Source organism: Campylobacter sp. BCW_4323 (genome assembly GCF_001763115.1).
GTDB lineage: Bacteria > Campylobacterota > Campylobacteria > Campylobacterales > Campylobacteraceae > Campylobacter_D > Campylobacter_D jejuni.
Genome location: NZ_MJYC01000057.1, coordinates 1 through 57,671, shown reverse-complemented (window position 1 = coordinate 57,671; position 57,671 = coordinate 1). Strand labels below are relative to the sequence as shown.

The window sequence follows — 57,671 nt, the reverse complement described above, 5'->3', positions numbered from 1 at the left end:
AGCGCTTTTTTATTTGCTTTTTTTTACGCCTTTAGGGAAAGTGAAATTTTACATTTTTTGATTTTTAAAGAGTTTAGCAGAGGTTTTTTGCTAAATGCTTTTAGTTTTGGAGGATTTGTTTTTTTATTAAAAAGTTTAGTTTTTTTTCTAATGAATTTCCAAAAAAAAGATGAAATTTTAGAAAATTTGGGTGATGCTGATATTATCATTATGTCTTGTATGGGTGGAATTTTAGGTTTTGAGTATGGATTTTTAGTATTATTTATAGCTTCTATTTTAACTTTGCCTTTTTTTATTTTTTTTAAAATTAAAGCAATAAAAGAGCAAGAACTTGCTATGATACCCTTTTTAAATATCGCTTTTGTGGCAGTTTTATTTTATAAAAACTTAGGATTATTCTAATGAAGCTTAGTTTAAGATATGTTTTAAATCAATTTTTAAGTACGAATTTATCTATATTTTTCGTACTTTTTGCTATTGTATCTATGGTATTTTTTATTCAACTTGCAAAACTTACTTCAAGTATAGAGATTAGTTTTTTGGATCTTTTAAAGCTTTATGGATTTATGTTGCCTAGAATTTTAATTTTTACCTTGCCTATATCTTTTTTTATTTCTTTAACTTTGGCTTTGTTTAGGCTTTCCAAGGAAAATGAAAGCATAGTGCTTTTTACTTTGGGATTTTCACCAATGATTTTGGCAAAATTTTTCCTTAAAATTGCAAGCTTGATTAGTGCTTTTATGCTTGTTGTGGCTTTGGTAATGATACCTATAGTATTTGAACTTCAGGATAACTTTGTAAACTATAAAAGCACTCAAGTGAAATTTAACTACAAAACAGGAGAATTTGGACAAAAATTTTTAGACTGGATGATTTTTATAGAAAAACAAGATAGTGATAAGTATGAAAACATAATTATGTATCGCCCTAAACATAAAGCAGATGATAAAGAACAACTTATCATAGCCAAAGAAGCGCATGTGCAAAGAAAAGATGATAGCTTTGCTTTTAGCTTAAATCAAGGCAAAATGTATAATTTTGAGCAAGGCCAAAGTATTTTTAGTGGAGAATTTGACACTTTAGTAGTAAATACTCAGTTTAATACAGACAATCTTCAAACAAAGAAATTTTATGAATACTGGAATGATTTAAACGAAAATCCACAAAGAGCAAGAGAATTTGTGATTTATGCAACTATAGCCTTGTTTCCACTTGCTAGTACGCTTTTTGCGCTTTGTTTTGGTTTGGTTACTTATCGTTATGAAAAAGGCTATGTGTATTTAGGTATGTTTGGAGTGATTGCTATATATTTTGGACTTTTAAGTTCTTTTTCTCAACCTCCAATTTTGGCTTGCCTTGGAATTTTTTCTTTAAGTTTATTTGTTTCGGCTTATTGTTTTAAGAAAATGATTTTGAGTCGTTATTGATGAAAATAAAAATTATATTTTCTTATGATGGCTCTGCTTTTTTAGGTTCTGCTACTCAGCCTCATAAAAAAGGTGTTCAAGATGCTTTAAGTGAGGCTTTATCACATTTGGGTATTTTTTCACCTCTTTTGATGGCTTCTCGTACAGATAAAGGAGTGCATGCAAGCTATGCTGTAGCTAGTGTGGAGTGTGGAGATCATTTTGTAAATTTAGAATATCTTCAAAAACAGCTTAATAAATTTTCCCATCCTTTTATCCATATCAAAAAAATTGAAAAAGTAAAAGATGATTTTGAAGTAAGATTTGATGTAAAAAGTAGAGAATACCGCTATATATTTTCTCACTCTTCTTATAGTCCTTTTATGGCTTCTTATGTACATTTTTATCCTAAATTTGACTTAGATAAGGCTAATGAGCTTTTGGGTTTTTTTGTGGGAAAAAAGGATTTAAAGTTTTTTTGCAAAAGTGGAGGAGATAATAAAACGACTTTAAGAGAAATTTTTATTGCTAGAGCTTATGCTTATAAAGATTTTAGCATTTTTCATTTTAAAGCTAATGGTTTTTTAAGAGGGCAAATTAGATTAAGTGTAGCAAGTGTTTTAAAGGTTTTAGAAGGAAAAATGAGTGAAAAAGAACTCAAAGAACAGATTGATGCTAAAAAGCAATACAATCACTTTTTAGCACCGCCAAATGGGCTTTATTTAAGCCGTATATGTTATTAAAAACTTTCATAGAAATTAAACGCCTTTTGGGTTAAAATTTTTCTTATTTCTTCTTGATGTTCTTTGCCTTTGGTTTCTAGGGTAATTGAAATCATCGCATCGCCATAATCAAGCTTGGTGGAAAATCTATCATAGTCGATTTTTACTATATTTGCATTGGCTATTTTTAAGCTGTCTGTAAGGTGTAATAATGCCCCAGGTTTATCTACTAAAGTAACATGAATTTGCATTTTTCTGTAAGATTTAAATAAACCTTTTTCTATGATGATATTTAGCATTTGTGCATCGATATTGCCTCCGCTTAAAACTACGCCAATTTTTTTATGATTTTGTGTATTTATTTTTTGATGAAGTAGGGTGGCTACACTCGCAGCTCCTGCGCCTTCAACTATGATTTTATGTTTTTCAAGTAAAAACAATACCGCATTAGCGATTTCTTCATCATCAACTTGGATAAAATCATCTACGCATTCTAAAATAATATTAAAATTAATAGGATTTGCATCACGCACAGCAATACCATCGGCTATAGTGCGTACGCTTTTTGCATTTTTGATTTTTTTAGCATGAAAACTTTCATACATTGCAGGAGCTCCTTTGGCTCCAACGCCGATGATTTTAATGTTTGGATTGATTTGTTTAGCTGCACTTGCGATACCACTTATAAGTCCTCCACCTCCAACAGGTGCGATAATCATATCAAGATCACTTATTTCATCAAGCATTTCAAGCATCAAAGTTCCTTGTCCTGCCATTACAAATTCATCTTCAAAAGGATGGATAAAACTAAGATTATTTTCTTTAGCATAAGAGATTGCAAAAGTATAGGATTCATCAAAATTATCCCCTTTGAGTATCACCTCTGCTCCTAAGGCTTTTGTAGCAGAAACTTTTAAGAGCGGAGTGGATTCTGGCATTACAATAACCGCTTTAATGCCAAATTTTTTTGCACTAATGGCCACGCCTTGAGCATGGTTTCCCGCACTTGCGGCAATGACTCCATGTTGTTTTTGTTCAGCGCTAAGATTGGCTATTTTATTATAAGCTCCACGAATTTTATAAGCACCTGTAATTTGTAAATTTTCATTTTTAAGATAAATCTCACTTTGACAAATATCACTTAAAAAAGAAGAGTATATGAAAGGAGTTTTGTTTACAAACCCTGAAATTTGTTGTTTTGCTTTGTAAATTTTATTAAGCTCTAACATTATTTTTCCTTTGTTTTAAAATGCGGATATTCTAACATAATGCAACGATTTTGTATAAAATTTATATCTAATTTTTTACATTCTTTTTTGGCTGTTTCATTACTAATACCAAGTTGAAGCCATAGGTTTTTAATATTTTTTTCAACAAGCTTAGGAAGAATTTCTAGTGCCACTTCGCCTTTTCTAAAAAGTATAAGTGTATCGATTTTTTCTTCTATTTGATCCAAATTTCTATAAACTTTTTCATTTAAAACAAACTCTTCTTTAGGATAAATAGGAAAAATTTTATAATTTTTTCTTTGTAAAAATTCTGCTACCCTATAAGAAGCTTTTGTCTTATCTGGACTTAAAGAAAATATGGCAATATTTTTACTTGTATTTATAATATAAGAGATAGTTTCTTTTTCATTCATTATTAACCTTTGTTTTGGTATTTTATCTTAAATGATTAAAAAATTAATTAAAGTGAATTCAAAAAATGAAAAAAGTGTTATAATATAGCAAATTCCGAAGTTTAATAAGGAGGGAAAAATGGAAGAATTTTATCCATATACTTTAACAATCCATCTTCTTTGTGCTATTTTGTTTATAGGTTATTTGTTTGTTGATGTATTTGTTTTGGGTGTAGTTAAAAAGAAAAATCCTAATTTTGACAAAAGTCTTTTTAGTGCTACCGGGGTTAAAATAATGCCTTTTGTGGTTCTTTTGCTTTTTTTAAGCGGAGGTGCTTTGGCAGGTTTTCATTTTAAACCTTTAAATTTACTTTTTGCTATAAAAATTATTTTGGCTTTTGGAATTTTATCTTTAGTTGTTTTTTCTTTATTTTGTCATTTTATATTAAAGAAGAAAAACCCGCTTGGTGCTTTTATCCACCCTTTTGTATTTGTGCTTTGTATCGCGATAGTAATACTGGCTAAATTAATGAATTATTTTTTTATACCTTGCTAAGAAATACTCCACATTCAAGATGTGGAGTATTGGCAAATTGATCAAAAAGAGCAAACTCTTCCACTCTATGTGTTAGACTTAATTCTTTTAAATTTTCTTTTAAAGTGATAGGATTGCAAGAAATATAAATAATATTTTCATATTTTTTTATTAAGTCAATTACGCTTTTATCAAGTCCTGCACGGGGTGGATCAACTAAAACATGAGAGAAATTAAAATCATCTAATCGAATATCTTTTAAACGAAAAAATTCTCTTTCTTTTTTGATAGCAAGACTTAATTCTTCGCTTGAAAGTCTTGCAAAGCGGATATTTGTTGCACTGTTAAGCTCGCAATTTTTTAAAGCAAAATTAATATTGCTTTTTGAAATTTCAGTGGCTAAAACTTTAAAAAAGAATGGTGCTAAAGCTAAAGTAAAATTTCCATATCCACAGTAAAGCTCAAGTAAATCCATTCTTTTTTGAGTGCTTAAAATTTCACATACCCAAGTAATCATTTTTTCATTTATAGCAGTATTAGGCTGAATAAAACAATCGTTGTTAAATTCATAAAATATTTTTCTATCTTGAATATTTAAAGTTTGTCTTAGATTTTCTGTTTTAAAAATAAGTTTTTTGCCTTTACTTCTTGCTATAAGGTTGATATGAAGAATATTGCTTAAATTTTCTAAATTTGACTTTATATCTTCTATATTTTTATGATAAAGTAAAGTTACGCTAAGTTCTTGCTTTGTGGTTAAAAACTCCACGCCAAAAAGTTTTTCTTTTAATTTATTATCTTGACGCAAGCATTCTAGAAGTTTTGGCATAAAAGCGCAAATTTTTTCATCAGCAAAATCTAAATATTCTATAATATACTTTTTTTTGCTTTTTGGATCAAACATTGCATAAAAAAGCGTATCATTTTCATGATAAAATGAAAGTTCAGCTCTTGTACGATAATGTTTATCTTTTGAGGCAAAAAGTTTAAATTCCTTTGTATAAAATTCTTTAAAATATTTTTTTATGAAAGAGTGTTTTTCATCTAAAGTAAGAAAATTTCCAAAATTTTCAAGACTCATGGAACTTTCTTTCCGATGAGTCTTAGTAAAAGCGCAATAAGTATGAAATTCAAAGGCAAGACAAGCCAAACACTAAGTCCTAAAGATACAGGAATATATCCAGCGATTAAAGAAATACCACAGATAAATAAAGCATAAGGAATTTGTGTTCTTACATGCTCCATATGATCGCATTTTGCGCTCATAGATGAAAGGATTACATTATCTGAAATTGGTGAGCAATGGTTTCCAAAAATCGCACCTGTTAAAACGCAGCTTATATTAATAACCATATAATGATGCATAGCATTTGCATCCATACCATTGATTTTGGCGATTTCATGAGCTAAAGGCACAGCCAAAGGCATTAAAATCCCCATAGTTCCATAGCTTGTTCCTATGGCAAAAGAAATGGCTGAAGCAAAAGCAAAAATAGTAGCAGGCAAAATAAACTCAGGCAATTTATCTGCAAGTAAACTAGTGATAAATAAAGAAGTTCCTAGATCTTTTACTATACTTGAAAGCGACCAAGCAAATAAAAGCAATACTATGGTAAAAATCATGGTTTTCCAGCCATATATCCAAGTTTCTACCGCTTCTTTAAGATTGAAAATTTTACGACGCACCCCGATAAAAATCGCTACAATAGCAGCAAACAAAGCAGCTTGGAATAACACCACAGAAGAATCAGCATTTCCAAAAGCAGCCCTAAAAGTTTCAAAAGACAAAGGATTGGCGCTTGCTTTTGCAAGTTCTTCGCCTTCTAAAGTGCTAAGTCCATTAAAATAAAATCCTAATATAGCTAAAATGATTAAAGTAAAAATAGGAACAATAGCATCAAAAGCACGAATTTTAATACCTTCTTTTGGCGCTAAAAACTGATCTTCTAATTCAGCAGTATCTAGTATGCCTGATTTAGGTAGAGGTGCAATTTGTCCTGTGGTTCTTGCACGCACTTCAGCCTTGTACATAGAACCAAACTCACGTCCCATGATTGCAGTCATGGCTACAAAAAAAAGCATGAAGATATTATAAAAACGATAAGGTATGGTTTCGACAAAAATTCCAAAAGCACTAATATCGCTAATGTCTATGTGTTCATAAGCGGTTTTAATTAAGGAAACTTCTAAGCCTATCCAAGTAGAAATTACAGCTATTCCTGCTACGGGAGCGGCAGTAGAATCGATAATAAAGGCAAATTTTTCACGAGAAATTTTAAATTTATCCGCCAAAGGACGCATAATTGGACCTACGATCAGTAAATTAGCATAATCATCAAAAAATATTAAAAGCCCTAAAAACCAAGTGTTAACTTGAGCTGATACAGCTGATTTGGCTCTTTTGGCAAATTTTAATGCTACAGCTTTTGCACCACCCATTTTTGTGATAAGTGCTACAAGACCACCTATACAAAGAATTTGCAAAATGATTCCTGCATTTACTGGATCTGAAGTTGAGCCTAAGATGTAAGAAATAATCTTTGAAAAAGATTCTACTGCGGTATTGTAATAATTTACAAAAGCTAAATGTTGTGCTTTAAAAATATTTACAGAAAGGCTAAGTAGAAAAGTTCCGCTTAAAACCCCAGCAAAGAGTGATAAAATAACATCTTTTGTGATAAAGGCTAAAGCAATAGCAACTAAAGGTGGTATAAGCGTAAAAGCTCCAAACAAATTAGCATTTGCAGCTGCTTCTGAGGAGTTTGCAAATGCAACTAAAGGTAAAAACAATAAAACTAAAAATTTATTCATTCATCTCTTTCTATATAAAATCCATTCCAAGTTTGTGTTACCGGCATAAGCTCGATTTCATTAACATTAATATGGCTTGGTAGGTTAATGATAGACATTACTACTTTGGCAATATCATTAGCACTGATAAATTGCGTATTTTCATACACTGCATCAGCTTTTTGGATATCTCCTTTAAAACGCACTTCACTAAATTCAGTTTTGCAAAGTCCTGGAGCAATGTTTGTTACTTTGATATTGCTTCCTCTAAGATCATTTCTTAAGGCCAATGAAAATTGTCCTACAAAGGCTTTGGTTCCACAATACACATTGCCTCCAAAATAAGGATTGCGTCCCGCAACTGAACCTAAGTTAAAAATATAAGCATTTTTTTGTTTACGAAGTATAGGAATAACAGCTTTTGCAACATATAAAAACCCTTTGATGTTTGTATCTACCATAGTGTTAATATCTTCAAGGTTTAATTTATCAAATTCATCTACCCCTAAAGCCAAGCCTGCATTATTAAAAAGCACATCAATTTCTTGAAATTCTTTAGGTAAATTTTCAATAGCCCCAAAGATTTCTTTTTGATTTCTTACATCTATGCAAAGGGTGTAAATCTTATCTTTATGAGCATTTTTTAGCTCTTCTAGACGCTCTTTGCGTCTAGCAAGGGCGATTACTTTGTAGCCTTCTTGTATAAAAGCTTCAACACAAGCTCTACCAAAACCTGAACTAGCTCCTGTAATAAATGCGGTTTTCATTCTAAACTATCTCCGTAAAATAGATTTTCATTTGCTTTTAAACCCAAGCTTTTTAGATAATCAGCATTTTCTTTTTTACCTGCTGATAGTGCAAAGTCAAGCGCATTAAAACCAAGATCATCAACAGCATTAAAATTTGCTCCTTTTGAAATAAGAAGTTTTAAAATTTCAACATTGCCATAGGTTGCAGCATGCATTAAAACATTTTTTGAAGTGTGCTCTAGAGCACAAAATGTAATAAAATAAGGCGTATTTGAACCTATGTTCGCACTTAATGCTAATTTTTCATTGTTATTAATATATTTTTGATTAACATTTGCTCCATTATCAAGAAGTAGTTTTATGATATCAAGACGATTAAACTCTATGGCATAAAAAAGCGGGGTTTTACCAAAGGCATTGGCTTGATTAACATTTGCTCCATTTTGGATTAAAAAATTTGTATTTTCATAATTTTCCAATGCGTAAAAAATAGCACTTTCATAACCTTCGTCAATTCTAGCACCAAAACGAATCAAAAGTTCTAAAATTTCTTTTTCTCTTTGATTTAGAAGCGCTGCTTGCAAGGCTATCGTAAGATCATCTTGGCTTGGATTATTTGAAAAAATAAAATCTTGTATATAAGATACCGAATAATTTTTATTTGACATGATTTTTGCTAAAGGACTAATGTCTTTGTAAATTTTTGTTTCACCAACAGCCCAATTTAAAAATTCGTTTAAGGCATTGCTAGTATAGTAAATATTACTACCTTTGTCAAAATTAAAATTACTTTCAAAATACTTTTCTAAAGGTTCTATAGCATTGTTATATTCTTTCCAAAAAGCTTTGTAAAGTCTAAAATTTCCTATACTTTGATATGCCCAATATCTAAAATAAGATTTTAAAATATCATATTTTTTTTCTAAATTTTCGGGTGTATCTAAAGTTTTTTGATAAGCGATGGGATCGATAGCTATTTTTAATAATAAAAAATCAAATTGTTGTAATTTGGGCAAATAAGCCACACCATTACAAGAGCTATTGCTTCCGCGAATTTCATTGGAAATCGCATAGAGTTTTTTTGTAAAATCTTGATTTTTTAAAGATTCTTTACAGCTTGAAGCTATATTTAAATAATCTAAATTTGAACTTTTATTTAGCAATATTTTATTATTTTTAATGTTGTCGCAGTTAATGGCATCGCTAGCCATTAAACTTGCAAAACAACAAAAGGAAGTGAATAATAACTTCAATATTTTTCCTTTGAAAATTTTAATTTTGTTATTTAATCCAAATAAGTATTAAATTTGAATTAATTTTCAAGTTTGAAATTTTCAATCTCATTAAAATTTAAATATCTATAGATATTTGCCTTATGCTCATCACTTAGTTTTTCGCTGACAATTTGTAAGTATTCTTCCTTGCTTGGAATTTTACCCAAAATCGCACAAACTGCCGCAAGTTCTGCGCTGCCTAAATATACTTTAGCACCCATTCCCATACGGTTGTCAAAATTTCTTGTAGAAGTTGAGAAAACTACAGCTCCATCATTTACTCTAGCTTGATTACCCATACACAAAGAACAACCAGGAACTTCTATTCTAGCACCTGCTGCACCAAAGATGCTGTAATAACCTTCATTAGTAAGTTGTGCTTTATCCATTTTTGTTGGAGGCACTACCCAAAGTCTGGTTTTAAGTATGCCTTTATCTTTTAAAATTTCTCCTAAAGCTCTATAATGTCCTATGTTTGTCATACAAGAACCTACAAAAACTTCATCTATATTTTTTGGACGCTTATCATCGGCTAAAATTTCGCTTAAGGTTGCCACATCATCAGGGTCATTTGGACAAGCTAGGATTGGCTCTTTAATGTCATTAAGATTAATATCTATAATATAAGCGTATTTTGCATCTTTATCTGCTCTTAAAAGAGTAGGGTTTTTAAGCCATTCTCTCATTTTTTCAGCCCTTCTAGCAAGAGTAGCTTTATTCTCATATCCTGCTTCTATCATAGCTTCAATTAAAGAAATATTGGATTTGATATATTCGCTTACACTTTCTATGCTTAAATCCACACTGCAAGCAGCTGCAGATCTTTCAGCACTTGCATCACTAAGTTCAAAAGCTTGTTCGACTTTTAAGTTTGGCAAGCCTTCTATTTCTAAAATTTTTCCTGCAAAAATATTTTTCTTATTTTTCTTTTCAACGGTAAGTTGTCCTTGTTTGATTGCATAATAAGGTATAGCATTAACCAAATCTCTTAAGGTAACTCCAGCTTGTAATTCCCCGCTAAAACGCACTAAAACACTTTCAGGGACATTTAAAGGCATAGAACCAGTAACTGCAGCAAAAGCCACAAGTCCACTTCCTGCAGGGAAAGAAATTCCTATAGGAAAGCGTGTGTGAGAATCCCCACCCGTTCCTACGGTATCTGGCAATACAAAACGATTAAGCCAAGAGTGAATAACCCCATCACCTGGTTTTAAACTTACCCCACCACGACTTGTCATGAAATTGGGCAAGGTTTTATGTAAATTTGAATCGCTTACTTTTGGATAAGCAGCTGTATGGCAAAAGCTTTGCATCACAAAGTCTGCATTAAAACCTAGGCTTGCAAGTTCTTTAATTTCATCTCTAGTCATAGGACCTGTGGTATCTTGAGAGCCTACAGTTAAAGTTATAGGTTCTATATACATACCTGGACGCACGCCTTCAACTCCACAGGCACGACCTAGCATTTTTTGAGCCAAGGTATAACCACCGCTTGAAGATTTAGGTTGTTCAGGTTTGGTAAAGATATTTTCACTTTCCATTCCTAAAAATTCTCTAGCCTTAGTACAAAGCCCGCGACCTATGATAAGTGGGATTCTTCCTCCTGCTCTAACTTCATCTAAGAGAGTGTTTGGACTGAGTGTAAATTCTGCAATTGTAGAGTCATTTTTTATAATTTTTCCCTCATAAGGATGAATTTCAAACTCATCGCCCATTTCTAAGTTTGTTACATCACAGATGATAGGTAAAGCCCCGCTATCTTGAGCAGTGTTAAAGAAAATCGGTGCTATAGTTGAACCCATTACTATACCACCGCTATGCTTGTTTGGCACACCTTCTATTTCTTTTCCTAAATGCCATTGTATAGAATTTATTGCTGATTTTCTACTTGAACCTGTTCCTACAACATCACCTACATAAACTACTTCTCGACCGCTTTTTTTAAGCTCTTTGATTTTTTCTAAGGATCCTGCTTGTCTTACCTTTAGCATGGCATTTGCATGCAAAGGAATATCGCTTCTTGTAAAAGCATCTCCTGCAGGGCTTAGATCGTCGGTATTTGTTTCACCTGCTACTTTGAAAACTATACATTTAATCACTTGAGGTAATTTTTCTTTTTTGTTAAACCAGTCCGCATTTGCCCAGCTTTGTAAAACTTCCTTAGCGTGTGGATTGTTTTTGCTAAGTTCAGCTATGGTATGAAAATTATCATGAATAAAAATAATATTTTTCAACACTTCTGCAGAATCTTTGGCTATGTTTTCATCTTTTAAGGCATCAATTAAAACTTTAACATTATATCCGCCTAGCATAGTTCCAAGCATTCTTAAGGCTCTTTTTTTGTCTATATTTGGAGCACTGATTTTGCCTTTAAGTATAGAATCTAAAAATTCACATTTTACTAAAGCTGCATCATCAACACCAGGATTTACTCTATTTTCTAAAAGATTTGCAAGCTCTTCATTATTTTCATTTTCAAGTAGTTTACAAAGTTCTTTAGTTTGATTTGCATTTAAAGGAAGGGGTGGTATACCCAAAGCGGCTCTTTCTTCAACAAGTTTATTGTATTCTTGCATAAAAGACATTTTCTACTCCTTAAATATTTTTTATTATAATTGTAGCTCTTTGAAGGATAAAAAATGTTTAAAGTTTATTATAAAATGCCTTTATGTTACCTATCTTTACATAGTGATGGAAAATTTTTAACTAGAGTCGATTTGTGTGATAATAAAAGATCAGAAAAAAATTGTAGCTTGCTTGACTTAGCAAAATATGAACTTGATTTATATTTTACTCATAAGCTTAGAAAATTTAGCATTCCTGTTTTGATACAAGGCACAGATTTTGAATCAAAGGTTTATAAGGCTTTAATGAAAATTCCTTATGGTAAAATAGCTACTTATAAAGATATAGCAGAAAAAATTAATCATCCAAAAGCTTTTAGAGCTGTCGGAAATGCAAATTTTAAAAATCAAATTCCTATTTTTATACCTTGTCATAGAGTTATTGCAAGCAATGGCATAGGAGGATATAATGGAGGGCTTGAAATAAAAAGATTTTTGCTTGAAAATGAAGGAGTGAATTTAAAATAAGCTTGGGGTTTGATTTTCTTTGTTTTCAAATTCTTGTTCAAAAATATCATAATTTTCAAGAATTAAACAATATTTAAAATTTTTTAATTTTCTTAAATCTGAAAGTTGATTATAGGAAAAATCACAAAATAAAGAATTTTTAGAAGCAATTTTAAAGTCTTTTATGTTTTTAAATTTTTCTTTCCAGAATTCAAAGGTATTTTGGTTGTTGCTTACAATAAACGCTTGAGAGCTTGAACCAAAAGGAGTGATTTCAAATTTATCATCAATAAAATAAATTTTAAAATCATCAATCTTATTAAAGTCAAATATTATTTTTTGATTTTTTTCTTTTAAAAAAGAAATAATTTTTGCAAAACTATTTGCGTAAAAAAAAGGTAAATTAAGATTTTTAAAATATAAATTTTCACAAATCAAAGTTGTAAAAAAGAAGCTAGATCGCGATAATAAGGTAAAATTAGCGTCTTTTAGACTATGAGAATAAGCACAAAGTTTATTTAAGTAATTTTCTTCACAGTAGCAAAAAATTTCACCCTTTTTTGCTTTGATTAGTTTTTCAAAATCAGCAAAAATATTTCCTTTTAAAATGTTAAAATAAAAAGCCTTGCAAAGACTTAGTTCGTAAGATTTAAAAAGTAAAAATTCACATTCTTTATCTTCACAAAAAAAGCGTAAAAATCTTACAAGAGCTTGTTCTAGATTTTCTACTCTAAAGTAAAAAATGTCTTTATCTTCAATAGTAATGTCATTTTCTGTAATTATAGCATAAGCGCCTTTTTTTACAGCTTGGGTAATTTCTTTTTTATCGTTATTAAAGAAGGCAAAGCCTGCTTTAAGTTCGTTTAAATTTATGGCAAAACCTTCCACACTTAAAACGCTACCTTCATGAATGAGCGTTGCGTTTAAAAGTTCGCCTAAATTGCTAATTTGCATATTTTAGCCTACTAAAGAACCGTTTTGTACAAGTTGTTCAGGGGCGATTAAAACAAGTTTATCTCCGCTTTTTGCAGAAAGTATCATACCATCGCTTTCATGTCCAAAAATTTTAGCTTTTTTAAGATTACTTATAATGCAAACTTGTTTACCGATTAAATCACTGGCTTTATAGTATTTTGCTATGCCTGAGAGTACTTGACGGATTTCTTTATTGTCAAGTTCGAGTTGAAATTTTAAAAGTTTTTCACTCCCTTCTATATTTTGACAATCAAGTACCTTAGCAACTTTGATTTCAATTTTTGCAAAATCATCGATTTTTATTTTAGGACTTTCTTCTTTTTTAGCTTCTTCTTTAATTTCTTGTTTTAAAAGAGCTTTTTCTACTTTTGGAAATAAAGCTTCACAAGGATTTGCTTTAAAATCTAAAAGTTCATTATCAAGTATCATTTTTGCGTAATTTACAGACGAAATTTCAAAATTTAAAGCCAAAGCTACTTTTTGACAAGACTTTGGTAGAGCAGGGCTTAGCAAAAGACTTGTTTTGGCTAAAATATTTGCACAAAGTGCCACTAAAGCATTAGCTTGTTCGTGTTTGTTTTCTTTGATTAAATTCCAAGGTTCGTATTTGCTAATGGCTAAATTTGCCACACTTAAGGCTTTAAAAAGTTCTTCTAAATAACGATTACACTGTAAGTTTTCTAAAAATTCTACTGCTAAATTTAAGTGTTCTTTTGCTTGATTTAATTCAGCATTGTAAAATTTTAAAACACCTTCTTTTGAAATATTTCCTTGAGAATATTTTGTACTCATACCTATAATGCGATTAAGTAAATTTCCAAATTCATTGCTGAGTTCAGCATTGATACGATTTATCAGCATATTTTCGCTAAAATCCCCATCATTACCAAAAGGCACTTCTCTAAGCAAGAAATATCTAAAAGCTTCACTTCCATAGGCATCAACCACTTCTTTAGGTTTTACAACATTGCCTTTAGATTTGCTCATTTTTTCACTTTCTTTAGTCCACCAGCCATGTGCACCTATAAATTTTGGCAAAGGCAAATCCACGCTCATTAAAAAAGCTGGCCAATAAATGGCATGAAAACGCAAGATATCTTTTCCTACTAAATGCACATGCGCGGGCCAAAATTTAGCATTTTCTCCCTTGCTTTGAAAATCAAGAGAACTTATATAGATAAAAAGTGCATCAAGCCATACATAAATAATATGTTTATCATCATTAATTTCTTGAGGCAGTTTAATCCCCCAATCAAAACTTGTTCTTGTAATGGAAAGATCTTTAAGGCCACTTTGGATAAAATTTATAAGTTCATTTTTTTTGTTTTTTGGTAGAATGGGATCTTTTTCTTCATACCATTGTAAAATTTTATCTTGATATTTTGAAAGTTTGAAAAAATAGCTTTCTTCTTTTAAAATTCTAGTTTGTTTGCCACAATCTGGACAAGAACAATCATTGATAAGCTGACTTTGAGTAAAAAAGCTTTCACAAGAAATACAATAGTGTCCTTCGTATTCATCTTTATAAATATCACCTTTTTGCCACATTTTTAAAAACATAGCTTTAACGAATTCAATATGCCTTGTATCAGTTGTTCTTGCGTAAATATCATAGGTAATTTCAAATTCATCCCATAATTTTTTAAATTCAAAACTGATTTTATCAGCATATTCTTGAGGAGTGAAATTTCTTAGTTTGGCAGCTTCTTCGATTTTTTGTCCATGCTCATCTGTTCCTGTTAGAAATCTTGTTTCATGTCCTTGCAAACGATAAAATCTTGCTAAAGTATCGGCTATGATGGTAGTATAAGCATGACCTAAATGAGGCACATCATTTACATAATAAATTGGTGTTGTAATATAACGCATTTTTTTCCTTTAAAAGTCAAATCCGCCTTCGGTTTTACCCTTAGACATACTGTTATAGACTGCATCAACATAATTTTTTCTAGTTTGGCAGTTAAAAATTTCATCGCAATTATAACAAGAGTTTAGATTTTTTGAGTTTTGACATGAAAGTAAAATTTCTTTTTTTTTATCCATATCAAGTTCAAATTCATCTCTAATCTCACTCATTGTAAACCTTTAAAAGTTTTGAAATTTCATATTCTGAGCCAAAAAAACAAGGAGTTGTAGCATGGATTTTATCAAATTCAAGTTCAAGTAAGGAGTGATTTTTTCCATTTGTGGTTTTTCCGCCTGCTTTTTCTATAATAAAGGCTAAAGGAAAGACTTCAAAAAAAGCACGAAGTTTGCCATTAGGCGCATCTTGTGTTGCAGGATAACTAAAAATCCCACCCCCTTTTAATAAAATTTGATTGATATCGCTTACCATAGCCCCAGAATATCTTAAGCGATATCCTTCATCAAAAAGACTTTTGACAAATTTAGCGTGTTTTTCTTCCCAAAATTTTTGCGTTCCGCCTGTAGCATTAATTTTGCCTTTTTCATTCATTTTAAGATCTTTTATAAAAATAAATTCATTATTTGCATTTAGGCGATAAAGTTTTGGTTGATCTTTGCAAATCACAAGTTCTAAGCGCGCTCCATACATACTATAAAGTGCAGCTCTTAAATTTTTGGCATTTGCTTTTTCTTCATAGATGGCAAAAATAGAACCTATAGCAAAATTAACATCCATTAAGCTAGAACCGTCTAAAGGATCATAAGCTACGATAAAATTTGCTTTTTTATTAAGCGTTAAAATTTCGTCTTTTTCTTCACTTATGATGGCTTTAATGCTTGAACATTGACTTAGGGTTTTTGTGATGATTTCATCGCTTAAAACATCAAATTTGAGTTGGGTATCGCCTGTAAAATTTTGATTTTGACTGTAGCTTGTATCGGGAAATTTTAAAGCGTTAGAAATTTCTAAAACAGCTTTTTGTATATAAGAAATCACTTCTTGCATTTTATAATTCTCCTTGCAAATTTTTAGCATTTTTAAGTATATATTGACAAATAGCTTGTATATCGTTTAAATCAAGCCAAGTAAGATAAGGGTGAGAAATTTTTTCATAGCTTGCGATGGCGTTTGAAAAAGTAAAATAACTTTCATCAATTTCTTTGCAAAATACGCTAATGCGTGGTAAATCAAGAGTTTTCAATCCTTCAACCAAACAAATGTCAAAATCAGGGCTTAATTTTAAAGCTTTTAAAATATCTCTATTTTCATGAGAAAAAAAAGTTGTTCTTGTAGGGCTTAAAACCATGACTTCAGCTCCGCTTTGAAAAAATTTAAAACTATCTTTACCGTTAAAATCAAATTGAGCTTTATCGGCAGGATCGTGTTTAATGATTAAAACTTTTAAATTTTGTTGCAAAAAATTATCAGCTATTTTGGTGATGAGTGTAGTTTTTCCTGAATTTGAAGGCCCGCTAAAAGCTATGATAAGTTGTTTCATAAAATATACTCTTAATTTTTTTGTAAAATTATATCTTTTTAAACCAAAAAATAGGGTTAAAAGGCTACAATAATACTAAAAAATATGGAAAAAGAATGAAAATTTATAGTGTAATTTTAGGTGCTTTTTTGCTTGGAGCTTGTTCTTTAAAAGATCAGGCGATTGTGGATACAAATTTAAAATCTCAAACTTTAATGTTTACTCAAAAATACAAAATCACACAAGATAAGATTAATGCCATTGTAACCATGTCTTATTTAAACCCAATTCTAGACAAGATAAGTAAAGATGATGTATTGGCCTTGTCTTTTACTCCAAATACATTAAAAATTCAAAATTTAGAAGTTTTTATCAATAATAAAAAAGCTAATATTGAAAAACTGGATGATGAGTATTTAAAATATATAATGCAAAATAACTATACTGATTATTTTAAAGTATCTCTTCCTAGTGTCAAGGAAGAGACTAGGCTTGTAGCTAAGATTTGTTTAGATCATTTGCCTTGTTTTGAATTAAATTTTCAAAAATATCCGAAATCTTTATACTATCGTTCAGAAGATGTCGATACACAATATAATTAGCTAGAACTTTTTTTCCGTAAATTCGGCTTTCTTGATAAGGAACTAGCTCCATAGACAAGAAAGGTTCAAATTTGCCCGTCTTAAACATATCATTTCTTGCAAGCATACGGTTAGTAAATCCTATACCACCATTATAAGCATAAGCGACAAAAAGTGGAGATTTTAAACGTGATTCAAGGTAATTTAGATGATAATTTCCAAAGTAATATGCTATTTCAGGTTTAAACATAAAATCTTGATCGAAATTTGGAATTTTTAATTCTTTTTCCCCTATGTGATTGGCTAAAAATGGCATAAATTGCATCATGCCTAAAGCATAAGAAACTGAAATAGCAGTTGGAATAAAACGACTTTCTTGTCTGGCAATAGCCAAAATTAAAGCTTGTCTTGTTTTATTATAGTCTTTTATATTGTCATAATAAGGCATTATAAAATAATGTTTTTTAAAATTATTTTTGCGTTCTAATATGTAAGCATAAATAGGCAAGGTTTCTTGTGTGTCAAATTCTTTTGCCAAGACATCTAGTTGACTTGCGTTAGCATCGCGAATTTGTTTGTTTATTTTTTGCCAAGCAAAAGGATCTTGCATATTAAAATTATTTTTTTTCTTGCTTGGATTAAGGCTTTCTATCTTTGGAAAAGGTGTGTTAGTAAGTTCTTTTGCGTAAAGACTATAAATATTTAAAGAAGAACTTTGCGATAAAGTTTTTAAATCTTCTTCATTGTTTTTAATCAACCACATCCAAAATATAGCATTATCTTTATTGCTTTGCGATTTAAAACTTTGTGCCGCCTTTTTAAAAAAGTCATAAGCAAGCTCTGTTTTATCATAAGTTAAGGCATTGACTCCTAAATAGAAAGCAGAATCTTCACTTACATTTTCAGGATTTATTTCTAGCATAGAATGTCTAAATTTTGGATTTTCTTTTTTAATAATAATATTTTGTGCAAAATCTTTAAAACCAATGTGGTTTGGTAGTTTATTGACTAAACTTGTATTTAAATCTAAGTCGTATTTTTTAGAATAATTATAAAGTTTAAAAAAACCATTAATATCTTCTTTTTGTGCTATATAGCTCATAGGATCAGAAGTATTAAAAGCTAGTAGTAAATTTGTCAAATCAGGTCTTTGATTTTTAAAGGTTTGAGCTAAAGTAGTTCGGTCTTTGGAATTTAAACTTGCTATAAAAACTAATGAATTTAAGCGCACACTTTGACAAGTTAAATTTGCATCTAAGATAGTATTTGCTGTATAGGTATAGCATTTAGCATATTTTGGGTTGATATAAGGCTTTAAAGGAATGATTTTTTCAAGTTCGGATTTAATTTTTCCTATATAGCGAAAAATATGAGAATTTAAATCCTGTGCATCTTTTTTACTGATTTTATTTTTTTCTAAAAGCCTATAAATATAATAATCTTTAGCAAGTGAATTTTCTTCTTTTTTGAGTTTTTCTATGCTATATTGTGTAGCATTTAAACTTGAAAAAATAAATAAAAAAATGAGTATTTTTTTTATCACAATATACTCCTTAAGATATTCCCAAGAAAAATACCAAGAAACTGCAATGCTAAGACTATAATCAAAGGTGCAAGATCAATATTACCAATGCGTGTTGGAATTTTTCTAACTAAGGCGTAAGCAGGATAACTTAATTTATATAAAATTTGCACTATGGGATTATAAGGATCAGGGTTTACCCAGCTTAAAAGTGCTGTGATGATAATAATCCAAGTATAAATGTTAATGACAATTTGTAGTACTTGAAAAATAGAAATAATAAAAGAGTCTATAACCATAGTTAAATCCTTGCTAATTCGTGAATAAAATTTTTAATATAAGGATAAAGATCGCTAAGCTCAGGTCCGTGAATATTTCCTGTTAAAATTATCCTTAAAGGCATGAAAAATTTTTTACCTTTTAAGTCGCTTTTGCTTAAAAGTTCATTTTTAAAATCTTCATAGTTTTCAAAAAGTTCAATATCTTTTAAGAGTTCTTTTAAAATTTTACATTCTACTTCAAACTCGCCAAAGTCTTTTGTGCTAAAAATAGCTCGCATTTTTTCTTTAAGTTCTTTTATGGTGCTTGCTTCTTGAGTGTAAAATTTAGCAAGTTGTGCAAGATCTTTGTTTAAATCTAAAATTTTATTAAGCTCATCATCTTTGATCATTTTGATATGTTCGCGATTGATTTGTAAGAGTTTTTTAAGATCAAATCTTGCGGGAGCTTTTGAAACTTTAGAAATATCAAACCATTTTATAGCTTCTTCTAAGGTAAAAATTTCACAAGGAGTTTTATTGCCTAGCATGATCAGATAATTTGCGATTGCACTAGGTAAAATTCCACTTTCAAGTAGCCATTTTACAGAAGAATGTGCTTCTCTTTTGCTCATTTTAACACCTTCTTCGTTTAAAATGATAGGCAAGTGCGCATAAGTTATGGCTTTATTATAGTCTAAACTTGCGCGGATATGTTCTTGTTTTGGAGTGTTTGAAACATGATCTTCTCCGCGTATAATACAAGTAACATTTTCAAGCATATCATCAACCGCACAAGCAAAATTATAAGTTGGAGTTTTATCCGTTCTCATAATCACAAAAGAGTCTATGTTTTCAGGTTTAAAACTTAATTCACCTTTGATAAAATCTGTAAATTTCATAGTGTGAGTAGGTTTTTTAAGACGGATAACAAAGGGTTTTTCACATTCTAAAACATCGATATCGGCTAGTTTTTCACAAGTGCCATCGTAGCGATAAGCTTTACCTTGTTTTTTAGCTAGCTCTTTTTTTGCTTCAAGTTCTTCTTCAGTACAAAAACAAGCAAAAGCTTTTTTTTCACTTACAAGTTTTAAAGCCATTTGGCGATGGAATTTTAAATTTTCACTTTGTATATAGTAATGCTGCCATGAAATACCAAAAAGATTTAAAATTTCTTTGATTTCTTCTTCTTTTCCTGCTATATTTCTAGCCTTATCAGTATCTTCAATACGTAAGATAAAATCCATATTTTTTTGTCTTGCACAGATATAGTTAAAAATTGCTGCGCGTAAATTTCCTATGTGCATATCACCTGTGGGAGAAGGTGCAAAACGGTACATTTTATAGCCTTTAAAATTATTTAAAAGTTTATTATAACAGAAAAATTTATACGGATATTTAATTTTACTTGGTTATAATACTTTTATGATATTTTTAATTTTTTCTTTCATTGTATTATTGATTTTTGGCTTAGCAAATGTTTATATTTATAAAAGATTAATCAAGAAAATTACTCTTTTTAAGTATTTTTATAAAATTTTTGCCTTTATTTTTATTGTGCTTTTTTTAGCCCAAGCTGTGTTTTTAATATTTCGTAGAGATGAATATTTAAGTGATACTTGGTATGAAATTTTAGCCATGCTTTATGCGCCGACTTATTGTTTGTTTTTTATGACTTTAGCTTGGGATTTTATTAAATTGATTTTAGCTCTTATGGGTAAAAGAGATAAAAAATATAATCTTATTTTGCGTTTGATTTTTGAGCTTTCTCTTATAGTTTTAAGTGTGTTTTTAATTTATATAAGTATAAATAATGCTCTAAAAACACCTGAAGTAAAGAGTGTTGATGTTGAAATACCAAATCTTAAACAAGATTTAAAAATTGTCATGCTTACTGATATACATTTGGGTAAAAATTTGCATGAAAATTTTTTAGATAAGCTCATCACTAAAGTGAATTTGCAAAGTCCTGATATGGTTGTAATAGTAGGAGATCTGATTGATACTAATCCTAAAGATTTAAAAAATTACATCTCAAAACTTAATGATTTTAATTCCACTTATGGAACTTTTTATGCCTTGGGAAATCATGAGTATTATCATGGTATCAATAAAGTTTTGGATTTACTTAGAAAACATACTAATATGAAAATTTTAGTCAATCAAAATTTAGATTTAGGTTTTATAAATATTGCTGGACTTGGAGATTTAGCCGGACTTAATAAGGGTTTATATGCTCCTGATTTAGCAAGAATAAAAGTGGATTTAAATACAAGTAAAGCTAGTATTTTACTCACACATCAACCCAAAACAGCTTTGCTTTATGATTTAAGTGATTTTGACCTTGTTTTAAGTGGGCATACGCATGGAGGGCAAATTTTCCCTTTTATGTTTTTAGTTAAACTTCAGCAAGGTTTTGTTCATGGGCTTTATGATTTAGGAGAAAAAACTAAGCTTTATGTGAGTAGTGGAGCAGGATTTTGGGGGCCAAGTCTTAGAGTTTTTGCTCCGAGTGAAATAGTGATTTTAAATTTAAAAGGAAAAAAATGAGTTTTTCAAAAGAAAGTTCGAGGCTTTTTGGTTTTGTAGCGGGGATTAAATTTCCCAAAATGATACAAAAAGTTATTAATGAAAATTATGTTAAGTATTTTAATATCGATATGAGTGAATTTAAAGCTCCTTGTGAATACGAGAGTTTAAATGCTCTTTTTACAAGAACTTTTCACATTCCAAGGAAACTTGAAGAAGGTTTTATCAGTCCAAGTGATGGTAAAATTTTAGAGTGTGGAAGTACTTTTTTGGCAAATGAAGAACATTTTGCTTTTTCTATAAAAGGGCATACTTATAGCGTTGAGGAGCTTTTAAAAGATAGCTTTGAAAAAGATGAGCTTAAAAATGGGCTTGATTATGTCAATATCTATCTTTCTCCAAAAGATTATCATCGTTATCACAGCCCTTGTGATATGCAAATTTTGAGTGCAACTTACACAAGTGGCGCCCTTTATAGTGTAAATGAAAAGCATTTAGAACGCATTAGTAATTTGTATGTAAAAAATGAAAGAGTGAGTTTAAAATGTCAAAATGAAAAAGGTATTTTTTGGCTTGTTTTTGTAGGAGCGCAAAATGTAGGAAAAATGCGTTTTAATTTTGATATAAGCATACAAACCAATGCTAAAATTTCTCATAATTTTACTAGAAAATATGAAAATTTAAATCTAAAAAAAGGCGAAGAACTAGGAAATTTTGAACTGGGTTCTACTATAGTTTTAATCTCTCAAAAAGGACTTTTAACTTTTAATTTAAAGATAGGGCAGGGTATTAAATTTGGAGAAAAAATAGCGGATTAGTTTTTAGGAGTTTTATTTGCCATTTGATAGATAAAGGCAAAAACTTCAGCTACAGCTTTATACATATTAGGTGGAATTTCATCACCTAAGTCAAGCTTGCTTAAAATTTCTATTAAATCTTCATCTTCTTTAATGGGAACTCCGTGTTCCTTGGCTAAAGAAATAATTTTAGCAGCACTTTCACCTTTGCCACTTGCAAGCACTTTTGGGGCAGAGTTTTTTTCTTTTTGATAGCCTAGAGCTACAGCTTTTTTAATCGATCTTTTGATTTTGCTCATACTTTTTTATCCATACCCATTTCAAGATCTAAATTTTTCATATTTCTAGTATCAAATTTACTTCTTATGATATCACCTACAAAGAAATTTGCACTTAAAAGTCCTGCTTTATTGATATTTCTTTTAAGCTCATGGGCATTTTCATAGATGGTTTTTCTAAATTCAATATTTTCTGCCATAATATTAATATCTATATATTTTTCATTATTTAAAGAAATAAGAATTTCCAAATCCCCAAGTTTTGCAAATTCGAGTTTAATTTGAGCAAAAAATTTATCCTTTTTTCCGCGTCTAAACATAATTTTAGAATCATTTAAATCATCCCAAGAAAAAGGCAGATAAGTATTGATAGAATCATTAGCTAAAGACATAAGCTGATTGATTTCAATTTGCGCTAAAAGACGATTAGCTTGATTATATATAGCTTCATTGCCTTCATTTTTAGCTAAATTTGAAATTTGCAAAAGTGTTGATTTTACATCATGATGTAAAGATTCAGCTATATCTTGTTCTGTTTTTGGTTTAATTTGCGCTAGATCTTTGGTAGAAAGATTGAGTTTGTGTTCGAGATTTTTAAGTTCTGCTTGATTAAGTTTGGCATTTTGAGTATAAGGTTCAAGTTCTTTTAAGCTTTCATTAAGTCTACGAGAAAGATTGCTTAAATTTTTACTTAAATCTTGCACTTGTTCTAGATCTAAATTTTCTACATTAAATGCTAAATTTTTTACAATATTTTGTTTTATAAATTCCTGATTTTTAAAAATATTTTGCATAGTTTGGTTATTGTTAAGTTGAATATTTTGAGAATTATTTAAATTTTGCGTATTATTTGTGTTAGGATTTGAAGTGTTGGTATTTGTATTGATTGAAGTTTTGTTTTCTGTTTTTGTTTCATAAAATTTTGGATTTTCTTTGATATTTTCTTTTGATTTTTCTTGTTTTTCATCTTTAATTTTTTCTTGGTTTGGAGTAGAATTTTTTATATCATTGTCTGGATTATTTTCTGTTTCATTGTTTTGAATATCATTTTTTGTATCTTGGGTATCTTCTTCGTGGGTTTTTATATTAGAATCTAATTTTGAATCTTGCTTGGTATCATCTGTGAGATTTTCTTCTTTTGATGCTTTTGTATGTTTTTCTTCATCTTGGTTTTTTGTGTTATGATTAAGTTTTTCTTCTTTGATATTTTCTTTGTTACTTAAAAGATTTTCTAAAATATTTTCTTTATCTTGTATTTTAGAAGCTTGATTGCCTAGTATATTTTTTAAAGTATTTTCAAGTTTTTCAAAGGCGGTAGCAGTTTGCTTAAGGATGTTTGGATCTTTTATCATTAAATTTTCTGGCTTATTAAGAGCTTTGAAAAAATCATTTTTGATGGAATTTAATTCTTTTAAAATTTTATTAGCTATAGGGGTGATTTTTTCTTGAGCATGACTGGGATTTTTACTTATATAATTTTTAAAATTTTCCAATTTAGAACTTAAATTTAAAAGTGCTTTAAAAGAACTTTGATTTAAAATTTGCTTATTTTCATTTTTGCTAGAATTAATAATATTTTTTAATTCTTTTAAAGTGTCTTTTGGGTTTAAATTTGCATTTGCAAGTTGGGCTATCTGAATACTTAGTTTTTCACTACTAAGACCTTTGATTGTACTTAAAAGAGAGTGAAAACTTTTGGGCAGCAATTCTTCGTTTAGGGCATCTTTTAATTTAGCTTCTAAAAATACGCCTGAATTTTTAAACAAAGGAGCTAAGTTGTTGTTTTTTATTTCACTGGCAGGTTTTAAAATTTGATTTAATCTGTCTAAAACTTGTGTAAAAGTATCGCTTTTTGCAAGTTCTGTGCTTAAAGTTTTTAATTCATTAGCAAAATTAGGAGCTAAATTTAAATTTTTTCCTTGTTTAAGCACAGGGGAATCGGGGTTTTTTTGAGCATTGATTTGATCTAAAAGTTTATTAACAAGTTCTTTTAATTTGGTGCCTGTTTCATTTTGAACAAATTTTGCTAGTATTTCTTCACTGCTAGCATCCTTGCTTAAACCTAAATTTTGCTTTAAAGCTTGCGCAAGTGCTTCTTTTGGATTGTCCTTTAAATTTGTTTTATCTTTTGAAGTAGAGTTATCTACTTTTAAATCATTTTTTTGCGTATTGGCAATTTGACTTGCTAGTTGAGTATTAATCATCAAATATCACCATATTTCCAGGCTTTTTCTTAAATTTTTTATTTAAAATATTTGGTTTATTGATAGCAAAAAGAATTAAAAATGCTAAAGAAACTATATAAAACCATATAAAACCTTTGATTTCAAAGTATTGCATTAAAAAACCTAAAATTAAAGGGCCAAACAAAGAGCCCAAAGAATAGCAAAAAAGAACCCCACGACCTAACTCTACGCCTTTATTTTTGCTTACTAAAACATCATTTGCTCTAGCAAGTGCTAAAGCATATAAACAAAATATTCCTATACCAAGAGTAATTCCTAAAAAATATTGCATATACAAATGAAGTTTAAAAAAGATAAATATAAGCATAGTGATAAATCCTATGCTTGCGCAAGTGATAATGGCAAATTTGCGACCAAGTTTATCTGAAATAGTTCCTATGATGGTTTGTGCAATAAAACCACCTAAAACCCCACAAAATATAAAATAAGAAACCGCTTTTGTATCAAAACCTTGCAAAAGTATAAATAAAGATGCCATAGAAAAAAAGCCATTTATAAGCATTCCGGCTATAAAGCTTGTGACGATAGCTAAAGGAGCTATATCAAAAATTTTAGGTATAGAAATAGGACTTGATGCGGGCAAAACAGGTTCTTTGATTTTAATCAAATTTAAAGGCAAAGATGAAAGTAAAATCAAAGTTGCACTGAGAATAAATACACTATGTTTGCTTAAATTTAACGCTATGATTAAAACTCCAATACCAAAAGCAAGATAAAAAACAATTTCATAAAAACCTAAAATTCTAGATCGAATGGCATTTTTGCTTTTTTCATTAAGCCATGATTCTATGACCATTAAAAGTCCATAGTAGCAAATTCCTATGAAAAATCTTAAAACAGCCCAAAAAATAAGATTTTCGCTTACTGTATGAAGCATAGCTGAAATTCCAAAAATAGCCCCAAATAGCCCAAAAGAGCGTATATGACCTATACGAGAAATAATTTTATGAGCACTGATGGTTCCAACAAGAGCGCCTATAAAAAAACAAGAACTTACCACTCCAACAGCTAAAGAACTTTCTCCGTTTTCTTTTAATATAACACCTATAGAGCTTACTATCAAGGCATTACCTGCAAATAAAAATGCCATACCAGCAAAAAGTGCTGTCATTGATTTAATAATTTTTTTTGGACTCATACTTTTTTATATATAAAATAAAAATAAACACACAAACTAGCAAGGATGAAATTCCACAAATATAAGCAAAGATATCTAATCTATCTTGGCGATGTAAAAATAAAAATCCAGCAACCAATATTACATAAGCCATCAATTTAAAGAGAGTAAAAAACATAGTAAAAAAATGGATTTTCTCTTTAATATTTGGCTTTAAATCGTCTTTTAGAACTTTAAAATGAATAATTTTTGATAAATTTTGTTTTTTTTTGATAAAAAGCGATGAAATGAAATTAAAATCTTTTTCATAATTTTTTGATTTTTTTATAATGACTTTTTTATAATTTAAATAAGAAGCAAAAATAATCAATAAAACACTAAAAAAAGCTATTTCATAGCTTAAAAATGTATCTAATTTAAAATGATTTAACAATGAAAATATGATCCAAAAAAATAAATGAATAATGGCAAAAATACAAAATAGAGCTTTTTTATGTTCCATTATTTATTCTTTTCTTTTTGAATTTTTTCTTTGATCAACTCATCTCTTTCTTTAAATTCTTCATAGCTTTTTACTTGAACTTTATAAGCTTTGTAAACATTAAGTATGGCAGCACTGATCCCCCAAAAAACTCCAAGCCAAAAAAGCCAAGGATAAGGAGTAAATTTTTTAAGTAAATATCCTATTCCCACACCTATAAATACAGCAACAACCATAGAGATGCCAAGACTTAAACCATCCGCAGCTTCAAGAGTTTTGCGAATGATTTTTTGTCTTTTACTGTTGGAATTTTCTAAGTGATTTTTTTCTTCTTTTAAAATATTGCTCATATTCTTTTAAAGCTTTCCCTAACAGCCTCTAGTGTTGTATCTATAATTTTATCATCCATTTTTGAACATATAAAGCTTGTTTCAAATTGAGAAGGCGCTAAATAAATTCCATTTTCAAGCATATTTTTGTGAAATTTTGAAAATAATGCTAGATCAGATTTTAATGCATCTTGGTAGTTTGATACAGGATCTTTGGTGAAAAAGTATCCAAACATAGAACCTACATGACAAACTTGCAGTGGAAGTCCTTTTTCATCTGCTAATTTTTTCATTCCTTGGGTAAGTTTTTTTGCTAATTTTCCAAGTTTGTCATAAAGCTTGGTTTTCTTTTTGGCTTTTGTAAGGCTTGCTATACCTGCAGCCATTGCTAAAGGATTTCCACTTAAAGTTCCTGCTTGATAAACTCCACCCAAAGGACTTAAAATATCCATAATTTCAGCTCTAGAAGCAAATGCTGCTGCAGGTAGACCGCCTCCTATTACCTTACCAAAAGTAATTATATCTGCTTGGATATGATTGATTCCATAGGAACCAAGGTAAGATGCTCTATATCCACTCATTACTTCATCAAAAATCAGCAGAGTTTGATTGTTTTTACAGATCTTAGCAAGTTCTTCTAAAAAATCTTGTTTAGCTGGAACTAAGCCCATATTTCCAGCAATAGGCTCAATGATAACACATGCAATATCTTTATTTTTTTCAAAAAGTTCTTTAACGCTATTTATATCATTATATTTTGCTACTAAAGTGTGTTTAGCTACATCTTCTAAAACACCTAAAGAACTAGGAGAGTTAAAAGTAGCAGCACCACTTCCTGCACTCACTAATAATGAATCAGAATGCCCGTGATAACATCCTTCAAATTTTAAAATTTTATCTTTTTTAGTAAAACCACGGGCAAGACGAATAGCACTCATGGTTGCTTCTGTTCCGCTACTTACAAAGCGGATCTTTTCTAAATGAGGAAAATCAGATAAAACAAGCTTAGCAAGTTCAGTTTCTAATAAAGTCGGAGCTCCAAAACTTGAACCTTTGTGAAGTGCTTTTTGGCAAGCTTTTTGTATATCTTTATCACAATGTCCAAAAAGTAAAGGCCCCCAGCTTTGAACATAGTCTATATAAGATTTTCCATCTATATCAAAAATATAAGCACCTTTTCCATGGGAAATAAATTTTGGCTCACTTTGAACATTTGCAAAAGCACGAACTGGAGAATTTACACCACCTGCGATGAATTTACACGCTTCTTTAAAAGCTTTTTTGTTTGTCATTTTTCTTCCTTGCTAAATTGCTTGATGTAATTATATAAAGTTACAATTTCATCATTTGTTAAAGAGTAATTTGGCATGATTGATTTTGCGTCTTTACTCTGATTAAGAGAATTTTTAAAATTCTCAAAACTAAGATTTTGTATACTTGGAACTTTATAAGCTGTTTTAATACCATTTTTCATATAATATCCTAAAATTTGTTCGCTTCCATCTGCTCCATGGCATTCTTTGCAACTAATGCCCCTTGGATTTTCATAAAGCATTTTAGAGTATTCTTTAAGAGTGATAAAATCAGCACCAAAAAGACTGATACTGAATAAAAAAAACATTAAAACAATTTTCAAAGTTTCACCTTGTTAATGAAGTTTTAATATGATACAATTTTTACTTTAAAAAAGTGATTAAATTTATAGAAGGAAAATAATGACTTTGCTTGATGGTAAAGCTTTAAGTGCAAAAATCAAAGAAGAATTAAAAGAAAAAAATCAATTTTTGAAAAGCAAAGGGATTGAAAGCTGTTTAGCTGTTATCTTGGTTGGAGATAATCCTGCAAGTCAAACTTATGTAAAATCTAAGGCTAAAGCCTGTGAAGAATGTGGAATTAAATCTTTAGTTTATCATCTTAATAAAAATACTACACAAAATGAACTTTTGGCATTGATTAATACCTTAAATCACGATGATAGTGTTCATGGAATTTTGGTTCAGCTTCCTTTACCTGATCATATTTGTAAAGATTTAATACTTGAAAGCATTATAAGCAGTAAAGATGTTGATGGTTTTCATCCTATTAATGTAGGATATTTAAATTTAGGCTTAGAAACTGGGTTTTTGCCTTGTACTCCACTTGGAGTTATGAAGCTTTTACGGGCTTATGAAATTGATTTAGAAGGAAAAGACGCTGTTATTATAGGTGCTTCAAATATAGTAGGTCGTCCTATGGCTACTATGTTTTTAAATGCTGGAGCTACAGTAAGCGTTTGTCATATCAAAACCAAAGATTTGAGCTTTTATACTAGACAGGCTGATTTGATTATAGTAGCAGCAGGTTGTGTGAATTTACTTCGATCAGATATGGTAAAAGAAGGAGTGATTGTTATTGATGTTGGAATCAATCGTCTTGAAAGTGGAAAGATAGTTGGAGATGTAGATTTTGAAGAGGTATCTAAAAAATCTAGTTATATAACTCCTGTTCCAGGTGGAGTAGGTCCTATGACTATAGCCATGCTTTTAGAAAACACAGTTAAATCTGCTAAAAATAGACTTAATTAGGGAAAATCTATGGAAATTTTAAAGAGATTATATAAATTTTCGCAATCTTGGACTGGAACTGTAGTTATTGTTCTTTTGGTGATTTTTTTCTTTATACAAGCTTTTGTTATTCCTTCTGGTTCTATGAAAAACACCTTATTGGTAGGGGATTTTTTATTTGTTAAAAAATTTAGCTATGGTATCCCAACTCCTCATATTCCTTGGTTGGAAATTCCTGTTTTGCCAGATTTTAATAAAAATGGACATTTGATAAAAGCACAAGGGCCACAAAGAGGAGATATAGTTGTTTTTAGAAACCCTAGAAATGAAAAAGAACACTTTGTAAAACGTTGTGTAGGTACAGGAGGAGATAGGATAGTTTATGCAAATAAAACACTTTATGTAAGAATGCATGAGGGTGATGAATTTATGAAAGAACATTATCCGAATGATCTTGTTACTCTTGGAGGGCAAATTTATGTAAAAGAACCTTATAAACAAAAAGGTATTCATTATGATCCAAAAAAAGATATAGAAAGTGATATTTTACGCTTTCTTAGCATAGGTGATTTTGCCATGTCTCCAACTTATATTAAAGAACTTGGAAATCATATAGGTTTTAGCGGCGGAAATGCTTATGTTTTTGATGTACCTGAAAATGAGTATTTCATGATGGGTGATAATCGCGATTATTCTTATGATAGTCGTTTTTGGGGTTCTGTTCCTTATAGATTGATAGTAGGTAAACCTTGGTTTGTATATTTCTCTTGGGATAAAGATAAAAATGTTCGCTGGGAAAGGATAGGGCGTTTTGTTGATACCTTGGAAAATGATGAACAATATATCCATGATCATGACGATGAGGATAAATTAAGCTAATGTTTGTGAAAAACACAAACATTATATTTTTAAAAGCGTGATTTCATCACCTTTTTTTAATTCACTTGTATTTTCTTCGCTTATAAGTAAAAACTCACTTTTAATAAGTGGAAGTATCATACCAGAGCCAAATTTGTTTTCATTAAATGGTGTAAAAATATCTTTTTCTAAATTTCCTAAGATGAGATTATTTCTTCCACTTTTAAGCTTTAAATCCATGCCCATTTTGGCGTAAAATGTTAAAGGATTATCTAGGTTTCCACTTAATAAATCAATGATTTTTTTAGCAAAAATAAAACAAGAAAGATAAGCTGCCATAGGATTTCCTGGTAAAATCAATACGAAATTTTCACCTTTTCTATAAAGCTTAGTAGGCCTTGCAGGGCGTGCTTTTAGTCCTTTAAAAAGCGGAGTAAAGCCTAATTCATCTAAAGCTTTTTCCATAAAATCAGCCTCGCCAACGCTTGCACCTCCTGAAGTGATTAAAAGATCAAAATTTGTATTTTCTAAAGCCTCTTTAGTGCTTTTAAAATCATCTTTGATAATACCCAAATAAGAAGCATTTTGAAGCATGGTTAGTAAAGGCAAAGCATTGGCATTATAAATACTTTCTTCATCGCATTCTTGCCAAGGTTCTTTTAGCTCATTTCCACTTGAAAAAATACCTATGCGAATTTTTCTTATGACTTCTATTTTATAAAGCCCTTGAGAAGCAAGCAGGGCGATATGTTTATCATTAAGTTTGGTGCCTTTTTGAAGTAAAATTTCACCTTTTTTTAATTCTTCGCCTTTATAGCGATAGGCATTGTATTGTTTAGGAGCTTTTTTAATGATGAGTTTATTTTCTTCTATATACTCATCTTCTAGCATTAAGATAGTATCAGTATTTTTGGGCATTTTGGCCCCTGTCATGATTTTATAGCATTCATTTTTAGCAACTGTATAAAAATTTTTATCTCCTGCAAAAATAGTCCCTTTAATCTCCAAAGCCTCATCGATATCAGTATAATTAAAAGCATAGCCATCAAGAGCAGCATTGTCAAAACTGGGTAGATTTTTTCTAGCGTATAAATCTTTAGCTAAAATTCTATCCTTTGCTTTTTCAAGGCTAATAAGTTCACTTTCATCTAAGCATGAAATTTGATTTTCTAAGTCTTTTAAGGTTTCAAAGATGTTTTTCATTCTTCAAGCCTTGTGATTTTTACACCTAAACCTTTAAATTTTTCTTCTAAATTTTCATAACCCCTATCAAGATGGTAAATTCTATGGACTTTGCTTGTGCCTTTAGCTGCAAGAGCCGCTAAGATAAGGGCTGAGGAAGCACGCAAATCTGTAGCCATGACATCAGCAGCGTTAAGTTCTTTTCCGCCTACTATAGTAGCAATATGACCATTGAGTTTAATATCTGCGCCCATTCTTAAAAGTTCACTTACATGCATGAAACGATTTTCAAATAGTCTTTCATCGATAATACTAGTTCCATTAGCTTTTAAGGCTAATGCCATAAACTGCGCTTGCATATCGGTTGGAAAGCCTGGATATTCACTTGTCATGATTTCTATAGGTTTAATTTCTTTAGCAGGAAGTAGGGTGATACTATCTTCTGTAATCAAAGTTTCAAAACCCATTTGATGAAGTTTTGCTAAAACTGCACTAAGATGAGTGGCGTTAACTTTATCTAAAGTAATTTTAGAATTTGTAATAGCCCCTGCACAAAGATAAGTTCCTGCCTCAATTCTATCAGGTATAACGCTAAATTCTTTAAATTCTAAAAGTTCTCCATCGCTACCATAAATTTCAAGTTCATCTGTACCTATGCCTTTGATTTCAAGTCCTGCGTCTTTTAAAACTTCGCAAAGTTGAACTACTTCGGGTTCTTTTGCAACATTTAAGAGCTTGGTTTTACCTTTGGCTAAAGCTGCTGCCATGATGATGTTTTCACTACCTGTAACCGTGATTTTATCAAAAAGAATTTCATTGCCTTTTAAATTTCCACTAGCTACGACATAGCCTTGTTTAATTTGTATGTTTGCCCCCATTTTTTCCAAGGCTAAAAGATGTAAATCAATAGGTCTTTGTCCTATGGCACATCCACCAGGCAAAGATACTTCACAATGCCCAAAACGAGCAAGTAAAGGTCCTAGAGTAAGTATGGAAGCACGCATTTTACGCACAATGTCATATTTGGCTATGGTTTGATTAAGAGTGATTGTGTTTAATAAAGCACTATTATTTTGAAAATTAACCTTAGCTCCTAAATTTTCTAGCAAAGATATAAGAGTTTTTATATCAGCAACATTGGGAACATTGTTGATTTTTACTTCGTTTTTAGCAAGTATGCTTGAAACGATCAAGGGTAGGGCAGCATTTTTTGCCCCGCTTATTGTAACATTTCCGCTTAGATGATTTGTGCCTTCGATTTCTAGATAAGTCATAAAAACAGCCTTGATTTTAAATTTTATAATATATTATACATTTTTTAAGCTTTGTAAAAGTTTATTATTTTTTTGTTTTATAGTTATGCTTATATAGGAATTTAATGATATTTATTTTAAGATGCAAAGCCTTTACGGCTTTGCAAAGGAGAATTCTATTTTTAAGATTAGAATTGATATTTAAGTCCGATATTTCCGCTTAAATAAGTTTCGCTTTCGTCATTTACTTTACCACTTAAAAGATGTTTAACACCTGCTGAGAAAGTAAACGCCCATTGATTTTTTATATTAACATCTCCACCAACTATAAATGAGCCATAAGTTTTTTTCTTATCACTTCCATTGATAGTAAATGAAGTAGGGCTTCCTAAAAATCTAGCTGTGTAATCATCTCCTGAAGTGATTATATATTGCTCGATTTTTGGTGTAGCATAAATATAGCTTTCTTTTGATAGATATTTTCTAAATTCGGCACCTGCTTCTATACTAGTGTCAAAACTAGATTGTGATTGAACATGTTGAGCGTATGCACCATTTTCATTGTAATCAGGTGTAAAAGAATAATAAAGATTAAGCCCTGCTAAAGGTTTAATATAAAAATCATTTCCCATATCAAATACATAACCATAAGTTCCACTAGCACCTAAGAATTTTCTAGTAAAATCAGATGAATTTACCGTTCCAGCTATAAATCTATCTTGATCAGTCCAGCCAAATTGTGCATAGCCTTTAAAGTCAAATTCGCTATTTCCATAAAGTGTTCTTGAGTATAAACCAAGTTGTAAGTTATCACTTTCTTGATTTACCATGCTAGTTTTAATTTTTGAATCAGCATAAGTTAAATAAGCACCAAGAATAGTATCTTCACCTACTAAGCGATCATAACCTACGCTTACACCATATAAAGCACCGCTTTTGCTATCGATGATATTAGCACCACCGATTACATTTGCCCATACATTATTATCATAGCTTCTTGCTCCATAAGCGTATTGAGAATCGCTAGCGATTCCATTTCCTGCTGCAAATTTTAAGCCTTCTAAAGAAGCTACATTTACAGTTGAATAAGGATTGCTAAATTTAGCTAAACGATTTGATATAGCCATATCGTTTGACATATTGATAGCACCAATAGGAGCATTTAGAGCTGAATTTCCTGCATTTGATTGTGCTGCTCTTTCTACATCGTTGATTACTTTACCATTAGCAAAGATATAATCAGCTGTTCCAGCTAATTTACCACCTACATTAGATTCAGCTAAAGAAGCAAAAATTTGTCCTTTTTGTCCTGCTCTGATGTCGAATTTGGTATTATTGATTTTATCATTTAGATTGGCTGTTTTGTTTTTAATGTCTTCGATAAGTGCATTGTATTCTGCTAAACGATTGTTAAGTTCGCTTAGAGTTTTTTTATCGTTTTCAAGTTTTTTTACAGCTGTATCATAAGCTTCTTGAGCTTTTTTAATTGCTTCTTGTTTACCTTCTTGATTGGCCTTGTCAAGTTCAGTTTTAGCGGTATCAACAGCTTTTTGAGATGTTTCAATAGTACCACCTTTTTTATTGTATGTATCAATTTGAGTCTTTACTGCATCTCTATTATTTTTAAAAGTTCCACTTTCTATTTTACCATCAACCTTATAAAGTTTTTCCAATTCAGATTTTTGTGTCTTGAGCACCGTTTTAATTTCATTGTTTAATGTATCAAAATCAACTCTATTGCCTTTGGTGGTAGCAAGATTTCCATTTACATAAAGACTATTGCCTTTTTGAACAAGTTCTGTTTTATAAAGACTGTCTAGATTGGTTGTTGGTGCAATTTCATCAAAATTAGTTATAGTGCCTATTCCACCTGCGTAATCTTGATTCATAAGATTAGAAGAAATATTTACTAATGGATTGTGAAAAATTAAAGCTCCCTTGTTACCGCTGCTAACATCTGTAAAGCTTTTATCTGAACTTACTGCATTTTCAAAACCCTTAGTAGCACTCATGATATAAAAACCATTGCTAGTTACACGACTTAAATCCAATGCTTCAGCTTCAAATGTTGTTTTTTGAGCACTTACTTTTCCATTAACATTAAAATTAGCTTGTCCAAAGTTTGTAACACTACTATCAGTAAGTTTTAAATCTCCATTGATGGTTAAAGAGCCATTAAAGCTTTGATTAAAGAAAGTTCCATTACCTACTTGTATATGTCCTTTGTTTAATTCTACGCCATTTTTAGCATTGATAGTACTTGCGCCATTAGTGGCAATAATATTTGCACTACCTATAGCATCTCCTGTAAATTTTAAGCTGTCTGCCGTAAGATCAAAACTATAGCCATCACCTAAAGATGCTTCTTGGCTAGTAGCTCCTTTAAATTCTAATCCACCACTTTGATCTTTTCCTGCTTTTATAGTAAGATGTTTGATTCTATTTTCATCATTTGTAAGTTTAGTTTTGCCAAGTTCTGTTTTAACAACATCACCTGTGCTAAATTCATAGGTATAATGACTCTTATTGTCTTTATCTTGCGTTAATTTTGCTGTAACATCGTTGCTGATATCTTGCGCATAAAGCCCCCCCCCCCGTGGAAACTATAAAGCTTGCTGCAATTGCAGAAAGCACCAATTTATTATGATAAATCATAAGTGAGCTCCTTCCTTGTTAAAATTTAAATTTGCGGTATTATATTATCATATTGTTAAAATAAAATCAAGTATTATTTGTAAAAATAAATATTTTTTAATTATGCTATAAACAAAATTGTAACTTTTATAGTTTTAATTAATGTTTTAAAACATTAATTAAAACTATTACTAAAAAAATTAATTTTTAATCTATAGTTTTATTTTTATTGATATTTTTAGTTGTAAATTTTATAAATAAGTTATTAAAAATATATTTTAAAATTTAAAAAATAATTAAAATAAATATTTTATATTAAAGTTTCATAAAATTTTTAAGTATTTTTTTGCCTTTTTGCGTTAAAACTGCTTCAGGGTGAAATTGCAATCCATAAATAGGATATTTTTTATGTTTAATTGCCATAATGATATTTTCTGAATTATGAGCTAAAATTTTGCATTTTTTAGGCATAGAACTGATATACAAAGAATGATATAAGCAAATTTCAATTTCTTTTTTAATACCCTTAAAAATAGGATCTTTCTTAAAATAAAGTTTAGAAATTTTACCATGCGTAGGATTTTGCATTTTAGAAATGCTACCGCCAAAAACTTTAGCTATACACTGATGTCCTAAACATATACCTAAAATTTTTTTATTTTTTTTAAAATATTTGATTGCTTTTAGGCTTAATTTAGATTCCTTAGGAGAATGAGGGCCAGGAGAGATAATAAGATGAGTAAAATCAAATTTTTCTAATTCTTTAGCTTTTTTAAAGGCGTCATTTTTTATCACTTTACATTCAAAACCAAGTTCTTTAAGATAATAGATGATGGTGTAACTAAAAGAATCATAATTATCTATAAATAAAATTTTCTTCATTGTAATTTTACCTTTTTTAAACCACGCACGGAATTAATGCAATAAATATTTTCTGCTTCAAATAAATCTTGCTTAAATAATGCTTTTTCTTTTATCAAACCAAGATTGATTAAGAAATTTCTATATACTCCATTTAACATACCGCTTTGAATTTGTGGAGTATAAAATTGAGCGTTTTTTTCTAAGATGAGATTGGTTCTTGAGCCTTCGCAAAGTTCATCTTTTTCGTTAAAAAAAGCTATGTCGTAACACAAGTTTTGATGCCATTTGTATGAGTGTTGATTATAAAAAGTACGCAAAGAGCTTTTGTGATAGAGATTGTCACTTTTTGAGTTAATTTTATCATCACTTAAAAGCAAAATATCGTTTGAATTTTGTTTTAAGGCGCTTTGTTGGAATTCATATCTTCCGTCTTTATATAAAATCAGTTTTAAAATTCCTTCTTTGTGTGGATTTTTAAAGGGTAGGGGAAAATGATAAAATAAAGAGTGTTTTTTGTGAAAAATTTTTTCATCGAGTTTAAAAAGTGTAAAATTTTGATATTCTTTATAAGAACTTTTTTGATTTAAAATATTATAAAAATCTTTAAAGATGTTGTGAGTATTAAAATTAAATTTAAGAGCTGAATTTATAAGCCTTAATAAATGTTCTTTTAAAAATAAAATTTGAGAATTTTTAAAATACATGGTTTCAAAAAGATGAAAATCACAAGGATTTAAGATCGCGCTTTTAAGTTTTAATTCTTCAAATTCATCTTTGAATTTTGAGTCCCAAACCAAGCCACTACCGGTGCTATAAGTATAAATTTCATCTTGTTTTTCTAAGGTGCGTATGGCTACGCTAAATTTATTTTTATTTTTATGTATTAAACCTATAGTTCCGCAGTAAATACCACGATCTCTTTGTTCTAATTCTTTGATAAATTTAATACTTTCAAGCTTTGGAGCACCTGTAATAGAACCGCAAGGAAAGAGAGCTTTAAAAATTTGATATAAAGAAATATTTTTTTTAAGTTTTCCTTGTACGCTTGAAGTCATTTGATGTAAAGTAGGATGACTTTGAATTTCAAAAAGTTTGGTTTTTAAGCTTTTTTTTGTGATGATTTTTGAAAGATCGTTGCGTAAAAGATCGCAAATCATAACATTTTCACTTAGATTTTTTGTATCATTTTGCAAGAAGGTTTTATTTTCTTCATCTTTTATAGGATCTTTATCACGCTTAATTGTGCCTTTCATAGGTTTTGTAAATATTTTTCTTTTTTTGGTCTTGAAGAAAAGTTCAGGTGAGAAGGACAAAATTTCTCTTGTTTCATCTTTTATAAAAGCTTTAAATTCAGTATTTTGTCTAGAAAGCAAAAGTTTAAAAAGTTCAAAAGAATCCATTTTGCTATGAAATTTAAAATTTTGAGTGAGGTTGATTTGATAAACTCTTCCTTTGGAGATTGCCTCTTTAACCTTGGTGAAATTTTCTTTGTAATTATCTTGATCTAAAAAATTTATAAATTCAGGAATAAATTTTTCTTCATCAATATCTTCTTTTTGAAATTTTTTTCTTTTTTTAAAAGCAAATATAGACAAATAAGCTTTTTTACTTGTGAAATTTTTATCTTGAAAATATCTATATAGCTCATAATCAGCAAGCATTAAAATATAAAAATCATTTTTATATTTTTCTATAAATTTAAAGCACTTTTTACTTTCTTTGTGGTTAAAGGCTTTTAAAGTGTGTTTTAAATCATGGTAAAAATATTTACCAAAAACAGCGTAGTCTTCAAGAGTCACTTAATTCCTTTGCAACCTGTGCGGCAAGTTTTAATTTATCATTATCAAAATGAGTGTAAATTCTTGAGGTATTTAAACTTGCATGTCCTAAAGCTTCTTGAACTAAAACTAAATCTTTTTGCTTTTTATAAAGTAGGGTGGCAAAAGTATGACGCAACATGTGAGCACCATTTTTTTGTTTGCGAATTCCTGCACGAAATAAAAGCTGTTCTACTATGCGACTGACATAAGATTGAGTCAGTGGAGTGCCTTTTTTATTGACGAAAAGTAGGGCGTCTTTACTCATATAATTAATACTTACATTTTTCAGTAAATCGTAAATAAGTTCTTTTTTTATCATTACAACACGATATTTATTGCCTTTAGCTCTTATTCTTATGATATAAAGATCGTTTTCTTCGCTAATATCACCCATTTTGATATTGATAGCTTCGCTTACCCGTATGCCTGTAAAAATGATGATTTTAATAATAAGTTTATTGCGTATGCCATTGTTTTTAAAATCTGCATTTTCAATAGCATCAAGAAATTTTTTAAGCTCTTCTTCGCTCATAAATTCAGGTAATTTTACCCCTTTAGAACCCGCTATACCTGCCCAGTTTTTAAGATTGATATCGAAAATATGCGCTTTTTCATCTTCTTCATTTTGCTTGTCTAAAAAATCAAAAAAATTGATTACAGCGATACGGTAATTTTTTTTACTTGCATCTGATAAAGCACCTGTTATACTTGCTAAAACTTCCACAATGAGTTCTTCATCAATCTGTTTTAAAGAGTAAAGCTTATAAAAATTTAAATATTCAAATACTTTTTTTAAAGGATTAAAATAAGTATTAACTCCACTTAAACCAGCATTTCTTGCTTTTTTTGCTAGAGCGTCAAGTTCTTCAATATTTTTTACACCTTTTGTAAGAGCAAAATTAACTTCTGCTAAAGCTTGTGGATTTTTTAACTCTTTATTAGATAGTGAGTTGAGTTTAAATTTTATATATTTTGCTAGCCAAAATAAGAATGATTTTTCAAAATTTTCTTCACAATCTAAAGGGTATTTCATAGAAACTTTTCCTAAAATCTAAAATTTTTAGCTTTTTAACTAGAAAAGGTATTTTAGTATTAACTTAGTAAAAAAAAGCTTTTTTAGGAAAAAGTTTGTTTTTACATGCAAGGCAAAAAGATTGAAATATTTTTATTAAATAAATCTTATATCAATCATAAAAAGATATGATAAAAGGTAAAAATATGTAAAATTTATAATTTTGTATTGAAAACTGTAATTTTCAAACTTTTTTATATACACCTAGATTATTCTACTTTGATATAGATTAAGCTACTATTTTTACATACTTTCATGATTTTACCTTTTGAGTGAAATAAATTTATCCACAAAATATAATGTAAAAAATTGATAATTTTATTTTGTAAATTAAAATTATATTTTACTTTTATTGAAAACTATAAAGAATATTTAAAAATTAAATTATTTTATATTATTATCAAAATATATATAAAAATGATAACTTGTGCATTCAATTTTTTAATCCCCTATTCTTGATTAATATTTTTTTGGTTAAAATTTGCTTTAGAAATTTAATACTAATGAAATAGGCAAAAGACTAATGAGAAATAATTTTGTAATTAATATTTCCAAATGGCAAGATACACGTAAACCTTGGTTGATTTTGATCATAGTTACTATAGGACTTACCTGTATAGCACATTTTTTATTTCAAGAATATCTTTTTATGGAACCTTGCGAACAATGTGTGTATATAAGATTCGATATGCTTGTTATGGCTATAGGTGGTATGATTGCACTAATCAATCCTACAAATAATATTATAAAAATTTTTTCTTATAGCTTAGCTTTTTATGGAATTTGGCTTGGCTTGGAGCATTGTCTAACTTTAAATCATATCCATGAAGTGGTTCATTCTGAAAATCCTTTTGCAGGTGTAGACGGATGTCGTGAAATTCCTATTTATCCATTTAATTTACCTTTACATGAATGGGCTCCTAGTTGGTTTTTGCCAGCAGGAGAATGTGGGATGGATGCCCCCGTAGTTCCAGAAAATGCTTATAATCATCTTAATACTTTTCAAAAATTTTTTATAGGAACTCCACCTGATTTTGAAAATGGGCTTTATAGTAATGGTTGGTATTTGATACCTAGTTTAAAGTTTATGAATATGGCAATTTGCTGTCTTATAGCATTTTTATGTTGTTTTATTGTGCTTTTTACAATGTTTATAGCCTATGTTTTAGATAAAAATAAACCTAATGCTAAAATTTTTGCATTGGCGATTGTTATTTTGGTTTTGGTGCTTAAATTTATAGGCGAACCAAAAAATCCAAATCAAAGTATAGCTAGTTTAAATCATTTAAATCAAGTCGTTTTAAGATGCTTTTAAAATACGCAACAAATTATTTTTGTTGTGTATTATTAAAATTTTATTAAGCTATTTTAGGATGGCTTAAATAATTTTAAAGGATTTATCATGAGACTTAGCAAAACTCTTTGCATGGCACTTTTAATGGATTGCTCCTTTGACTGTTATTATCATGGATAATGGTTATTTGTAGCCTGTAGATAAAAAAATGGCAAAAAAATTGTTTGCGATGATGATTATAGCAAATGCCCAGGTTATGAAAATGAAAATGGTGGATTTGATTTCACTTGGACACAGCATACAGGCTGGAGAATTGATAGTAAATCAAACAAGCGTTATATCTATATAAGTGTTTTTGATAATGGTGATGCAAGAGGAGCTGAACAACCTGCATTTGCAAGTCAAAAATATTCTCGTGCTGTAATTTATAAAATCAATCAGCAAAATAAAACCGTGGAACAAATTTGGGAATATGGTAAAAATCGTGGAAATGAATGGTTTTCTCCTGTAACTTCTTTAACTCAATATGAACCAGATAAAGATTCTATTATGGTTTATAGCGCAACAGCTGGAATGGCTTTTGATCTTAGCAAAGGTGTAAGTCTTGGGGAACCAAAACCTGAAATTGATGAATTTTAACTGGGGCGCTAAGGAACCTTCGATTCAAATTCAATTTAGCGGTTCAGGCACGGGTTATCAAGCAATGCCTTTTAGTGTTGATCAAGCATTCAATCCTAAAAAATAACAATAAGCCCAAAAATAAATTTGGGCTTATTTATTTTTTTTAAATAAAATTATCTTTGAAAATTTTATTTAATCAAGGATATAGTATGCGTAATTTTTTTTGCAAATTTGTTTTAGTGCTTGTATTTTGCTCAAGTTTTGCGTTAGCAAATAATAGTTTTATTACTCTTAATCCAAATTTACCCAACTCCGAAAATAGTGTAATAGAAGCATTTTCTTATAAATGTATACATTGTTATAATCATCATAAATTTGGAACCCTTGAAAAACTAAGAGAAGCTTTTCCAAATTTACATTTTAAACTCTATCCTGTAAGTTTAATGAATGGAGATTTTTCCAAAGAAATGAATGAGCTTTTTGCCTTTGCTCAATACAAAGATGAGCAAAATGGTAAAGACGCGAGTTATTCTGATAGTTTATCTCATAAACTTGCTGATGTTTATTTTGTTTCTTATTTTTTAAACAAGCAAAGAAATTTTTCGAATTTAGATGAATTTTACGACATAGGTTTAAAGGCTATGAATGTAAATAAAAATGAAGTATTAAATTTTTTAAATACCCCAAAAGCTAAAGAAATTTTAAGCGAGTTTCAAAGAGCTAATGATATAGCTAAAACCTATGGCACCCCTACTTTTGTTGTTAATGGAAAATATCAAATTAACCCAAGTGCAATCAATTCGATGCAAGATTTAGAAGATCTAGTTAAAAAATTAAGCAATATGAAATAATAAATTTTTTAAGGCAATAAAAATTGCCTTAAAATTATTTTTTGATCATATTTGTATAAGGTCCATAGCGATGTTGGGTTGTAGAAAAGCTATCATCATAAGGTCCTACATCCATATCTAAAGGCTTAACCTTTCTATCTGGAAAGTCTTTATCTCTATTTGCTTTAATAGGACGAGCTTGTGAATTCATGTAAGCTGCTACATCATAAGCATCTTCAAGACTTAAGTCAGGCGCACCTTGAGGCATATTTTCTTTAATATAAGAAGCAGCTTTGATAAGACGATACATTCCAGCTCCTGTATTATAGCTATCATTGCCCCAAAGTGGTGGATAAAGATAATACGCGCCTGCACTATCCTCATTTTTAAGCCCTAATCCATTTTCTTGATGACAAACGGCACATTTATCCATATAAATTGCTTTACCTTTTTTAGGATCAGCTGCTCTCGAGATGAAATCTATCTTCTTAAGCCCCTGCCCTTCTATCTTAGCTCCTACTGGAACTCCTTGAGATAACCATTGCATATAAGTTAGCATGGCTTTCATTTCAGGCGCATCACTAGGCATTCTTTTGCCATTCATAGAGCGTTCAAAACAGCCATTGATCCTATCTGCTAAGGTAATTACTTTATCTCCTCTGGCATTATATTGTGGAAATCTTGCCCAAATTCCTACAAAACCTGATTGATTTTGTACACTTCCACCATTAGCATGGCAACTTGAACAAGAAAGATTATTTCCCGCAAATCTTTTTTTAGGATCTTTGGCCTGTGGACCTACATATTTGCTTGTTTCATTAAGAATTTTATTTCCCAAAATAACCATTTTGCTATATTCTGAATTTTTTGGCATTTTAGTTTCATCTATGGTACCATCTTCATTTAAAGCCTTAGGTAAATTCCATTTGGCAGTAGGTAGATTAATACCTGTTGCACTCTTAGTTTTTTCCAAATTTGGATCTAAGGCTAAAGCACAACTTCCACATAACAACAAAGTTAAAACTATAGAAAATTTATTCATCATTTTTCCTCCTTAAATTTGTCTAATTCGAATTCAGTATATAACTTTGCTTCAAAAAAGTCAATAAAAGTTAATAATATTTCAATAAAAAACTTCAAATTCTTAAAACAATATTTATTTGCCTTATAATTAAAACTTTAAAATAAAAATAAAGTTTTTTTGATAAAATTGAAGTTTGCAATATTTTTAGAGGTTGGTTTAATGAAAAATTTAAGCATTCAAGAAAAAAAAGACTTAGATAACTGCGTTTTTCAAAATCTTGGAAGGCAAGATACTTTTACTTTAAGTGCGATTTTTAAAAATTTTTATTTAAAAATTAAAGCATTTATTTATTCTAAATAATACCACTTAAAATCTTTTTTTGTGTAAGAAAGATCTTTAAAAGAAGGCGATTGGATAAATAGTTTGCACTCTTTATCCAAATTTTCTATTCCGTATATTTTCATAGCCATTCTTGAGTCATGTCTTGTAAGTTCTATTCCAACGCAAGCTTGATTGTTGATTTTATAAAGCAAAGTACCACCATCTTTTTCATCTATATTTAAAACATCCAAATTCTTATTTTTACTCATATCTTTTATATCTTTACTAAAAGAATATCGGAGTTTATAATATATCATAATATCCTGCATGGTATTTTTCAAATTTTGTAAATTTTCATTAATCAAGTATCCATTATTTTTATAAAGTTTTAAAAAATCTTCATTAAGAAATTTTTGAAAACTTTCATCTTTAGATAATTTTTGACAAGAGTTATAGCTATTTAAAATTCTAACTTGACCAGCTTCTATTAAAAGCTCAAGGCAATCTTTATTTTCTTGTGAAAATTGTACTAATTTAACTTCTTGAATCTTAAAATCTTTGTTCGGTTTTTTTTCATAAGCAAAATCATTTAATTTTTCGTAAATATTAGCAAAACTTAAAGAATATAAACTAAAAAAAATTAAAATACACTTTTTCATTGAAAAAAATCTTTGTATTTATTTTTTAGAAATTCCACCACTTCTAAAATTTCATCAACCCCTTCTTTGTTGGAATTTTCGAGCACATTATCTATATTATCAATATAAGCTTCTATTGCATTTTCTAATTTTTCTCTTTTAACTCCAGCGTATAAAAGCATAGCTTCTAAAACTATGCTAAGCTCATATTGTAAATCTTCTAGTTCATTTTTTAAGGTTTTATTATTGTTTTGATTCATTGTTTTCCTTTTTAAGTTCTTTGCTTTTAATTAAATCAATAATTTGAGCCTTAATATGATTATAATTTGCTCCATCTTTAAATGTCGCAAAAAGTCCACCACTAGCATTTTTATGTCCACCACCACCTACTAAATTTTTAGCCATTAAACTTACATCTATTTTTCCATTTGCACGAAAACTTAAGGTTTTTCTAGAACTAACATCAATAAAAAAGTCATAATCAGGATTTTTTACTAAAAAATCATTTCCAATAACAGAAGTATTGCCTATATTTGAAGTTAAGATGCCTTTATGGCCTTCATATTCTATACTGAAATTTTCTTTTAGCTCACTTAGTTTTTCAACTACAAAATAAGAAATTAAATTAGAAAGAGTATCATCATTTTTTCTGGCAAAATAATCCTTTTTTATAAAATGAGTAGCATTATCGAGTAAAATATTCGCATTTTCTTTTCCTATAAATTTCCAAGCCTTATCAAGCAAGAAAAACATATAATCAATTTGCGATTCTTTAAACATCACGCGATTTATTTCTTTCGCATTGGCAATCAAGCCTAAAAAAACCTTTCCAAGTTCAAAATTTTCATCCTCGCTTAGCCAAATATCAATAGCATTAACTACATCAACAAATTTTGAAAGTTCTAAAACAGGAGTGCAGATTTTAGAGAAAAAATCATAAACGATTTTAGTTGCACATCTTTTAGAATCAAGTAAATACCAAGAATATTTTTGAGCACATTCTTCGCCACTCTGATGATGATCAAGAAGAAAAATTTTAATATTTTTCTCTTTACAAATTTTATCAAATTCTTCGCATTGATTTAAATTTAAATTTAAATCTGTTATTAGAATAATAGCTTTTCCGAAATTTTCATCTTTTTCTATATCGCCTATAATAGAGTTAAAATTTTCATTAATTTCTTTACCATAATTAGAATTATAAAATTTCACATTTTTAAAATAAAAATTTACTACAAATTGACAAGCATAACCATCAAGATCTGTATGCGAAAGATGATAAATTTTCATTATATTCCTTAAAGTTCTATCCTAATAATACCCTCGGTATTAAAATTTGTATTTTCTGCAATTTCTGCAAAACTTAACACTACTATATTAATGCTAAAATTATAACAAATATCAGCAATGAATTTTCTAAGTTGCGGTTCAACGCAAAGTATAAAAGGCTTGATACGACCATTTGCTACTGCGGCAACTTCAGCCCTTAGAGTATCTACTAAAGTGCCTGTTTGAGCTACACTTAAAGGCAAGTGATAACTTCCATCTCTAAATTGTACATTTTCCATTAACACTGCAGAGCTAGCAGAGTCTAAGATAAAAATATCCAAATTTCCTTTATCATCTAAATACATATTTGTAATCATCCTAGCTAAAGACGCTCTTACATGTTCAATAATCATATCAAAACTCTTGCTTACTTCTGCTATATCGCTTACAGATTCTAAAATAGTAAGCATATCTTTAATTGGTATATGATGCTTAAGCAAGTCTTTGAGAATTTTTTGAATAAGACTTACAGGTGCAACACCTAAAGCGCCTTCTACGATGATTGGATAATCATTTTTAACCTTATCAAGAAGATTTTGCACCTCTTGGCGTGTAAGAAGTTCGCTTGCGTGTGCTTTGATAAGTTCGCTCATATGTGTTGAAATAACACTTGCAGGATCTATTACTATATAGCCATTTAATGTTGCTTCATCTTTTAAATTCGCATCAATCCAAAGTGCATCAGAGTTAAAAGCGGGTTCTTTTGTAGCAATCCCTTCTATCTCTTCCGTGATAAAACCACTATCCATGGCTAAATATTTATCCGGATAAATTTCAGCACTTGCTATAGACACGCCCTTGAGTTTAAAACTATACTCATTTGGTTTAAGTCTTAAATTATCTCTTATTCTTATTTTTGGCATTAAAAATCCTAAACTTTCAGCAATGCTTCTTCTCATTGAGCGAATTCTTTCTGTAAGTTCGTTTTCAGCAAGCTTAATAAGTCCGTATCCAAGTTCAAGTTCTAAAATTTCAACTTTGAGTATGTCGTTAATCTTGTGCTCTTCTTCTTTAAGAATTTCTTCTTCGCTTTTCTTAGCAGGTGCTGCTGTTGTCCCACCTGCTCCACTTTGAGATGCAGCTGCAGCACTTGGTTTGCTTTTTTTAACTGTGGTTATATCAATTTTACCTTCCTTAACTTGCTTGGTAAGATAGCCAAGACTTAAAAAAACTAAAGCCATAAAGCCCAAGGATAAAGTTGGCAAACCAGGCACTAACGCAAAGATAAAAAGTACAAAACCTACTATTAAAAGCGTGCGATATTCACTTAAAAGTTGAGTTAAAGTTCCTTCTGCAAAATTTTCCTCATCTTTGCTTGCACGAGTGATAATTATAGCGGTTGCAGTAGAAGTAATAAGCCCTGGAATTTGCGATACAAGTCCATCACCTATGGTTAAAATAGTATAGGTAGATGCAGCATCGCTTAAAGCCATATCGTGCTGAAAAGATCCTATTAAAAAACCACCTATGATATTTATAATAGTTATGATAATTCCTGCAACAGCATCTCCTTTGATAAATTTAGAAGAACCATCCATTGCACCATAGAAGTTTGCCTCAGCAATAACTTCTTGACGTCTTGCTCTAGCGGTTTGTTCATCGATAAGTCCCGCATTTAAATCCGCGTCAATAGCCATTTGTTTACCCGGCATTGCATCAAGTGTAAATCTTGCTTGTACTTCAGAAACCCTTGTACTACCTTTTGTTACAACCATGAAATTAATTAATACTAAGATACAAAATACAATCACACCAATGACCATATTTCCACCAACAACAAATTCTCCAAATGCTGCTATAATCTCACTCACAGCTTCAGGGCCGTTTTGCCCTTCGCTTAAAATCATCCTTGTAGTAGCTATATTTAAAGAAAGTCTAAATAAAGTAATAATCAAGATTAAAGTTGGAAAAGTTGTTAAATCTGTCGGTTTAGGTATATAAATAGAAATTAAAATAATTAATACTGATAAAGCTATACTTAAAGCTAAGAAAAAGTCCAAAATAGGACTTGGTAAAGGAACTATGATAATAGCTAAAATACAAACTAAAAAACCAACAATAGTTAAGCTTTTAGCTTTTAAAACAGGAGCAATTAAAGGCCCCAAAAAAGGAAAAACTAAATCGACTATTTTATTTTTTGCCATTATTTTTCATAATATCTTCTAAAGTAATAGAATCTAAAAATTCATCTACTTTATTTTGTAAATTTACTAACATAGGCATTAAGGTGCAATTTTTTTCTTTATTATTTGGACAAGTACCACCACTGCATTCAAATACACTGATATCCTTTTTTTCAGCACTATTAACAATTTCTTTTATAGTATATTGATTTGGTTCTTTGATTAATGCAAAACCACCTTTTGCCCCTTTAAAGGATTTTAACAAACCATCTTTAGCTAAAGTTTGTAAAATTTTAGCTAAAAAACTTTTGGGAATATCAAGCTCTAAAGCTAAAGAATCTACATCTTGAGGTGTTTCTTTTTGAGAAATATAAATTAAAGAAAGTAAAGCGTATTCGCTAGCTTTGGTAAATAGCACAGATTCTCCTTATTATAACTATAGAAATAGCTGTAATTATAATAAATAATTCTTAGAAAAAGACTTAAATTTTAACAAAACCTTCTAAAAAGGATAAATTCAGTTTATTTTTTGCTTTTTAAGATAAAATTACAGTTCTTTAATTTTATTATTTTACCAATCAGGAGGTCTATCATGGCTTTGGATTCGGCCAAAAAAGCAGAAATAGTTGCGAAATTCGCTAAAAAACCAGGTGATACTGGTTCAACAGAAGTTCAAGTAGCTCTTTTAACTGCAAGAATTGCAGAACTTACAGAACATTTAAAAATCTACAAAAAAGACTTTTCATCAAGACTAGGACTTCTAAAACTTGTAGGTCAAAGAAAAAGACTTTTATCTTATCTTAAAAGAAAAGATTATAATTCTTATAGTAAGTTAATTACCGAATTAAATCTTAGAGATAAATAATTTTTAAGCCCTTTTTACTGGGCTTTTGCTTTTTAAATTTCTTCTTTTGTAATCAGTTTTATATATCAAAAATACAAGAAAAATCTTACAAGATTTCCCTTTGTCCTTTGGCATCAGGTTCGCTTAAAATCCCGTTTTGCGTAAGTTGTTCAATAATATTTGCAGAGCGGTTATAGCCGATTTTTAAACGGCGTTGCAAATAAGAAATGCTTGTTTTTCCATCTTCTAAGATCACTCTTTTGGCTTCTTCATAAAGCTCATCTACTTCCCCATCAAAGCTTTCATTTGTTGTAACACCCACGCTTTGCTGATCTTTTAAAAAGCTTTCATCATATTCTACGCTTTGTTGATCCTTTAGAAAATCCACGATTTTTTCTATTTCAAATTCGCTTGCAAAAGGCGCATGCAAACGCACTATAGAGCTTGTTCCAGGAGGAGTAAATAAACAATCCCCTCTTCCAAGTAAACTCTCAGCACCCATAGCATCTAAAATAACTTTAGAGTCAATTTTTTGCCCTACTTTATAAGAAATTCTACTTGGCAAATTCGCTTTGATCAGTCCTGTTACAACATCAACAGAAGGTCGTTGTGTAGCTACAATCAAGTGAATTCCACTTGCTCTTGCCATTTGTGCAAGTCTTCCTATATAAAATTCTACATCTTTACCCGCAGTCATCATCAAATCGGCAAGTTCATCAATAATTACTACAATAAAAGGGAGTTCTTCGCCGCCTAATTCTTTCATTTTTTCATTGTAATTTTCTATATTTTTGGTTTTTGCATCTGCCATTAAACGATAGCGTCTTTCCATTTCAGCCACCATATTTGAAAGCGCATTGACCGCTTTTTTTGGATCTGTGATAACAGGAGTTAAAAGATGAGGAATATCATTATAAATGCTAAATTCAAGCATCTTAGGATCTATCATCATCAAACGCAAGGTTTTAGGAGAGTTACGATATAAAAGACTTAAAAGCATAGAATTTATCCCCACACTTTTACCGCTACCTGTAGTTCCTGCGATGAGTAAATGCGGAAGTTTTTTAAGATCGGTTACAAAAGCATTGCCTACTATATCTTTGCCCAAAGCTATAGTTAAAGGACTTTTAGCATTTTTAAAAACTTCGCTTTGTAAAATTTCTCTTAGATAAATAGTTTGAATTTCATCATTTGGCACTTCTATGCCTACAACATCTTTTCCTGGTATTGGAGCTTGAATACGGATTGATTTTGCCATTAAAGCCATAGTTAAATCATCTTGTAAATTTAAAATACGACTTACTTTCACATCTGCGCTAGGACGAAATTCAAAAGTAGTTACCACAGGACCAACATAAGTGCTTATAACATCGCCACCTATTTTAAAACGACGCAACTTTTCAAGAAGATTATAAATTTTTTTATCTATTTCACTTTCATTGATTTCTTGTCTATGCTCTTTTGGATTAGCTAAAAAATCTAATGGTGGCAAGGTGAAATCTTTTGGTTTTTCTACTTCGCCCTGCTCTATTTCATGCAATAAAGCTTGATTGATAGCAATTTCTTTGGCTAAAACTGCTTTTTGAAGTTTAATTTCTTGTTCATTTGTTTTTTCATTATCGAGTTTAATTTCTGTATTTTGGATAAAATCGAGTGTATTTTTTTCTTCTATAACTATTTCATTTATATTTTTTATAGGAGTAGGTTCTATATAAGGATGATTTAACTCTTCTACAATGGGAGTAAATTCAAAGATATTGTCTGCTTTAACTGGATTTTTATTTTCATTTATTTTGTTTGATTCTTCTGTTTCTGTTTTGATTGTCTTTGAGTTATTAAAACTGTATTTATTCCCTTCTATAATATCGCTTGAATTTATCGCATCATATTCTTCTAATTTTTTAATTTCTTGTTTTACTTTATTTTCTAAAATTTCATTTTGATAGGCTTTGTATTCTTGTTCTAGTTTTTCTTTTTTTATCAAATTCTCTCTAAGTTCAAGCTCTTTTGTGAAAATTTTTGGTTTAACTTCCTGTTTAGAAACTGGAATTTCAATATTTTTACGCTTATAACTTGGCTCATCTAAATTTTTATTTGTATCTATTTGCTTTATATCTTCAAGTTTTTTAGGTTTTAAAAAACGTTCAGGAATCATATCTACCTCTTCTTCTGAAATAAAATTAAAATCTTCATCAAGGCTAATGCTCATTTTGCTAGCCTTTTGTGCGAAATTTCGCACTTGTTGAGAATGCTCATAAACAAAACTTCTTGATTCTTTTAAGCTTTGTGTATCAATTTCTATGGTTTCATCTAAAATTTGATTTTTTAGTTTTTCAAAGTTGTCCTTAGCTGTGGTAATTGAATTTTTACTTGCATTGATATTGCAATCTTTGATTATCTGTTCTAAGTTATTGGTTTTTTCTTTTTTATTTATTTGTAAATTCTTATAAATACTATCTTGCAAAATATTTAATTTTGAAGCCATAGGTTCTGATTTACCTACATCTTCTTTCTCATTTTCTCCGCCAAATACACGCATAAGTAAAGATTTAAAAGCTTGCTCTACTTTTAATAAAAAAGTAAAATCTAATTCTATTTTTAAAATTTCTTTTGCAAATTTCGGAAACAATAAGATCAAAGAAAATAGCAAAAGTAAAAGAGCAAAAATTCCACTCCCTGTATGTCCTAAGATTATAGAAAAAAATCCATATACAATTTCTAAAATATACCCAAACTCTCTATAAAAGACAGAAAATAAAAGCAAAGTAGAAAAAAAGGCCAAAGAAAAACCAAAAAGCTCTCTACGCTTAAAATTTTCTATTTTATAATTTTTTCTATAGTAAAGATAATTTAACACAAGTAAAAAAAATGGATAATAATACCCAAATTCTCCAAATAAAAATAAATTAGCCTTGTAAACCCATTCTCCCATGCTAGGTGCTAGCATACAAAGACAAATATAAAAAATAACAAGTGTAGAGCTGGTAAAAATGGCTTCTTTTTTAATATTCTTTCCTTAAAAATAAAATCAAAGCCAAATTATACCATAAATTTTTACATATAATTTAATAAGCTAAGTTGAGAAATTGTTGTACTAGCCTTAAGAGAAGCTTGATATGCAAGTTGAACTTGCATTAAATTCATCATAGCTTCACCATAATCTACATCAATAACATTTGACTTAATGCTTTGTACATTTACGCTTAAGAAATTTACTCGAGTATTGACACCATCTATAGTATTATGATAAGCTCCCATGGTTGTATTAAGCTTGCTGATATGATCTGCTAAATGATCGAGTCTTTCTAAAGCTCCTTGCATTCCGGTATTTCTTGGATCAGCCGAATTTCCATCGGCTCTCATATTACCACTTAAAACCGCATCTATCATAGTATCTAAATCTTTTATAAGATCAACATTTGGTTCATCTATAACTAAAGCATTATTGGCACTAAAACTAAAATTTGGACCATTCTCTACTTGCGCAGTTGTGGTATAAGGTGGTTGTGGAAAATGTCCACTTTGAGAATCGCTTAAAGAAATTCCTATGTTGGTTCCTGAGGATAGCTTATCGGTAACGCTAATGCGACCTTTATAATCCATACTTACATCAACGGTAGCTTGAGAATCTTTCATGAGTTGTTGTAAACTATTATAACCATTTGCATCAACTTTTCCATTTGTAGCTGTTATGCTTTGGGTTGGAATTTTATCTGCGGCAAACATACCTATAATATCATTGATTTGACCATAAGTAATATCATTTGATCCTGTAACAACTCCACTATTTCCAGTTGCAGGATCAGTATGGGTTATAGGAAAACTTATGGTTTGACCTGGATTATTAGGATCAGGATAGCTTACAGTTGAAGTTTGTAAATTTATAGTAACATCATAAGAATTTCCACCTTTGGAATTGACTTTTAAATTTAAAGTAGTACCATTTAGACTATTTCCTGCCATTACCTCGCTAAGTTTGGTTGAATCAGTTGCATAAGCATTACTTCCTTTAATAACTTGAGAAACATTACCATAAACAGTATTTCCATCTTTTTCAAAATAAACATTATCATAATCTGCACCATTGGCTTTGTTGCCAGCTGAATCAGTCATATTGCTTTTAATAAAATCAGTTTGAGCTAAACTAAAGGTAAACTCTTGCTCTTTTCCATCTTTTCCTGTTAACTTAATAGTAACTGGACTAGTTGGATTGGTAATATCACCATTTTTCATAGCCTCTTGCATAACAGCATTGGTAACATTATCCATGTTAAGATCATTATCCTTAACAAATTTTTCCATTGCTTTGAAACTTTCTGTTTTGTCCATTTGTGGAGTATAGGCTACGGCATGAAAGTCTAATTTATTATTGCCTTGTTTTAAATCTGTGATTTGAATTTGACCACTATTATTGATGCTTACTTCTACAACTTTATTATTAGCAGTGTTGCCATAAAGTGCGCCAATTTGCTCTAATACATCTTCTATTTTATCATCTGGTTTTACTAAAACTGCACTTTTAAAGCTTGTTCCATCTGGTTTTGTTCCTTGAACATAGAGTGTTGAAGGTGGAAAATTAAGTTTTCGGTCTTTATCTTCAAAATCTATATCCGGATCTAATTTTCCATCTTTTACATAATTTTGCCCGATAAGCTGCTTCCAAGCAGAATCTCCGTTTAAATATTCTTGTTTATCTTTATCTGTATAACGATTATCTGTAAAACTGATATTAGTAGTAATTTGTTTTTTATAGTCTCCATCCGCTTTGAAAAATAAATCCCATCCAGGTATATTATAAGGACTTTCAGTTCCAGCTCCAGTTACTACATTGATATTATTTTTATCTCCATAATAATTACCATTGGAATCAAAAGGTTTATTTGCAACTTGTGAACCTGCAAAAAGATACTGACCATTAACGCTAGTATTTGCAAGCTGAACTATACTCTCTTTTATGCGTTCTAATTCTTTTGCTATAGCCTCCCTTGAAGTTTGAGAGTTCCCATCACTTGCGGCTTGAGTTACTTTAACTTTAAAATCTTCAAGAAGTTTTACCATATCTTGCAAAGCTTTCATGCTGTTTTGAGTCATTTCTTTTGCGCTGTTTGTTGCTTGTTTTACTTGTTCTAATGTTTTAATTTCATATTCAAGACGCGTATTATCTATATAAATGCTTGCATCTTCATATGAATTTTGTATTTTTAAACCTGAAGCAAGTTGTTGAGATATCTGATATAAAGCACTTTGACCGCCCATAGAATTATTCACACTATTTGTGAAGTTAAGTTTATTTGTAATTCTCATTTTTTTCCTCTAAAGTATTAAAGTTAAAATCTTTTCAAACATTGCTAATAAACAAAAGCAATAACTGTTCCAAAAATTTAAATTACATAATTTTATATAATCTTTTTGAAAATACTTTTTATTTTTAAAGTATTTTTTAGTCTAAAAAAGTATAATTTTAGCTTTAAATCTTAAAAATGAGCCCGAGTGGTGAAACTGGTAGACGCGCCAGACTCAAAATCTGGTAAGGGCAACCTTGTGTCGGTTCGAGTCCGACCTCGGGCACCATTATTTCTTTTCTGAAATTATCCCAAGAAATCTTAAGTAATCTAAAATTATCAATTAAGATATGATAAAATCATACTTTAAATTATCTTAAATTATCTTAAATTATCTTAAATTATCTTAAATTATCTTAAATTATCAGGATTGACAATTTTAAAAGTATATGTTATAGTGTATGTTAAATTTTAAAATTCAAAAATAACATATACTTTTTAACATAGGAATATTATAAAATGGTTATTGTCAACGATAAACAGCTTAAAAATTTAATCGTAGAAAAAAGAACATACATTAAAGATGCGTGCACCAAAAATCTCTACATCGAAGCAAAAGGTTCTTTAAAAGGTACTATTATCTTTTTTTATTTTAGATATAGGTTAAATAAAAAAATACAAAGCATTAAAATAGGAAAATATCCAACAACTACATTGTCAAGTGCAAGAGAAAAAGCAAATATTTTTAATAATATGTTAGCTGAAAAAATCGATCCCAAAGAACAAATTCAAAAAGAAGATATACAAAAATCAAAAACCCTAAAAGAAGTTTTTAATGAATGGAGTCAAGTTTTTTATAAAAATAATACTTCTTATAATTTATCGAAGAGATTAAAAACTCATATTATTTCTAAATACGAAGACAAACATATTAATGAACTTGCCAAAAATGATATACTTCTTATTCTTGATAAACTTTATGTAGAAGGTAAACTCGAAACTATAAAAAGAGTCTTCTTGGGTTTAAAAAAAATGTTAATGTATGCCATAAATAAAGAATATATAGAAAATAGCAATATTTTAACTTTAGACATGAAAGCTCTTTATGGCTCGCCTAAAAAACAAAATCTTAGAGCTATCACAAAAGAAGAAAGATTTAAAGAGTTACTATTAGCAATAGAAAATTATAATGGAAATATATTCACAAAAGTAGCCTTGCAAATCAGCCCATATTTGTTTTTGCGAAGCGCTAATATCAGAAATTTAGAATGGAGTGAAATAGATTTTAAAAATTTAAAGATAATTATACCTGCAAATAAAATGAAAGGGGGTGAAGATTTTATTGTACCACTAAGTGAAAGCGTGATCAAGTTGTTTGAATTTATCAAACCTTTTTCATTCCACAATTCAAAATATGTTTTTCCAAGTGATATAAGCAAATCCAAAACTATGAGTGAAAACACATTAAATCAAGCCATCAAAAGATTAGGCTTTGGCGATGAAATGGTTTTTCATGGTTTTAGAACAACAGCTTCAACCTTGCTCTATGAATTTAAAAATTTGCATGGGCAAGATAGTGAAGTTATAGAGTTATGCTTAGATCATCGTGAAAGAAATAATGTTAAAGCTGCTTATAATAGAAGTTTAAGGCTAAACGATAGGAAGCTCTTAATGCAATGGTGGAGTGATTATGTTGACAATTTGAAAGGAATAATATGAAAAAAGAAAATACAAAAGAAGTGCTTATGGTGGGGGGGGGGGTTGAAAATAAAGAAAATAGAGAAAAACTCATAAAAACCCTAATAATACACTTAAATTCTTATCTAAAAACTAAAAATAATCCAGAAAGAATTAATATTTTGGTTGAAATATATCAAGAATTATAAAAAGGTAGCCAAACTCCTGATCTTATTGATATAGAAGAACTTGAATTTAACAAAGAAGACATTTTCGAAGAATTATTTTATGCTTTAGGCGGTTTAGGAAGTATGTATTCCGTAGAAATGATACAATCAAGAATTGCAAATTTCATCAAAATACTTGGCGGAGAGCCTAAGCTTTTATTAGAACAATTTTAAACACATAGACTTCTTCTTGAAGTCTATGCAAATACTCAATTTTAGAAAAATTAATTATTCAATAACGCAGCTTTTATTGTATCATTTGTTGCTTTGGCATATATAGTAGTAGTATTTAGATTTGCATGTCTTAGAATTTTTTGTATGACCACAAGGTTTGTTCCTTTGGCTGTTAATCTCATGGCTAAAGTGTGTCTAAGCAAATGAAGTCCTTTTTTACTGATCAAAGCTTTAGCATAAATATTATTTACAATCAAAAAAGCATTGCTTCTATTTAAATGTTTTCCTGTGCTAGTTTGCATTATGTAATCACTATCTTGGATATTTTCTTTAAAATATTCAAGCTCATCATCAACTTTTTCTTTTTTAATAAATGCAAATTGTTCTTTACCGCCCTTGCCTATTATGGATATTTTTAATATTTCATCATCAACCTCTTCAAAATCACAAAGTTTTACATTTAAAGCTTCAGAAATTCTAAGTCCTCCATAAAGCATAAGTTTTATCAGTAAAGAATTTCTAAAACTATTGTAAACTTCTTTTTTTGCTTTTTCTTTCTCTAAAACATTATTTAGCCTTATAATTTCATTTTCATTAAGATAATTTAATTTTTCTTCTGATTTTTCTGTTCTAAATCTAATTTTCTTCATATCAAAGGAAAAAACAAACAAATCATCATTATTATCGCTTATAAAAGAAAAAAAGCTAGTTAATACTCTCAAATAAGTTATTTTTGTTTTTTTTGATAGTTTATTGCCATTTTTTGAATTATTTTCTAAATAATTAAGAAAATTGACTAAAAAAGTCGTTTTTATATCGTTTATTTGCATTTCATCTTGATAATCTAAAGAATATTCTACAAATTCTAGTAAAATACGCCTATAAAGTAAAAAAGTATTATTTGAATAGGATAATGCTTGAATATGTTTCAAATAAGCTTCTATCCAACGCTCTAAATCTTCGCTTATTGTAGTATTTTTAAGTTTCATTTTATTTATATCCTTTTTTTTATAACATAATTTAACATTATGTTATATTTATTTGCTTGTGTTAATATCAAAATATATATTTTAATAGGCTTATTTTGATATAAGATTATGTTATATATTTTAAATTATACCATAAAAATATTTATATTTTTGCATTATTTGTCTATTTATACAATTTTTTATTAATATTATGGTATAATTTATATATTTTAACAAATAAAGGATAAAAATGGAAAAAAATACAATAAATAATGAAAATATTCAAAAAAATGAAATATTAATTCCAAAAAGAGTATTATTTGATGAAAAAACATTAAAAATGATAGAAATGATGATTCCTACTTACAAAGATGAAATTTCTAATACAAATAAAGAAAATGAGAAAATTAATCAAATGATTAAGCTTGCTATAGAAAAAATGTTTAAAAATGATTTTTTGAATAAAATAAATAATTTTTAATTAGGTTTTTTTATGAATAATGTTTTGTTGCACAGAATAACTGAGAAAGGAAACATTCGCTATTATAGCATAGAAATTATTGCCACTCTATTTGAGGAATATATGGTTGAGAGAGTTTACGGAAATGTGCGTTTTAAAAGTTGTACAGGAAGAAAAAATAATGTATTTCCAAGTTTTAATGAGGCGCAAATTTTTTTTGAGAGGTTAAAGAAACAAAAAATGAAAAAAGGGTATGCGTAAGTTTTTGCTCAAAAAACAAGAAAAAACATTGATAAAATAGGCTTTTGAGATAAGCTTTTAGCTAAACTCTCAAAAACAGGTAAAAAATCCTTATCAAATCCGCTAATTTCAATTTTTATAGCCATTTGTATCCTTTCTTATATAATTTTTATTTTTATTATACCATAAAGGATTTTGTTGTAAAATTGGAAAAAACTTTTTTTATATATAAAATTACATAAATAAGACAATCAAAATACAATATAAAAGATTAAAGAATAGTAAAAACGGTTTTTTAAAAAAAACTAATATAAATATATGGTTAATTATATAATTAATCCTCCTCTAAGCCATCATTAATTCCTGCTTCTGCAAGTTCAAGCTGTTCTTTTTGATATACTTTCATCTTTAAAGGCTTCAAAACTTTTTTCCCATAAAACCTTTCTTTGCTCTATATATTCTTGATATTTACACATATTAATCCTTTTTATTTATCAGGTTTAAAACCACTATCTAAAATTATTTTTGTCATTGCACCTTTAAGTTTATCAAAACGATTTAAAGCTTGCATATTACTAACTCTAAGCAATCTTATTTTATCATCTTTTTTATAAAACACTTTAAAAACTTCATCACTTTGTTTGTGTTTTACTATATCATCTAAAGTAGGACTATCTATGAATTCATATTCTTTGGTAAAATCTTCATTTAAAACATCGAATAAATCTTG

56 protein-coding genes, 1 tRNA gene and 1 pseudogene (1 of these 58 running past the window's edge) are annotated in these 57,671 nt (G+C 29.5%); 20 read left to right on the top strand and 38 right to left on the bottom strand.

The genetic code is table 11. The features are described 5' to 3' along the window. The 3 genes in view from AJN60_RS05240 to truA are tightly spaced (each overlapping or abutting the next) and all read left to right on the top strand, a layout consistent with a single transcriptional unit that may run on beyond the window. Positions 1 to 402: the 3' portion of a prepilin peptidase gene (locus AJN60_RS05240; RefSeq protein WP_070286019.1), read on the top strand. Its footprint begins 375 nt before the window's first position; only the last 402 of its 777 coding nucleotides appear in the window; its start codon lies off the left edge, out of view; it ends in the stop codon at positions 400 to 402. Continuing rightward, positions 402 to 1,427, top strand: a complete 1,026-nt coding sequence (locus AJN60_RS05235) for an LptF/LptG family permease (RefSeq protein ID WP_070286018.1) — start codon at positions 402 to 404, stop codon at positions 1,425 to 1,427. Before AJN60_RS05240 ends, AJN60_RS05235 begins: the two co-directional genes overlap by 1 nt. After that, entirely contained in the window at positions 1,424 to 2,149 is a 726-nt protein-coding gene (gene truA / locus AJN60_RS05230) for a tRNA pseudouridine(38-40) synthase TruA (protein ID WP_072223932.1), read from the top strand. Before AJN60_RS05235 ends, truA begins: the two co-directional genes overlap by 4 nt. Here truA and ilvA read toward each other — a convergent pair. Both ilvA and AJN60_RS05220 read right to left on the bottom strand, forming a co-directional pair. Further along, positions 2,146 to 3,357: a threonine ammonia-lyase gene (gene ilvA / locus AJN60_RS05225; protein ID WP_044779273.1), complete on the bottom strand. Its 1,212-nt coding sequence runs from the start codon at positions 3,355 to 3,357 to the stop codon at positions 2,146 to 2,148. The two genes, truA and ilvA, sit on opposite strands and share 4 nt — an antisense overlap. Next, complete coding sequence (locus AJN60_RS05220; protein ID WP_044779272.1) at positions 3,357 to 3,770, bottom strand: CoA-binding protein; 414 nt, start codon at positions 3,768 to 3,770, stop codon at positions 3,357 to 3,359. The genes ilvA and AJN60_RS05220 overlap by 1 nt, the downstream gene beginning before the upstream one ends. A gap of 118 nt (positions 3,771 to 3,888) precedes the next feature. On the opposite strand from AJN60_RS05220, the gene AJN60_RS05215 reads away from it, so the two are divergent. Beyond that, positions 3,889 to 4,305 carry a membrane protein gene (locus tag AJN60_RS05215; RefSeq protein ID WP_002861471.1) on the top strand — a complete coding sequence of 139 codons (417 nt, stop codon included), beginning with the start codon at positions 3,889 to 3,891 and terminating at the stop codon, positions 4,303 to 4,305. Here the strand turns inward: AJN60_RS05215 and trmA are convergent. The 5 genes from trmA to AJN60_RS05190 are packed head-to-tail and all read right to left on the bottom strand — an operon-like array spanning position 4,292 to position 11,682. After that, complete coding sequence (gene trmA, locus AJN60_RS05210) at positions 4,292 to 5,365, bottom strand: tRNA (uridine(54)-C5)-methyltransferase TrmA (protein WP_070286017.1); 1,074 nt, start codon at positions 5,363 to 5,365, stop codon at positions 4,292 to 4,294. The two genes, AJN60_RS05215 and trmA, sit on opposite strands and share 14 nt — an antisense overlap. Further along, positions 5,362 to 7,095, bottom strand: a complete 1,734-nt coding sequence (locus tag AJN60_RS05205; protein WP_070286016.1) for a Na+/H+ antiporter NhaC family protein — start codon at positions 7,093 to 7,095, stop codon at positions 5,362 to 5,364. Before AJN60_RS05205 ends, trmA begins: the two co-directional genes overlap by 4 nt. Then, complete coding sequence (locus tag AJN60_RS05200; protein ID WP_053872917.1) at positions 7,092 to 7,841, bottom strand: SDR family NAD(P)-dependent oxidoreductase; 750 nt, start codon at positions 7,839 to 7,841, stop codon at positions 7,092 to 7,094. The genes AJN60_RS05205 and AJN60_RS05200 overlap by 4 nt, the downstream gene beginning before the upstream one ends. Next, a complete protein-coding gene (locus tag AJN60_RS05195) occupies positions 7,838 to 9,076 on the bottom strand; it encodes an ankyrin repeat domain-containing protein (protein ID WP_070286015.1) in 1,239 nt (412 codons plus the stop codon). Before AJN60_RS05195 ends, AJN60_RS05200 begins: the two co-directional genes overlap by 4 nt. A gap of 59 nt (positions 9,077 to 9,135) precedes the next feature. Beyond that, positions 9,136 to 11,682: a bifunctional aconitate hydratase 2/2-methylisocitrate dehydratase gene (locus AJN60_RS05190; RefSeq protein ID WP_070286014.1), complete on the bottom strand. Its 2,547-nt coding sequence runs from the start codon at positions 11,680 to 11,682 to the stop codon at positions 9,136 to 9,138. 54 nt (positions 11,683 to 11,736) lie between these two features. Between AJN60_RS05190 and AJN60_RS05185 the strand changes: the two genes are divergently transcribed. Then, complete coding sequence (locus tag AJN60_RS05185; RefSeq protein ID WP_070286013.1) at positions 11,737 to 12,189, top strand: methylated-DNA--[protein]-cysteine S-methyltransferase; 453 nt, start codon at positions 11,737 to 11,739, stop codon at positions 12,187 to 12,189. Here the strand turns inward: AJN60_RS05185 and AJN60_RS05180 are convergent. From AJN60_RS05180 to mobB, 5 genes are read right to left on the bottom strand one after another with little or no spacing between them, the layout of a single operon-like run. After that, positions 12,181 to 13,122, bottom strand: a complete 942-nt coding sequence (locus tag AJN60_RS05180; protein WP_002867484.1) for a hypothetical protein — start codon at positions 13,120 to 13,122, stop codon at positions 12,181 to 12,183. The genes AJN60_RS05185 and AJN60_RS05180 overlap by 9 nt on opposite strands. Positions 13,123 to 13,125: 3 nt before the next feature. Continuing rightward, positions 13,126 to 15,012, bottom strand: a complete 1,887-nt coding sequence (metG, locus tag AJN60_RS05175) for a methionine--tRNA ligase (protein ID WP_070286012.1) — start codon at positions 15,010 to 15,012, stop codon at positions 13,126 to 13,128. 9 nt (positions 15,013 to 15,021) lie between these two features. Beyond that, positions 15,022 to 15,219 carry a hypothetical protein gene (locus tag AJN60_RS05170; protein WP_070286011.1) on the bottom strand — a complete coding sequence of 66 codons (198 nt, stop codon included), beginning with the start codon at positions 15,217 to 15,219 and terminating at the stop codon, positions 15,022 to 15,024. Next, complete coding sequence (locus AJN60_RS05165; protein WP_070286010.1) at positions 15,212 to 16,054, bottom strand: class 1 fructose-bisphosphatase; 843 nt, start codon at positions 16,052 to 16,054, stop codon at positions 15,212 to 15,214. Before AJN60_RS05165 ends, AJN60_RS05170 begins: the two co-directional genes overlap by 8 nt. Position 16,055: 1 nt before the next feature. Beyond that, a complete protein-coding gene (gene mobB / locus AJN60_RS05160) occupies positions 16,056 to 16,547 on the bottom strand; it encodes a molybdopterin-guanine dinucleotide biosynthesis protein B (RefSeq protein ID WP_002861481.1) in 492 nt (163 codons plus the stop codon). Between the two features lie 95 nt (positions 16,548 to 16,642). On the opposite strand from mobB, the gene AJN60_RS05155 reads away from it, so the two are divergent. Next, on the top strand, positions 16,643 to 17,128 hold the full coding sequence (locus AJN60_RS05155; RefSeq protein ID WP_070286009.1) for a hypothetical protein: 486 nt from the start codon (positions 16,643 to 16,645) through the stop codon (positions 17,126 to 17,128). Here the strand turns inward: AJN60_RS05155 and AJN60_RS05150 are convergent. Genes AJN60_RS05150 through gltX form a run of 3 tightly spaced genes read right to left on the bottom strand, consistent with a single transcriptional unit; the run spans position 17,025 to position 20,226 of the window. Further along, positions 17,025 to 18,650, bottom strand: a complete 1,626-nt coding sequence (locus tag AJN60_RS05150) for a lytic transglycosylase domain-containing protein (protein WP_079860508.1) — start codon at positions 18,648 to 18,650, stop codon at positions 17,025 to 17,027. The two genes, AJN60_RS05155 and AJN60_RS05150, sit on opposite strands and share 104 nt — an antisense overlap. After that, positions 18,647 to 18,928, bottom strand: a complete 282-nt coding sequence (locus AJN60_RS05145; RefSeq protein ID WP_002852501.1) for a YggT family protein — start codon at positions 18,926 to 18,928, stop codon at positions 18,647 to 18,649. Before AJN60_RS05145 ends, AJN60_RS05150 begins: the two co-directional genes overlap by 4 nt. A gap of 2 nt (positions 18,929 to 18,930) precedes the next feature. Next, the gene (gene gltX / locus AJN60_RS05140) at positions 18,931 to 20,226 is read right to left on the bottom strand and encodes a glutamate--tRNA ligase (RefSeq protein WP_070286008.1); all 1,296 of its coding nucleotides are present in this window, start codon (positions 20,224 to 20,226) and stop codon (positions 18,931 to 18,933) included. A gap of 85 nt (positions 20,227 to 20,311) precedes the next feature. Here gltX and AJN60_RS05135 point away from each other — a divergent pair, with 85 nt between their 5' ends. Together AJN60_RS05135 and AJN60_RS05130 are read left to right on the top strand one after the other, a co-directional pair. After that, positions 20,312 to 21,436: a metallophosphoesterase gene (locus AJN60_RS05135; protein ID WP_070286007.1), complete on the top strand. Its 1,125-nt coding sequence runs from the start codon at positions 20,312 to 20,314 to the stop codon at positions 21,434 to 21,436. Next, positions 21,433 to 22,233: a phosphatidylserine decarboxylase gene (locus tag AJN60_RS05130; RefSeq protein ID WP_070286006.1), complete on the top strand. Its 801-nt coding sequence runs from the start codon at positions 21,433 to 21,435 to the stop codon at positions 22,231 to 22,233. Before AJN60_RS05135 ends, AJN60_RS05130 begins: the two co-directional genes overlap by 4 nt. On the opposite strand, the gene AJN60_RS05125 is transcribed toward AJN60_RS05130, so the two are convergent. From AJN60_RS05125 to AJN60_RS05095, 7 genes are read right to left on the bottom strand one after another with little or no spacing between them, the layout of a single operon-like run. Further along, positions 22,230 to 22,511, bottom strand: coding sequence for a FlhB-like flagellar biosynthesis protein (locus AJN60_RS05125; RefSeq protein WP_002852641.1), 282 nt, complete (start codon positions 22,509 to 22,511; stop codon positions 22,230 to 22,232). The two genes, AJN60_RS05130 and AJN60_RS05125, sit on opposite strands and share 4 nt — an antisense overlap. Beyond that, positions 22,508 to 24,694 (bottom strand): flagellar hook-length control protein FliK, encoded by a 2,187-nt coding sequence (locus tag AJN60_RS05120; protein WP_070286005.1) that lies wholly within the window; start codon positions 24,692 to 24,694, stop codon positions 22,508 to 22,510. The genes AJN60_RS05125 and AJN60_RS05120 overlap by 4 nt, the downstream gene beginning before the upstream one ends. Next, the gene (locus AJN60_RS05115; RefSeq protein ID WP_070233337.1) at positions 24,687 to 25,874 is read right to left on the bottom strand and encodes an MFS transporter; all 1,188 of its coding nucleotides are present in this window, start codon (positions 25,872 to 25,874) and stop codon (positions 24,687 to 24,689) included. Before AJN60_RS05115 ends, AJN60_RS05120 begins: the two co-directional genes overlap by 8 nt. After that, complete coding sequence (locus AJN60_RS05110) at positions 25,852 to 26,355, bottom strand: hypothetical protein (protein WP_070286004.1); 504 nt, start codon at positions 26,353 to 26,355, stop codon at positions 25,852 to 25,854. Before AJN60_RS05110 ends, AJN60_RS05115 begins: the two co-directional genes overlap by 23 nt. After that, positions 26,355 to 26,684 carry an AtpZ/AtpI family protein gene (locus AJN60_RS05105; RefSeq protein ID WP_002852414.1) on the bottom strand — a complete coding sequence of 110 codons (330 nt, stop codon included), beginning with the start codon at positions 26,682 to 26,684 and terminating at the stop codon, positions 26,355 to 26,357. Before AJN60_RS05105 ends, AJN60_RS05110 begins: the two co-directional genes overlap by 1 nt. After that, the gene (gene hemL / locus AJN60_RS05100) at positions 26,681 to 27,955 is read right to left on the bottom strand and encodes a glutamate-1-semialdehyde 2,1-aminomutase (protein ID WP_070286003.1); all 1,275 of its coding nucleotides are present in this window, start codon (positions 27,953 to 27,955) and stop codon (positions 26,681 to 26,683) included. Before hemL ends, AJN60_RS05105 begins: the two co-directional genes overlap by 4 nt. Next, the gene (locus AJN60_RS05095; protein WP_002852485.1) at positions 27,952 to 28,299 is read right to left on the bottom strand and encodes a c-type cytochrome; all 348 of its coding nucleotides are present in this window, start codon (positions 28,297 to 28,299) and stop codon (positions 27,952 to 27,954) included. The genes hemL and AJN60_RS05095 overlap by 4 nt, the downstream gene beginning before the upstream one ends. A gap of 79 nt (positions 28,300 to 28,378) precedes the next feature. Here AJN60_RS05095 and folD point away from each other — a divergent pair, with 79 nt between their 5' ends. Together folD and lepB are read left to right on the top strand one after the other, a co-directional pair. Then, on the top strand, positions 28,379 to 29,227 hold the full coding sequence (folD, locus tag AJN60_RS05090) for a bifunctional methylenetetrahydrofolate dehydrogenase/methenyltetrahydrofolate cyclohydrolase FolD (protein WP_070286002.1): 849 nt from the start codon (positions 28,379 to 28,381) through the stop codon (positions 29,225 to 29,227). A 9-nt stretch (positions 29,228 to 29,236) separates the two neighbouring features. Beyond that, on the top strand, positions 29,237 to 30,085 hold the full coding sequence (gene lepB / locus AJN60_RS05085; RefSeq protein ID WP_070261304.1) for a signal peptidase I: 849 nt from the start codon (positions 29,237 to 29,239) through the stop codon (positions 30,083 to 30,085). A 21-nt stretch (positions 30,086 to 30,106) separates the two neighbouring features. Here the strand turns inward: lepB and AJN60_RS05080 are convergent, their stop codons facing one another. From AJN60_RS05080 to AJN60_RS05055, 6 genes are all read right to left on the bottom strand, one after another. Next, positions 30,107 to 31,267 (bottom strand): molybdopterin molybdotransferase MoeA, encoded by a 1,161-nt coding sequence (locus tag AJN60_RS05080; protein ID WP_070286001.1) that lies wholly within the window; start codon positions 31,265 to 31,267, stop codon positions 30,107 to 30,109. After that, entirely contained in the window at positions 31,264 to 32,520 is a 1,257-nt protein-coding gene (gene murA / locus AJN60_RS05075; protein WP_070286000.1) for a UDP-N-acetylglucosamine 1-carboxyvinyltransferase, read from the bottom strand. Before murA ends, AJN60_RS05080 begins: the two co-directional genes overlap by 4 nt. 167 nt (positions 32,521 to 32,687) lie before the next feature. Further along, positions 32,688 to 34,550 carry an autotransporter outer membrane beta-barrel domain-containing protein gene (locus AJN60_RS05070; RefSeq protein ID WP_180752981.1) on the bottom strand — a complete coding sequence of 621 codons (1,863 nt, stop codon included), beginning with the start codon at positions 34,548 to 34,550 and terminating at the stop codon, positions 32,688 to 32,690. An 898-nt stretch (positions 34,551 to 35,448) separates the two neighbouring features. Beyond that, a complete protein-coding gene (locus AJN60_RS05065) occupies positions 35,449 to 36,015 on the bottom strand; it encodes an anthranilate synthase component II (protein ID WP_053872930.1) in 567 nt (188 codons plus the stop codon). Beyond that, positions 36,012 to 37,796 (bottom strand): bifunctional chorismate-binding protein/class IV aminotransferase, encoded by a 1,785-nt coding sequence (locus AJN60_RS05060; protein ID WP_070285998.1) that lies wholly within the window; start codon positions 37,794 to 37,796, stop codon positions 36,012 to 36,014. Before AJN60_RS05060 ends, AJN60_RS05065 begins: the two co-directional genes overlap by 4 nt. Continuing rightward, complete coding sequence (locus AJN60_RS05055; protein WP_070285997.1) at positions 37,786 to 38,850, bottom strand: tyrosine-type recombinase/integrase; 1,065 nt, start codon at positions 38,848 to 38,850, stop codon at positions 37,786 to 37,788. Before AJN60_RS05055 ends, AJN60_RS05060 begins: the two co-directional genes overlap by 11 nt. A gap of 562 nt (positions 38,851 to 39,412) precedes the next feature. On the opposite strand from AJN60_RS05055, the gene dsbI reads away from it, so the two are divergent. The 3 genes and pseudogenes from dsbI (at position 39,413) to AJN60_RS05040 (ending at position 41,655) form a co-directional block, all read left to right on the top strand. Continuing rightward, complete coding sequence (gene dsbI, locus AJN60_RS05050) at positions 39,413 to 40,204, top strand: protein-disulfide oxidoreductase DsbI (RefSeq protein ID WP_070285996.1); 792 nt, start codon at positions 39,413 to 39,415, stop codon at positions 40,202 to 40,204. 183 nt (positions 40,205 to 40,387) lie between these two features. Then, positions 40,388 to 40,928 (top strand): annotated as a pseudogene (locus AJN60_RS09355) (aryl-sulfate sulfotransferase); the annotation flags it as partial. Positions 40,929 to 41,013: 85 nt separating this feature from the next. Then, on the top strand, positions 41,014 to 41,655 hold the full coding sequence (locus tag AJN60_RS05040; RefSeq protein ID WP_070285995.1) for a thiol:disulfide interchange protein DsbA/DsbL: 642 nt from the start codon (positions 41,014 to 41,016) through the stop codon (positions 41,653 to 41,655). Positions 41,656 to 41,689: 34 nt separating this feature from the next. Here the strand turns inward: AJN60_RS05040 and AJN60_RS05035 are convergent, their stop codons facing one another. Continuing rightward, a complete protein-coding gene (locus AJN60_RS05035; protein ID WP_070286057.1) occupies positions 41,690 to 42,676 on the bottom strand; it encodes a c-type cytochrome in 987 nt (328 codons plus the stop codon). Between the two features lie 201 nt (positions 42,677 to 42,877). On the opposite strand from AJN60_RS05035, the gene AJN60_RS09745 reads away from it, so the two are divergent. Next, the gene (locus AJN60_RS09745; RefSeq protein WP_002861506.1) at positions 42,878 to 43,018 is read left to right on the top strand and encodes a hypothetical protein; all 141 of its coding nucleotides are present in this window, start codon (positions 42,878 to 42,880) and stop codon (positions 43,016 to 43,018) included. Here the strand turns inward: AJN60_RS09745 and AJN60_RS05025 are convergent. From AJN60_RS05025 to AJN60_RS05005, 5 genes are read right to left on the bottom strand one after another with little or no spacing between them, the layout of a single operon-like run. After that, on the bottom strand, positions 43,006 to 43,638 hold the full coding sequence (locus AJN60_RS05025) for a hypothetical protein (RefSeq protein ID WP_070277274.1): 633 nt from the start codon (positions 43,636 to 43,638) through the stop codon (positions 43,006 to 43,008). The two genes, AJN60_RS09745 and AJN60_RS05025, sit on opposite strands and share 13 nt — an antisense overlap. Continuing rightward, the gene (locus tag AJN60_RS05020) at positions 43,635 to 43,877 is read right to left on the bottom strand and encodes a hypothetical protein (protein ID WP_002852415.1); all 243 of its coding nucleotides are present in this window, start codon (positions 43,875 to 43,877) and stop codon (positions 43,635 to 43,637) included. Before AJN60_RS05020 ends, AJN60_RS05025 begins: the two co-directional genes overlap by 4 nt. Continuing rightward, on the bottom strand, positions 43,861 to 44,907 hold the full coding sequence (locus tag AJN60_RS05015) for a DHH family phosphoesterase (RefSeq protein WP_070285994.1): 1,047 nt from the start codon (positions 44,905 to 44,907) through the stop codon (positions 43,861 to 43,863). Before AJN60_RS05015 ends, AJN60_RS05020 begins: the two co-directional genes overlap by 17 nt. Positions 44,908 to 44,915: 8 nt before the next feature. After that, positions 44,916 to 47,090 carry a flagellar biosynthesis protein FlhA gene (flhA, locus tag AJN60_RS05010; RefSeq protein WP_002852599.1) on the bottom strand — a complete coding sequence of 725 codons (2,175 nt, stop codon included), beginning with the start codon at positions 47,088 to 47,090 and terminating at the stop codon, positions 44,916 to 44,918. After that, the gene (locus tag AJN60_RS05005; protein ID WP_002861509.1) at positions 47,077 to 47,487 is read right to left on the bottom strand and encodes an Rrf2 family transcriptional regulator; all 411 of its coding nucleotides are present in this window, start codon (positions 47,485 to 47,487) and stop codon (positions 47,077 to 47,079) included. The genes flhA and AJN60_RS05005 overlap by 14 nt, the downstream gene beginning before the upstream one ends. A 174-nt stretch (positions 47,488 to 47,661) precedes the next feature. On the opposite strand from AJN60_RS05005, the gene rpsO reads away from it, so the two are divergent. Further along, a complete protein-coding gene (rpsO, locus tag AJN60_RS05000; protein WP_002852579.1) occupies positions 47,662 to 47,934 on the top strand; it encodes a 30S ribosomal protein S15 in 273 nt (90 codons plus the stop codon). 85 nt (positions 47,935 to 48,019) lie between these two features. On the opposite strand, the gene AJN60_RS04995 is transcribed toward rpsO, so the two are convergent. Continuing rightward, the gene (locus tag AJN60_RS04995; RefSeq protein WP_070285993.1) at positions 48,020 to 50,860 is read right to left on the bottom strand and encodes an FtsK/SpoIIIE family DNA translocase; all 2,841 of its coding nucleotides are present in this window, start codon (positions 50,858 to 50,860) and stop codon (positions 48,020 to 48,022) included. A gap of 107 nt (positions 50,861 to 50,967) precedes the next feature. Next, on the bottom strand, positions 50,968 to 53,217 hold the full coding sequence (gene flgL / locus AJN60_RS04990; protein ID WP_044779240.1) for a flagellar hook-associated protein FlgL: 2,250 nt from the start codon (positions 53,215 to 53,217) through the stop codon (positions 50,968 to 50,970). Between the two features lie 180 nt (positions 53,218 to 53,397). On the opposite strand from flgL, the gene AJN60_RS04985 reads away from it, so the two are divergent. From AJN60_RS04985 to AJN60_RS09965, 3 genes are all read left to right on the top strand, one after another. After that, positions 53,398 to 53,484: transfer RNA gene (locus AJN60_RS04985), tRNA-Leu, on the top strand. Positions 53,485 to 53,714: 230 nt separating this feature from the next. Then, the gene (locus tag AJN60_RS04980; RefSeq protein ID WP_044794512.1) at positions 53,715 to 54,914 is read left to right on the top strand and encodes a tyrosine-type recombinase/integrase; all 1,200 of its coding nucleotides are present in this window, start codon (positions 53,715 to 53,717) and stop codon (positions 54,912 to 54,914) included. Continuing rightward, positions 54,911 to 55,081, top strand: coding sequence for a hypothetical protein (locus AJN60_RS09965; RefSeq protein WP_261661142.1), 171 nt, complete (start codon positions 54,911 to 54,913; stop codon positions 55,079 to 55,081). Before AJN60_RS04980 ends, AJN60_RS09965 begins: the two co-directional genes overlap by 4 nt. 242 nt (positions 55,082 to 55,323) lie before the next feature. Here the strand turns inward: AJN60_RS09965 and AJN60_RS04970 are convergent, their stop codons facing one another. After that, a complete protein-coding gene (locus tag AJN60_RS04970; protein ID WP_070285992.1) occupies positions 55,324 to 56,262 on the bottom strand; it encodes a tyrosine-type recombinase/integrase in 939 nt (312 codons plus the stop codon). Positions 56,263 to 56,491: 229 nt separating this feature from the next. Here AJN60_RS04970 and AJN60_RS04965 point away from each other — a divergent pair, with 229 nt between their 5' ends. Both AJN60_RS04965 and AJN60_RS04960 read left to right on the top strand, forming a co-directional pair. Further along, entirely contained in the window at positions 56,492 to 56,722 is a 231-nt protein-coding gene (locus AJN60_RS04965; RefSeq protein WP_002779694.1) for a hypothetical protein, read from the top strand. A 12-nt stretch (positions 56,723 to 56,734) separates the two neighbouring features. Then, positions 56,735 to 56,962 carry a WGR domain-containing protein gene (locus tag AJN60_RS04960; RefSeq protein WP_002799350.1) on the top strand — a complete coding sequence of 76 codons (228 nt, stop codon included), beginning with the start codon at positions 56,735 to 56,737 and terminating at the stop codon, positions 56,960 to 56,962. A 466-nt stretch (positions 56,963 to 57,428) separates the two neighbouring features. Here the strand turns inward: AJN60_RS04960 and AJN60_RS04955 are convergent. After that, positions 57,429 to 57,671: hypothetical protein (locus AJN60_RS04955; protein WP_057038901.1), on the bottom strand; the 243-nt coding region annotated here is incomplete at its 5' end.

Coding starts and splice junctions, on each gene's coding strand:
- mobB (WP_002861481.1), bottom strand. CDS start 16,547: ATGAAACAACTTATCATAGCTTTTAGCGGGCCTTCAAATTCAGGAAAA.
- AJN60_RS05215 (WP_002861471.1), top strand. CDS start 3,889: ATGGAAGAATTTTATCCATATACTTTAACAATCCATCTTCTTTGTGCT.
- AJN60_RS05040 (WP_070285995.1), top strand. CDS start 41,014: ATGCGTAATTTTTTTTGCAAATTTGTTTTAGTGCTTGTATTTTGCTCA.
- AJN60_RS05185 (WP_070286013.1), top strand. CDS start 11,737: ATGTTTAAAGTTTATTATAAAATGCCTTTATGTTACCTATCTTTACAT.
- AJN60_RS05125 (WP_002852641.1), bottom strand. CDS start 22,511: ATGAGCAAAATCAAAAGATCGATTAAAAAAGCTGTAGCTCTAGGCTAT.
- flhA (WP_002852599.1), bottom strand. CDS start 47,090: ATGGCAAAAAATAAAATAGTCGATTTAGTTTTTCCTTTTTTGGGGCCT.
- AJN60_RS04995 (WP_070285993.1), bottom strand. CDS start 50,860: ATGCTAGCACCTAGCATGGGAGAATGGGTTTACAAGGCTAATTTATTT.
- AJN60_RS05120 (WP_070286005.1), bottom strand. CDS start 24,694: ATGATTAATACTCAACTAGCAAGTCAAATTGCCAATACGCAAAAAAAT.
- AJN60_RS05110 (WP_070286004.1), bottom strand. CDS start 26,355: ATGGAACATAAAAAAGCTCTATTTTGTATTTTTGCCATTATTCATTTA.
- AJN60_RS05220 (WP_044779272.1), bottom strand. CDS start 3,770: ATGAATGAAAAAGAAACTATCTCTTATATTATAAATACAAGTAAAAAT.
- AJN60_RS05180 (WP_002867484.1), bottom strand. CDS start 13,122: ATGCAAATTAGCAATTTAGGCGAACTTTTAAACGCAACGCTCATTCAT.
- folD (WP_070286002.1), top strand. CDS start 28,379: ATGACTTTGCTTGATGGTAAAGCTTTAAGTGCAAAAATCAAAGAAGAA.
- AJN60_RS05165 (WP_070286010.1), bottom strand. CDS start 16,054: ATGCAAGAAGTGATTTCTTATATACAAAAAGCTGTTTTAGAAATTTCT.
- AJN60_RS05145 (WP_002852501.1), bottom strand. CDS start 18,928: ATGGTTATAGACTCTTTTATTATTTCTATTTTTCAAGTACTACAAATT.
- AJN60_RS05105 (WP_002852414.1), bottom strand. CDS start 26,684: ATGAGCAATATTTTAAAAGAAGAAAAAAATCACTTAGAAAATTCCAAC.
- AJN60_RS05205 (WP_070286016.1), bottom strand. CDS start 7,095: ATGAATAAATTTTTAGTTTTATTGTTTTTACCTTTAGTTGCATTTGCA.
- AJN60_RS04980 (WP_044794512.1), top strand. CDS start 53,715: ATGGTTATTGTCAACGATAAACAGCTTAAAAATTTAATCGTAGAAAAA.
- hemL (WP_070286003.1), bottom strand. CDS start 27,955: ATGACAAACAAAAAAGCTTTTAAAGAAGCGTGTAAATTCATCGCAGGT.
- trmA (WP_070286017.1), bottom strand. CDS start 5,365: ATGAGTCTTGAAAATTTTGGAAATTTTCTTACTTTAGATGAAAAACAC.
- AJN60_RS05155 (WP_070286009.1), top strand. CDS start 16,643: ATGAAAATTTATAGTGTAATTTTAGGTGCTTTTTTGCTTGGAGCTTGT.
- AJN60_RS05190 (WP_070286014.1), bottom strand. CDS start 11,682: ATGTCTTTTATGCAAGAATACAATAAACTTGTTGAAGAAAGAGCCGCT.
- AJN60_RS05065 (WP_053872930.1), bottom strand. CDS start 36,015: ATGAAGAAAATTTTATTTATAGATAATTATGATTCTTTTAGTTACACC.
- AJN60_RS09965 (WP_261661142.1), top strand. CDS start 54,911: ATGAAAAAAGAAAATACAAAAGAAGTGCTTATGGTGGGGGGGGGGGTT.
- AJN60_RS05115 (WP_070233337.1), bottom strand. CDS start 25,874: ATGAGTCCAAAAAAAATTATTAAATCAATGACAGCACTTTTTGCTGGT.
- dsbI (WP_070285996.1), top strand. CDS start 39,413: ATGAGAAATAATTTTGTAATTAATATTTCCAAATGGCAAGATACACGT.
- AJN60_RS05020 (WP_002852415.1), bottom strand. CDS start 43,877: ATGAATCAAAACAATAATAAAACCTTAAAAAATGAACTAGAAGATTTA.
- AJN60_RS05055 (WP_070285997.1), bottom strand. CDS start 38,850: ATGAAATACCCTTTAGATTGTGAAGAAAATTTTGAAAAATCATTCTTA.
- AJN60_RS05130 (WP_070286006.1), top strand. CDS start 21,433: ATGAGTTTTTCAAAAGAAAGTTCGAGGCTTTTTGGTTTTGTAGCGGGG.
- AJN60_RS09745 (WP_002861506.1), top strand. CDS start 42,878: ATGAAAAATTTAAGCATTCAAGAAAAAAAAGACTTAGATAACTGCGTT.
- murA (WP_070286000.1), bottom strand. CDS start 32,520: ATGACTTATCTAGAAATCGAAGGCACAAATCATCTAAGCGGAAATGTT.
- AJN60_RS05080 (WP_070286001.1), bottom strand. CDS start 31,267: ATGAAAAACATCTTTGAAACCTTAAAAGACTTAGAAAATCAAATTTCA.
- AJN60_RS05200 (WP_053872917.1), bottom strand. CDS start 7,841: ATGAAAACCGCATTTATTACAGGAGCTAGTTCAGGTTTTGGTAGAGCT.
- ilvA (WP_044779273.1), bottom strand. CDS start 3,357: ATGTTAGAGCTTAATAAAATTTACAAAGCAAAACAACAAATTTCAGGG.
- lepB (WP_070261304.1), top strand. CDS start 29,237: ATGGAAATTTTAAAGAGATTATATAAATTTTCGCAATCTTGGACTGGA.
- gltX (WP_070286008.1), bottom strand. CDS start 20,226: ATGTACCGTTTTGCACCTTCTCCCACAGGTGATATGCACATAGGAAAT.
- AJN60_RS05015 (WP_070285994.1), bottom strand. CDS start 44,907: ATGAAAATTTATCATCTTTCGCATACAGATCTTGATGGTTATGCTTGT.
- AJN60_RS04960 (WP_002799350.1), top strand. CDS start 56,735: ATGAATAATGTTTTGTTGCACAGAATAACTGAGAAAGGAAACATTCGC.
- metG (WP_070286012.1), bottom strand. CDS start 15,012: ATGCGTTATATTACAACACCAATTTATTATGTAAATGATGTGCCTCAT.
- AJN60_RS05235 (WP_070286018.1), top strand. CDS start 402: ATGAAGCTTAGTTTAAGATATGTTTTAAATCAATTTTTAAGTACGAAT.
- AJN60_RS05135 (WP_070286007.1), top strand. CDS start 20,312: ATGATATTTTTAATTTTTTCTTTCATTGTATTATTGATTTTTGGCTTA.
- AJN60_RS05035 (WP_070286057.1), bottom strand. CDS start 42,676: ATGAATAAATTTTCTATAGTTTTAACTTTGTTGTTATGTGGAAGTTGT.
- AJN60_RS05170 (WP_070286011.1), bottom strand. CDS start 15,219: ATGAGTGAGATTAGAGATGAATTTGAACTTGATATGGATAAAAAAAAA.
- AJN60_RS04970 (WP_070285992.1), bottom strand. CDS start 56,262: ATGAAACTTAAAAATACTACAATAAGCGAAGATTTAGAGCGTTGGATA.
- flgL (WP_044779240.1), bottom strand. CDS start 53,217: ATGAGAATTACAAATAAACTTAACTTCACAAATAGTGTGAATAATTCT.
- rpsO (WP_002852579.1), top strand. CDS start 47,662: ATGGCTTTGGATTCGGCCAAAAAAGCAGAAATAGTTGCGAAATTCGCT.
- AJN60_RS05025 (WP_070277274.1), bottom strand. CDS start 43,638: ATGAAAAAGTGTATTTTAATTTTTTTTAGTTTATATTCTTTAAGTTTT.
- AJN60_RS04965 (WP_002779694.1), top strand. CDS start 56,492: ATGGAAAAAAATACAATAAATAATGAAAATATTCAAAAAAATGAAATA.